The organism is Janthinobacterium sp. 64, from assembly GCF_002813325.1.
GTDB lineage: Bacteria > Pseudomonadota > Gammaproteobacteria > Burkholderiales > Burkholderiaceae_D > Janthinobacterium.
Map to the genome: position 1 here is coordinate 1,194,792 of NZ_PHUG01000001.1, position 57,671 is coordinate 1,252,462.

Genomic DNA, 57,671 nt, shown 5'->3' on the forward strand with positions numbered 1-57,671 from the left:
CTGCGCGCGGCGCTGGAAGAAACGCAGGCGCCGCCCGAGTTCATCGAGCTGGAAATCACGGAATCGATGGCCATGGAAGAGCCGGACCTGCTGATCAAGATGCTGTGGCAGATCAAGCAGACGGGCGTGAGCATCGCCATCGACGACTTCGGCACGGGGTTTTCGTCGCTGTCGTACCTGCAGCGGCTGCAAGTGGACCGCCTGAAGATCGACCGCGCCTTCGTCACCGAGATCACGGGGTCGGCGCGCGGCAGCAGCATCGCCGAAATGGTCATCCAGCTGGGCCGCAACCTGGGTCTGGCCGTGATCGCCGAAGGCGTGGAAGACGAGCGCCAGGCGCAAATTTTGCAGGCACTGGGCTGCCCCATGGCGCAGGGCTTCCTGTTCGCCCGCCCCATGACGGCCACGGCCTTGGGCACCTGGCTGAACAACGAGGCGCTGCAGGGCGCGGCGTAGGCCTGAACCTGGATCGTCAATGCAAAACGCCGGCAGTGCCGGCGTTGTTTTTACTGCATGAGCGAAGCTTAATCGGTGGTTTCGGCCGGCCAGTCGCGGATGTACGCTTTCAGCATCTGGTTTTCAAAGCTTTGCGCTTCGAGCACGGCGCGTGCCACGTCGTAGAAGGAAATGACGCCCAGCAAGGTCTTGGCGTTCATGACGGGCAGGTAGCGCGCGTGCTTTTCCAGCATGATGCGGCGCACTTCGTTCACTTCCGTATCCGGGGTGACGGTGATCGGATGGTCATCCATGTGCTTGCGCACGGTGCCGCCGCCGATCTGGCCCGCGTTTTCATGCAGCGCGTTGAGTACTTCGCGGAAGGTCAGCATGCCGACCAGGTCGCCAAATTCCATGACCACCAGCGAACCGATGTCTTTTTCAGCCATGGTATTGGCCGCGTCAAGCAGGGGCTGGTCAGGCGTGACCGTGTAGAGGATGTTGCCCTTGACTTGGAGAATTTCAGATACTTTCATATTGGCCGTCCTGTCCGCGTGATTGGTATTTTAGTTATTCTAGCCCTTACTGCGACTGTAGCCTATGCCTGCGGAAAAATCCAGCCTTGCGCGCAATCAAATCGAGGGAGATTGCGCGCCACCTTCCATCACGCGCGGCGGCGGAACCAACCTGCTATCGACAAGCGCTGGCGCGCCGTCGGCAGCACTTCGTGCAGCATCTCGCCCGACAGGAACATCGCCATGCGCCCTGCTTCTGGCGCGATATCCACGCTGGGGCCGCCATCGGGGTGCAAACGCAGCGCGCCGCCGTGTTCGGGCAGCCAGTCGTCGTTCAGGTACAGCACGACGGACACGGTGCGTTTGTCATCGTCGCGGAAACGGTCCAGATGGGCACGGTAAAAGGCGCCCGGCGCGTACAGGGCGAAATGGCTTTCGTACTCTTCCAGCCCCAGGAACAGCTCGCGGTTGAGCATGCAGCGCAGCGTTTCCATGTGTGCCAGGTAGCGGTCGCACGCCTCTGAGCGGCCCGTTTCCAGCCATGCGATATGGTCGCCGCGGATGTCCGGCTGCAGCAGCGGCGCGTGGCCGCTGCCCACGCCGGCGCCCTTCATCTTGCCACTAAGCATGGATTGCACGCATTCGGCGGCCAGCTGGCGGCTCAGTTCAGGGGAAATGAAATGCTCTTGCATGAGCCAGCCTGCGTGGCAGAGGCCGTCGACGATAGATGGTTCGGATACGGCGAGGTCGCCGTCGAACGATATTGCGGGCATAAAATCTTTCCTGGTGGACATGCGATGAGAGTTCGCCTGAAGCCCAGGATTTCGCTGGCACGTAGCAGCCTTTCCTGCGGCGCGGCGCACGCGCACAGGTCAAACAGCCCGAATATCGCTGATCCGGTATCCTACCACCGCCACACCGCGCCGGTCACTTTTTTTACACTGCAGGTTACACGCCCTGCTCACCAGCACGGCGCCATGCGCCCTGCACAGGAGACCTTTTGCTCAGCGCTAAATCAGGTTACGATCTTGCCACTATAAAACTTGGCGGAGACACCATGAGCGGCCCGAAATACCCCGGTTTCGATACCTTATCCCTGCATGCGGGCGCGGCGCCCGACCCGGCCACGGGCGCGCGCGCCACGCCCATCCATTTCACGTCCTCGTTTGCCTTCAAGAGTTCGGAGCACGCGGCTTCGCTGTTCAACATGGAACGGGCCGGCCACGTTTACTCGCGCATCTCGAATCCCACCAATGCCGTGCTGGAAGAGCGCATCGCCGCGCTTGAAGGGGGCGTAGCCGGCATCGCCACGGCCAGCGGCCAGGCCGCCATGCACCTCGGTTTATCTACCATCGCCGGCGCCGGTTCGCACATCGTGGCTTCGCGCGCCCTGTACGGCGGCTCGCACAACCTGCTGGCCTATACATTAAAACGCTTCGGCATCGAGACGACGTTGGTCGACCCGCGCGACATGGACGCCTGGCGCTGCGCGATACGCCCGAACACGAAAGTACTGTTCGCCGAAACCCTGGGCAATCCCGGCCTCGACGTGCTCGACATCCCGACCATTGCCGCCCTGGCGCACGAACACCAGCTGCCGCTGATGCTCGATTCGACATTCACCACGCCGTATCTGCTGCGCCCCTTCGAGCATGGCGCCGACCTGGTCTTCCACTCGGCCACCAAGTTTTTATGTGGCCATGGCACGGCCATCGGCGGCTTGCTCGTCGATGGCGGCACCTTCGACTGGCAAGCGGCGTACGACAAGACGGGGCGTTTCGCCGAACTGTGCGAGCCGTATGACGGCTTTCACGGCATGGTCTTTGCCGAGGAATCGACTGTAGCGCCGTTCGCCCTGCGCGCGCGGCGCGAAGGCTTGCGCGATTTCGGCGCAGTCATGAGCCCGCACAATGCCTTCGCCATCCTGCAAGGCATCGAAACCCTGGGCCTGCGCATGGACCGCCACGTGGCCAACACGCGCAAAATCATCGACTTCCTGCTGGCCAATCCGGCCGTGGAATCCGTGTCCTACCCCGAACTGCCGTCGCATCCCGACTATGAACTGGCGAAAAACCTGCTGCCGAAAGGCGCGGGCGGCGTGTTCACCTTCCGCCTGCGCGGCGACCGCGCAGCGGGCCAGCGCTTCGTCGACAGCCTGAAGATCTTCTCGCACCTGGCCAACGTGGGCGACGCCAAGTCGCTCGTCATCCACCCCGCCTCCACCACGCATTTCCGCGTGCCCGACGAGCAACTGGCGCAGGCGGGCATCACGCAGGGCACCATGCGCCTGTCCGTCGGCCTGGAAGACGCCGACGATTTGATCGAAGACCTGGCCCGCGGCCTGAAACTGTCGCAGAAAGGCGCCTGAGATGCTGCTCACCATCGACAACACCACGGCTTACTGCTACACGGGTGGTAAACCATTCAACCCGGGCCAGCCGACGGCCGTCTTCATCCACGGCGCGCAAAACGACCATTCCGTGTGGGCGCTGCAGACGCGCTACTTTGCCCACCACGGCTGGAACGTGCTGGCCGTGGATTTACCGGGCCACGGCCGCAGCCTGGGCGCGGCGAAAACCACGGTGGAAGAACTGGCACGCTGGATCCTCGCCGTGCTGGATGCTGCCGGCGCGGCCAGGGCCATGCTGATCGGCCACAGCATGGGTTCATTGATCGCGCTGGAAGCGGCGTACCTGGCGCCGGATCGGATCAGCCACCTGGCCATGCTCGGTTCCACCTACCCGATGAAAGTCTCGCCGGCGCTGCTGGAAACGGCGCTCAATGATGAACAGGCGGCCATCGACATGGTCAATATCTGGTCCCACTCGTCGATCGCGCAAAAGCCGTCGTTTCCCGGCCCAGGCTTCTACGCCATGGGCGGCGCGCGGCGCCTGAAACAGCGCATCGCCGCGCTCAATCCCGCTCACGTGTTTCACACGGATTTTTTCGCCTGCAACGCCTACGCGAACGGCGAAATCGCCGCCGCTTCGGTACACTGCCCCACTTTATTCATTTTCGGCGCGCGCGACATGATGACGCCGCCCAAATCGACCCGCTTGCTGACGTCTGCCATCGCGCATGGCAGCGTGGTACAGGTCGACAGCGGGCACGAATTGATGGCCGAGCAACCGGACGCCGTGCTCGACGCGTTGTTTGCGTTTGCGCAAACGGCAGCGGCATAAGCACCGGCCATACCGCTTTTTTTAGGATGGATGCATGATGTTATTGAATACCCTGCACGATGAATTGACAGGCCGAGGCAGCGGCACGGAAGCCCAGCGGCACGAACGCTACGACTGGCTGGAACAGCTGCGCTGCACGAACCCGGACGCGGACGAAAGCGGCCCCATGGCGGGCATCCCCGGCCACCACTGGTACCGGCTGCCGCAGCCGCTGGTCGTGGCGGGCCAGCACACGGACCTGCTGGTCGGCACCCTGAACGCGCAATACCTGGTGTTCGCGGGCCGCCACGCGGCCGCGTTTGCGGCCGAACTGGGCCTGCAGTACGACGCCAACAACCGCATCGACCGCCCCGGTGGCCTCGACGAGCTGCTCGATGCCTATGAAGAGCAGGAGGACGGCAGCTGGGCCACCTTGCCGAATGAACCGCCAGCGGCACCGCTGGCCGGCTGGGACGACGTGTACTTCCGCGTGCGCGACCTCAGTGACGGCAAGGCCATCCAGAGCGTGACCACCATCGCCTACGAAAGCAGCCGCTTTCCCGGCTATACCCTGCTGGGCACAACCCTGGTGGGCGCGGGCGCCATCGCCCACGACGACGAGACGGCGCAATATCTGCAGCAAATCTTCGCCGACTGGGCCATCCAGCGCGAATGCGCCGCCACCTGCCCGGTTGCATCCACGCCCTGGCACCACGCGCCGCGCCAGGTGCCGCCCGAGACGTTCGGCACTGCGTTCGACTTTGGCCGCAACCTGACTTACCTCGATGCGCTGCTGGCTGCCTACGGGCGCGCGCAGGCGCAGGCGGAAATCGATGGCGGCGATGATGCCTACTGGGCGTGCGCGGCCGCCAGCACGGCGTACCAGGTCTTCTCGCTGCGCTACACGGCAGGCTTGCCCATGCCTGACGTGGAAACGGCGCTGGAAGCGGCCATCGCCGCCTGCGAAACGGCGCGCGCGGCCCTGGCCGCGGCCTACGATGACGATGCCTTGCCCGCCTTTGATTTCGAACAATTGACCGATTACGCGCGCACCCTGCAGTTGCTGGGCGCCGCCCTGCTGTTCGGCCGCCACGACCTGGCTGCCCGCCTGGCCGCCCTGCAAACGGCCTTCGATGGCGAAGACGGCGTGTACGAGGCACTGCTGTCGACCATCGATCCCCAGCGTCCCGCCGTTGACGAATGGTATTTCGCAGAACCCTATTCAGCCCTGTTCGAGTGCCTGGATACGGACGATCGCGCGCAGCAGCTGGAACACCTGCGGCAGTATCTGGCCAGCTGGCACACGGCGCTGGTGCGCGAAGACTGGTTCAACGGCCATTTGCGCGCACACGGCCTGGGCGGCTACTACGGCCTGTGGGCCTTCGAGGCAGGCGCCGTGGCCAGACACCTGGGCCTGGAACGCAGCGCGCTGGCCCACTGGGTCATGCCGCCAGCACACTGAATCCCCCGTTCACTTTCAGACAAATATCCATGATCAATACCGCAGCCCTGTTCAGCACCGCCTTCCTGCCCGGCCAGGCCGGCTTCGACACCGAGACGATCACCGGCCTGGCCGAATGGCGGCTGGACACGCCGACGCTGTTCAAGCTGCTCGTCGGCGCCGGCACGCAAGCCGTCGTCTGGCCCATCTACGGAGATGGCGAAGATTGCGCCTGCGTGCTGGCCGCGCCGATGGCGCAGGCGCAAGCCAGCTGGCAAGCCTTGTCCGCGCTGATGGACAAGCCGCGCGACGCGGCCGCCATCGTCGCGCGCAGCGCCATCAGCGCCCTGCTGGCGGGCGGCCAGGCGTGGCTGATCCTCGATATCGTCCAGCTGGTCCCGCACGATATCGGCACGCCCGACTACGCCGCCGCGCTCGACGCCCTGCGCGCCGAAGCGCAAGCGCTGCACCTTGCCCTGCTGCGCGGCGACCGGGAAGCGCTGGCGCCGCTGCTGGCCGCCGGCGCCGCATCGCCGGCCACCGGCTACTGGTCGGCCACGGCCGATGCGCAGCTGGCCAATGTCGAGGAACTCGGCACGGACGAACTGCCCTTCCTGCAAGGCCTGGAAGTGGTGGGCTGGAAGGAAGACGCGCTGTGCTATGAAGTGAGCGCCGCCGGCGAACCGGACGTCACCGGCCTGGTCACGCCCTATGGCCGCTGGATCGTGCCACTGTCGCAGCGCTGTGTGGACCTGGGCGTTTATTATGCGGACGAGGGCTGGATCACCTTTGCCACGGCGGACGCGCCCGACGCGCACGGCGTCATGGACTTGAACGGCACGGTGGTGCTGCCGCCCGCCCCCGGCGCCCTGTACGTGATCAGCCCCCACCTGGTACAGCAGATCGATGCGGACGGCGCCAGCCGCTTGCTGCGCCTGCCCGATGGTGCGCTGGTCCTGGAAGGCGTGGACAACATCTGCCAGCGCAACGATGGCTATATCGACGTGGAACGCCAGACCAGCGACGACGAGCGCAATGTCTGCGGCGTGATCGACGCCACCGGCAAGGTGCTGCTGCCCACCGCCTACAGCTCCGTGCAGGATTTTGGCATGAAGAGGAAAATCGCCATCGTCAGCCAGCGCATCGATGGCCGCTTCCTGTTTGGCCTGGCGAATAGCCAGGGCGAGCTGCTGGCGCCGTGCCAGTACGAAGCCATCGATAGCGCCACCACCTCGTCGCCGCCGAAACTGCGCAAGAACCTGATCTTCGCCATCGATGCGCAGGGGCTGGCCTGCATGCTGACCCTCGATGGCAAGCAGGCGTTTGCGCCGCTGTATCGGCCCGCCCACCGTTTGCTCGGCGTGGCCGTGCAAAGCGACTTTTTATATGTCGTCAACGATGGCATGGCCTGGAGCATGGATTTCACGGGCCAGCTGTTGGAACAGTTCGACACCGTGGACAACTTCAAGGCGGCCATCACGGCGCAACTGAGCGAGGCCATGGGCCGGGGCAGGAAGAATGCGGTGCCGCGCAACAGCTTTACGCCGGCGCAGATCCTGGCCAAGGCCGACCGCGAACAGTTGCGCGCCATGGCCGCCCTGCTCTTTCTGGGCGATGCAGAACTGGCCGCGCGCTGCGTGGACATCACCCTGGAAGAGCTGGCGCAGGACGATCCGGAAGAAGAATATGAAGGCGATACGCCCGAGGCGGCGTGTTTCTTCCTGCTCTGGTCCACGGCCGCCGATGTGCTGGGCCACGGCGCCACCCTGGACTGGAAATCGGTCGATGAAGTGCCGCACATCCGCCTGCATATCAGCCTGCCCGCGCTGCGCGATTTTTCATGGGCGCAGCGCGAGGATGGCGACGCGATGATCGACGGCCTGGCCGCCATTGCCGCCCACCTGGCGCCGCATCAGCTGCGCCTGGTCAACCTGCACGGCGACGAGGACACCTATTATCTGGGCGTGGTGCGCGCGCAGGATGCGGCGGCGTTCAGCAAGGTGGCGCTGCAGGCGGCCTTGCGGCCCGTGCTCATCGAATAGCCTAGCCTCCCAGCTTCTTCAGGCTGCGCTGCGCCGTTTGCTGCGCCTCGTCGACCAGCGCGCTCTCTTCCTCGCTCGCCTTTTTCAGCTGGGCGATCAGCGACAAATACATTGCACGGTCGGCGTCGTCGCGAAATACCAGGGACTCGCCGCGCAGCTCGATGGCACCCAGGCGCGACTCGGCAAACTGCAGCACGCGGGCAAACAGGTCCATCAGGCTGCGCTGGTTTTCCCCGAACCGCAGCATGAAGTCGTAGCGTGCAGCCATGCCCGCCTCGATGATCTGCCTGGCACTGCTGCCCGACTTGCTTGCCTGCAGGCGCCCCAAGGCACTCTGCTGCAACCGGTCGATCTGCGCCAGATACGACTCGATCCGGTCGCCCGCCTTGGTTATCGTCGCCTTCGACGTGGCGATGCCTTGCGCGCTGACCAGCCGCTCGGGAGCGAGCACCCGGTCCAGCTGGTAGCTGTCAATGTCGGCGGCATAGCTGAGGTTGGCAGTGGTCGTGGCCAGCGTCACATCGGCAACGACAAGCAGCACCTTGTCGAGGCTGGGCAAGCCGGTCGGTTGCAGCGCCAGCTTGGGAGTCGCCTGGCCCGGCTGCAGGTCCAGCGCCGCGGTAATGTACGCGCGCACCACCTGCATGGCCTGGGCCAGCAGCCGGTCGTAATATTCGCGGCTCCACTGCATGTACATGGCCCTGCTGGCGCTGTGTATCGCTGCCTGCCGGCCATCCTTGCCGAACGCTGCCGGCATGGCCGTGAGACGTTGCGCTTCCACCCGCTCGCTGGCCGTAAAATGCGGATCGGTATCGCCCTGCGTGATCCGGGCGCGCGCCAGCGTGGCAGCGACGTCGCGCTGCGCCAGGCTGCTGCGGAAATTGCGCGCCACTTGCCTGGCGTCTTCTGCCGAGATGTACGGCACATACACGGGTGCCATCCGCGCAAGGATTTCATCATCGCTCACATGCAAGGCCATGTGCCGCATCACCTCGCCCTGCTGGTCCTCCATCTCGCCCATGACCTGGAACAGCTGACGCATGATCCGCTGCAGCTGCATCGCCTCGATCATGTCGCGCACGGCGGCAAGGTGAGCGGCATCGGATGCGCCGGGCGCGGCCAGCGGCACGGGCATGGCGGCATCGGACGCGTGGACGGCGCCCGTGGTGGAAAACAGCGCCAGCATGGCAGCCAGCAGGACAGGATTGAATCGTTTCATGGAGTGCAAATCAGCAAAAGGTGAATCAAAGCCGTTCCAGTTCGAGGCGGGACAGCGCGTGAAAGGGGCTGTGCAAGACGCCTTTGTCGAGCGCGTGCTGGAAATACACGCGGGCGCGAATCTTGTCGTTTTGCAGCAGGTAATATTTGCCGGCATAGAAATACACTTCCACGAGGCGCGGCGCCTGGCTGTTGCCGCCGTCGCGGCTGGCCACGCGCAGCATCGTCTCGGGGCCGGTCTGTTGCTGGAACATCTTCAATGCCTCGACCAGCCACTGTTCCGTCAGCAGCTCCGGTGGCCCGCCGGCGTCCATGGCCGCGGGCACCGCCCCCACGATGGCTTGCCAAATCTGTCCGCGCACGTGCGCCAGCGGCTCGTCGAGCTTGCTACCGGCCCGCGCCAGATCATGGATCATCTCGCGCTGGTTACCCAGGTAGATATTCGCCAGGGCCTTGCGCTGGTAGGTCTCGCCATCGTTGTTGCCCAAGGCAACGGCGCGCGCAAAGCCGGCGGCGCTGTCCTTGAACTTGCCGGCGGCAAAACTGATATCAGCCTGGCAGGACAGATAATCGGCCGACTGGGGCTGCAGCTGCACTGCCTGCGCGGCATCCTTGAGCGCCGCCGCGTGCTGGCCCAGCCAGCTGTAGGTGCGCGCCCGTTCGCACAGGATGGCGCCCGTGTCCTGCCCGGTCAGCGCCGCATCGGCCAGCAGCCGGTCGCTGGCCTTCAGGCTGGCCTCCAGGCGTGCCTTGAGAGCCTCTTTGTAGTCGGGCGCGGCCGCCACCTTCAGCATTCTTGTCGGCAATAACATACTGCCTTGCAACATTTCGTTCACCTTGCGGCTGGCCTCGACAAACGCCGGCACGCCGTCCGCGGGCACGCGGTCGGCCGTCACGTCCAGGCGCAGGCTGGCCTGCGCCACGCGGCCCGTAAAGGCCAGCGCCTCGGTCAGCCTGAAGGCGCTGTTGTCGATGCTGTTCTGCGACGGCTGGTACCGGGCATCGACCTGTTGCGGCAGCATAACCTCAAAATCATAGATGGAGATCGATGGATACATGGGCACCAGCAGCGGATGGCTGCGCTTGACGAGGTCCGGCACATAGAACTGCTCCGTCAGATTGACGGGCTTGTAGCGCATCAGCCAGCCCTGGTCATTCTTTTCCATGAACTTGGCGATGCGGTAGCGTAAATCGACCGTCAAGCGGTTGTTCACGCGGTCATCGCTGACGAGCGGCTCGGCCAGCATGGTGAAATCCGCATAGCGGCGCCCCATCGAGCTTTCATAGGCCTGGCGCAGTTGCTGCGCGCTCAGGCCTGCCAGCTGCACGCGCATGCGTTCGGCGCCCGTGCCCGCGATGGAAATGCGCACCTGCATCTCGGCAGGCTGGTCGAAGGCGCTGACCGTCACGCGTTCGCTGCGCTTGTCCGTGATCAAGGCCGGATCCGTCTGCAGCGCTATCGTGTCGAGCGCCTTGCCGGTGGCATTGACCACCAGCACCTGCGCGCCGCCATGCGTCTGGCCCATGTTATCGAGCAAACCGTGCTGGCCCAGGCGCGTGGGATCGAGGAAATACGTCTTGCCATCGACGTGCACGCGCACGATGGCATGGTCGAACAGCAAGGGGCTGGGCAGCATGCGGTCCAGGCCCTTGCGCAATTCGGTCGACACCAGCACGGGCTCGGCGACGATGCCCAGTTCGCGCAGCATGGCCACCATCAGCAGCGACTTGTCCTTGCAGTCGCCATAGCGGCGCTGCAGCACCTGGGCCGGTGGAAACGGCCGGTGCGAGCTTTCGCCCATCGACAGCGACAGGTAGCGGATCTCGTTCTGCACAAACTCCAGCACCTTGACCACCTGCTGCGCGGGCGTGCCCGTGGCGCCTGCGGCGCGCAGCGCTTCCTGCACGGCGGCGCCGCCCGCAGGCGTGTCGAACAGCCCCAGCGCCCACCGATTGACTTCCTTCCAGCTGCCCAGCTCGGAAAACTGGATCCACCGGTATGTCGACACATCGGCCGGCACATACGGCTCGGCCGCCACCGGCGGCAAGTCGCGCGCCTCGAAACGCAGGATGCGGCGACCATTGCGTCGCTGTTCTTTGGGGGTAACGGCGACGCTGCCGCCCTGCATGCGGTAGGCGATGCTGCGCTGCTCGGGCATGTCGAGCGTGATGCGCCGCAAGCCCACGGGTGCCGGACTGTCCCACGCCGCGGCGTCGAAGAACTTGCCGCCAAACACAGGATTCTGGCCCAGCACCGTGTACGCCACTTCCAGCGTATCGCCCACGCGCACGTCATCGGTGACGATGGCGGCCGTGATGTCGCCCGAATACACGCCCTGCGACAATCCCGTTTCGCGCTGCAGGAAACGGATATCGGCCGACGCCAGCTTGTCGATCACCTGCTCGCCGCGCACGATGCGCAGGCGGTGCAGCTGCACACGCTGATAGTCGGGCTGGAACGCGATCTCGTACTGGCCCAGCGCCGATACGCTGGACGCCTCATTCGCAATCAATGCCCGGTGGACATAGTAGGCGCTCTGTTCGCCCACGTGAAATTGCACGTCGGACAGGCGAATCGCCAGCGGGCTGTCCTTGGCGGCAGGGGGCAGCTGATCGATGCCTTCCACCCAGGCTGGCCGGCTGTTGCCACGCGTAAAGGCGGCCTCGGCCAGCTGCACGCTGCGCATGCCGGCCGTCGGCGTGAAGGGAACGTCGGTGGTGGCGGGCGCAAAGGCCAGCGCCGCGTGAGCGACCAGGAAAGACAGCAACAGGACTGGCCATGTGCGCGGCAACAACCCTGACAAATGTAATGCGGACATTGACAATTTCAGTAAGGAAACTGTCAATTATAGATTAATTAACTTCATTATGTTGCCGTCAGGAAAAATTTCTTGACTTGCACTGCGCTGGGCTGCGCTAGCCCTCCCGTTCCTGCCGCGTCCATGCCTGGGCTTGCTCCGCTGCGGCGCGCAACGCCGCGTCTTCCTGCCAGCCGGCGTCAATTTCTGTCACCAGGGTCTGCAATGTGGCATTCGCCGCCTCGGCCTGCGCCTGTCCATCACCCAGCGCCGACGCCGCCACGTCTTGCACGCGCAAAAACAATGCGTAGCGCTGGCGCCGGTTTTCCGCCATGCGGAGCAACAGCCCATGCGATCCCACCGGGCCCGGCCCGGCCACCTCGAGCATCCTCCTGCCCGCCGGCAATGCCAGCAAGCGCGGGTGGATGTCGCGCTGCAAACTGTCCAGTTGCGCGACATACGCCTCGTTGCGCGCGCCAGCCCTGGCCAGTGCCGCGCGCGCCGCGTTGATGCCTTGTGCGCTGCGCAAACCTTCATAGGCAAATACCGGCTGCAAGCCATAACTGGCAAGATCGCTCGACAGCGCGCGATTCGCCTGTGCGGTGGCCTGCCAGAAGTCCGCCATCAGCAGGGTCAGCTGATCCAGGCTGTCCAGCCCCGTCAACGCCAGCGGGGGCACGGGTGCCGGGTCGCCGTCCGCGCGCGCGCTATGCGCCAGCAGCCAGACACGCATTGCGCCCAGCGCCTGGGCCTGCAGCATGGCGCGATGCGCACGCATCCACTCCTGCCCCAGTTGTGCGCTCACCTGATCCATGGCCAGTCGCGCCTCCGCAACCTGGTCTGCCGCCTTCCCGGTGGCGGCCCGCTTCATTTGCCGGAATTCGGCGGCGGAGAATGCGGGGTTCTGCTCACCCGGCTTGACCCCTTGGCGCGCCAGCAGGGCCGTCACTTCGCGCCGGCCCACACTGCCTCGGTAGTAGCGCGTCAATTCGTTTGCCGACGCGATGGACACGTAGCGGGCATACAGGGGAACGAGGGACGCATACATCACCTCGTCACTCATGTGCACGGCCATGTGCCGCCGCAGTTCCACGGCCTCGGCATCGCCGCTGCCGCCGTCCAGCATCCAATGGCGGAGGTAGGCGGTCAGGTGATTCGCTTGCAGCAGCCGGCGCACGGCCGCCGCGTGGCTGGCACTGATGGCGCCGGCCGATGCCGCTGTTGCCGCTTCGGCGTTGGCCGGCCCGGCGCTGCCGCCAGCGCACGCGGAAAAGGAAAAGGACAAGGACAAGGCGGCCAGCATGGCAGCCACGATGGCCGGGCGTGATAATCTCATGTCGTGCTCGATTCAGATGAAGGATGACGGGCTGCGCTGTGGCAAGCCCTCAATTGCAGCGCACTGCGCCGAAATGCTGGGCCAGACTCATGCCCAGCCCCTCTTCGACGGCGCTTTCCACCTGCGCCGCCAGGGCCGCCGCTTCTTCCGCCGCCTTGATGTCGCGCTCATTCGTCGAGCCGGCCGGGTAGCCGGAATTGACGCGCATGCCGCCGAAGACGAACAGGCGGTAGACGTCGGCCAGGCTGATGCGGTTGACGTTGCCCAGCAAGACCCAGTGGTCGGAACTGTCGGCCACGCGCTTGCCCCACTGTACCCGCACGGCGCCTTCCACGTTGACTCGGCCCACCCAGCCCTGCAGCACCATCTTGTCGAGCAGGGTTTCCATTTCTTCGAAGCCCAGGCGCGTGCTGCGGCGAATGTCTGCCGCGCCGACCAGGGCCGAATCGGCGCAGTGGCAAGCCTGGTGCAGCACCTTCAGGATGGCGACGGCGTCGACGAATTCGCTGCCGGGCGCCGCCTCGTACCACCAGCGTTCGTATTTCACGACGGGCAAGGCGGCCACCAGCAAGGCGCCCACCAGGGTGATCATCCAGCTCAGGTAAATCCACACGAGGAACAGCGGCAAGGCGGCCAGCGCGCCGTAGATGCGCGAATACGTGGGGAATTCCTGGATGAATTCACCGAAGCCGCGCTTGGCCACCTCGAACGCCAGCGCCGCCAGCAAGCCGCCCCATGCCGCGTCGCGCCAGTCCACGTCGCGGTTCGGCACGGCGATGTACAGCAAGGTAAACGCCAGCATGGTCAGGCCGATCGACACCAGCGTGTAAAACACGGCGCCAAGGAAAGGCACGGCGCCCACCACGCCGCTGGTGGCCATGAAGAGGCGCGAGGTCACCGTCAGCGACACGCCCACCAGCAGCGGCCCCAGGGTGACGATGGCCCAGTACACCAGCAGACGCTTGGTCCAGCGGCGTTCCTGGCGCACCCGCCAGATGCGGTTGAAGACGCGTTCGATCAAGCCCATCATGCCCACCGAGGTGACGATCAGGGCACCCGCGCCGATGGCCGACAGCCGCGTGGCCTTCGAGGCGAACGTGGTCAGGTAGTCGAGGATGGTGTTCGATATCCCCTTGGGCATGACGCTTTGCACGAAATAATCTTCCAGCGCGTGGCGGAAGGTATTGAATAGCGGGAAAGTGGTGAAGATGGCCAGGGCCAGGGTCAGCAGCGGCACCAGCGCGAACACGGTGGCAAACGTCAGGCTGCCGGCCACTTGCGGCAGGCTTTCCTCGCGCACGCGGCGGCGCGCGAACTGCAGCAGGTCGCGCGTTTCGGACCACGTCAGGCCGCGCACCATGTCGGCACCGAGGTGCAAGGTGCGCCACAGGTATTTAAAGATGGGGAGTATATATTTTGAAAACATGTGCAAAATCAGAACGGCGCCATGACAGCAGTCGTATCAGGCTGTAAAGCGCCCTATAATACCAATGATGAAGCCAACCAATCTGATTATTCTCGTATTGTTTTATTCACGCCATGGCGCCACGCGCCAGCTGGCCGAGCTGATAGCCCAGGGAGTGGAAAGCGTGCCTGGCTGCGATGCGCGCCTGCGCACCGTGCCCGCCGTCTCCACGGTGACGGAAGCGACGGCGCCGGAAGTGCCGCTTGACGGCGCTCCGTATGTGGAACTGGAAGACTTGCAGGACTGCGCGGGCCTGGCCCTGGGGTCGCCCACGCGCTTCGGCAACATGGCCGCCGCCATGAAGTACTTCTGGGATGGCACGGCCAGCGACTGGCTGGCCGGCAGCCTGTCCGGCAAGCCCGCCTGCGTGTTCACGTCCACGGGCAGCCTGCACGGCGGCCAGGAATCGACTTTGCTGTCGATGATGATCCCCCTTTTCCATCACGGCATGCTGGTCATGGGCCTGCCCTACACGCACCCCGAACTGATGACGACGTCCACGGGCGGCTCGCCGTATGGCGCCACGCACTGGGCGGGCATCGATGGCGACAAGGCCCTGAGCGACGATGAAAAGCGCCTGGCCGTCGCCCTGGGCCGGCGCCTGGCGGAAAACGCCGCGAAACTGGCAGGCGCATGATGCACGGCACACTGCACAAGTATTTTCACTGGGGCGCCATCGCCAGCCTCGTCACCCTGACCATCTGGTGCCTGCTGTGGGAAACCGTCGTCGCGCCGCTGCAGCCGGGCGGCTCCTGGGTCGTCCTGAAAGCGGCGCCCCTGCTCATTCCCCTGTACGGCGTCATCAAGCGCGACGTCTACACCCTGCAATGGTCATCGATGGTGATCCTGCTGTATTTTACGGAAGGCGTGGTGCGCGGCTACAGCGACACGAATCCCGTCTCCGCCCTGATGGCCTGGGGCGAGGCGGCCATCGTCTGCATCTACTTCTTCTGCGCCGTGCTGTATCTGCGCCCGTATAAAAAGGCCGCCAAGCGCATGGCCAAAGAGCTGCTGGAAAAAGTAAATAAAGTGAGCATCAAGAAATGACTGAAAAAGCCGATTTCCTCGCCGCCTGCCGCGACCTGCTGGGCGAAGCCTACGTACTCACCCTGGAAGCCGACATGGCGCCCTTCCTCACCGACTGGCGCGACAGGTTTACCGGCAAGGCCCTGGCCGTGCTGCGCCCCGCCACGGTGGAGCAAGTGGCGGGCGTGCTGCGCGCCTGCGCGCAATGGCAAGTCCCCGTCGTGCCGCAAGGCGGCAATACGGGCCTGGTCCTGGGCAGCATCCCGGACGCCGCCGGCACGGCCATCGTGCTGTCGCTGGCGCGCCTGAACAGCGTCCGCGCGCTCGACCCCGTCAACCGTACCATCACGGTGGACGCGGGCTGTATTTTGCAAACCATCCAGGAAGCGGCGGCCGCCGCCGGCTGTTTGTTCCCCCTGTCGCTGGCGGCCGAGGGCAGTTGCACCATCGGGGGGAATCTGGCCACCAACGCGGGCGGCACGGCCGTGCTGCGCTACGGCAATACGCGCGAACTGTGCCTGGGCCTGGAAGTGGTCACGCCGCAAGGCGAGATCTGGAGCGGCTTGCGCGGCTTGCGCAAGGACAATACCGGCTACGATTTGCGCGACCTGTACATCGGCGCCGAAGGCACCCTGGGCGTCATCACGGGCGCCGTCATGAAATTGTATCCGCAGCCGAAAGCGTGCATCACGGCGCTGGCGGCCATGCCCTCGCCCGCCCACGCCCTGCGTCTATTAAGCCTGATGCAAGACCATTGCGGCGCCAGCCTGACGGGCTTTGAACTGATGTCGCAGTATTGTCTGCAACTGGTGGCCGAGCAGTTCCCGCAGCTGCCGCGTCCTTTCGCGGACGCCCACGGACAATACGTGCTGCTGGAATTATCGAGCAGCCAGTCCGAGGCGCACGCCGTGGAATTGCTGGAAGCGAGCATCGGCGCGGCCCTGGAGGATGAATTGATCGAGGACGCCGTCGTCGCCAGTTCCGTGGCGCAGTCCGAGGGATTATGGCAGCTGCGCGAGCACATTCCGCTGGCGCAGGCGCAGGCGGGCAAGAACATCAAGCACGATATCTCGCTGCCGATTTCCCGCATCGCCGACTTCATCAGCGTCACGGATGTGGCATTGGCAACGGCCTTCCCCGGCTGCCAGCTGGTGTGCTTCGGCCACCTGGGTGACGGCAACCTGCATTACAACGTGGCGCCGCCGCCCGGCATGACGGACCGCGACTTCCTGGCCAACCAGGACGCGATCAACCGCATCGTGCACGACCAGGTCCACGCTTTTGGTGGTTCGATTTCGGCCGAACACGGCATCGGCGCGCTGAAAAAGGACGATCTGGCGCATTATAAATCGCCGCTGGAATTGCAGCTGATGCGCGCCGTGAAGCAGGCGCTGGACCCGCAGAACATCATGAATCCGGGGAAGATATTGTGAAATCGCCGTCCTTCCTGCTCTGCGCCATGGTCTTGCTGGCTGGTTCCGCCAGTGCGCAGGACATCTACAAATGCGTGCAGGATGGCCAGACCAGCTATAGCGCCACGCCCTGCACGGGCGGCCAGCTGCAGATCCTGGAAATCCCCTCGCCCCCGCCTGCCGTCGACAAGGGCGCGGCCACGCGCCAGGAGCGGGTGGCCAGCCAGCTGGAAGCGGCACGCAAGAAGCAGGAAAATCTGGCAGACCAGGCGCGCGAACGGGCCGCCAGGCAGAAGGAAATACATGACAAGCATTGCGCCCAGCTGCGCCTCGATCAGAAATGGGCGGCGCAGGACGCCGTCGGCGCCGGCGACAGGAACCGCGACGCGGCGCAACTGAAAGCGCGGCGCGCCGGCGAACGCCTGGCCGTCGAATGTCTGAATTGAGTGCCCCGCTGGCCAGCCCGGCGACGACGCGCCTGCTGTCGCGCTGGCTGCTGCTGGGCGAGTGGCGCGCGCATCCCGTGCGCGCCTTCGTCGCCATCCTGGCCATCGCCATCGGCGTGTCGCTGGGCTTTGCCATCCATTTGATCAACGCGGCCGCCTTCAATGAATTTTCCACGGCCGTCAAAAGCCTGTCCGGCCAGGCCGACGTGCAGGTGGCCGGGCGCGAAGCGCTGTTCGACGAAAGCATCTATCCTTGGCTGGCGCAGCGCGACGGCGTGGCCGTGGCTTCGCCCGTGCTGGAACTGCAAGCTAGCGTGGCCGGCAAGCAGGATGGCGGCCCGCTGCACATCCTGGCGCTCGATGTCTTCCGCGCCGGCTTCATCTCACCCGACCTGATCGGCGCGCCCGCCGAGGGCCAGCCTTTCGACACCCTGGCCGACGACGCCATCTTTTTGTCCCCGGCCGCCTTGCGCTGGCTCGGTGTGGCGCAGGGCGACACGATTGCCCTGCAATCGGGCACGGGCCAGGTGCCGCTGCGCGTGGCCGGTTCGCTGCAGCGCGCGCGCGCCGGCCAGCGCATCGCCGTCATGGATATCGGCGCGGCGCAGTGGCGTTTCAACAAACTGGGCAAGCTGTCGCGCATCGATCTGAAACTGCGCCAGGGCGTCAACCGCGACGCCTTCCAGGCCGATCTCGCGCGCGCACTGGAAGCGCAGTATCTGGGCCGTTTCCAGGTGGGCCAGCCGAATGACGAAAACCAGAATAGCCGCAACAATAACCTCAGCCGCGCCTACCGGGTCAACCTGACGGTGCTGGCCCTCGTCGCCCTGTTTACCGGGGCGTTCCTGGTGTTTTCCACGCAGGCGCTGTCCGTCATCCGCCGCCGCGGCCAGTTCGCGCTGCTGCGCGTGCTGGGCATGGAGCGGGGACAATTGCTGCGCCAGGTGCTGCTGGAAGGCGCCAGCCTGGGCGTGGTCGGCGCTGGCCTGGGCATCGCCGGCGGTTATGCCATGGCGGCCGTGGCCCTGCGCTTTTTCGGCGGCGACCTGGGCGCCGGCTATTTCGCGGGCGTGCAGCCGCAGGTGCAATTCACGCCCGTCGCCGCCTTTGTTTACTTTGCCCTCGGCCTCGGTGTCGCCTTGCTGGGCTGCGCGGCGCCCGCGCTGGAAGCGGCGCGCGCCGCCCCCGCCATCGCCCTGAAATCGGGCAGCGAGGAAGTCGTGACGACGCGCCTGGCGAAAACCTGGCCCGCGCTCGCTTGTTTGCTGCTGGCCGGCGTATTGACATTCCTGCCGCCCGTGTTCGAACTGCCCCTGTTCGGCTACTTATCCATCGCGCTGCTGCTGATCGGCGCCATCGCCCTGATGCCGCAGCTGGCCGCCGTCGTCTTCCGCGTCCTGCAGCGCGCCTGGCTGCGCACGGACACGAGCAGCCACGCGCCCGTGCGCAGCCTGACCCTGGCGCGCCTGGCGAACGCCTCGGGCCAGGCCGGCATCGCGCTCGGTGGCGTGCTGTCGAGTTTTAGCCTGATGGTGGCGATGGCCATCATGGTGTCGAGTTTCCGTGTCTCCGTCGACGACTGGCTGCTGCAGATCTTGCCGGCCGACGTGTATACGCGCACGACCGCCAGCGGCGGCACGGCGGGCCTGAACCCGCGTGAACAAGCCGCCATCAGCGCCCTGCCCGGCGTGGCCAGGGTGGATTTTCAGCGTCTGCGCTCGCTGTCGCTGGCGCCCGACCGCCCCAACGTGATGCTGCTGGCGCGCCCCATCAATTTGCCAGACCCGGGCAAAAGCATGGTACTGGTGGGCGAGACGCTGCCTGTGCCAGCGGGCGCGAAACCGGTCTGGCTGTCCGAAGCGGCGGCCGACCTGTACAACGTCAAGCCTGGCCAGCAGATCGCCCTGCCGCTGGCGGGCGGCCTGCACCAGTTCTTCGTCGCCGGCATCTGGCGCGACTATGCGCGCTCGTCCGGCGCCATCCAGATGCCGCTGGACGACTACCGCGCGCTGACGGGCGACCAAGACGTGAGCGATGCGGCCCTGTGGCTGGGCAAGGACGCCACGGGCGACGAGCTGCAGCAGCGCCTGAAGGCCCTGCCGTTTGGCGCCAGCCTGGAAGTGTCGAACCCCTCGGCCATCCGCGCCCTGAGCCTGCAGATCTTCGACCGCAGCTTCGCCGTCACGTATTTATTGGAAGCGATCGCCATCGTCATCGGCCTGTTCGGCGTGGCCGCCACGTTTTCCGCGCAGACCCTGGCGCGCGCGCGCGAATTCGGCATGCTGCGCCACGTGGGCGTGACGCGCGGGCAGATCTTGTCCATCCTGGCACTGGAAGGCGGCGCGCTGACGGCGCTGGGCATCGCCACCGGTTTTGTCCTGGGCCTGTTGATCAGCTTTGTGCTGGTCTTCATCGTCAACCCGCAATCGTTCCACTGGACCATGCAGCTGCACTTGCCGTGGCCTTTGATCGCCAGCGTGGCCGCCGCCCTGCTGACGGCAGCGGCCTTGACTGCCCTCATCGCGGGCAGGCAAGCCCTGTCCGCTGGCCCCATCCGCGCCGTCAGGGAGGACTGGTAATGCGTCATATTTCCATCTTGTTGCTTGCGCTGGCCTTGCCTGCCTTGGCCGCGCCGCCCGCCTTCGCCCCCGTCACGCCGCTGCCGGCCGGTCAGACGCTGCGCCTGCCGCACGACTTCGGCGCCCATCCCGCCTATAAAACGGAATGGTGGTACGCCACGGGCTGGGTCAAAACCGCCGGCGGCGAGCAACTGGGCTACCAGGTGACCTTCTTTCGCAGCGCCACGGCCACCGACGCGGACAACCCCAGCACCTTCGCACCCAAGCAGCTGATCATCGGCCATGCGGCCCTGTCCGACCCGAAGGTGGGCAAGCTGCTGCACGACGAGAAAAGCGCGCGCGAGGGCTTCGGCCTGGCCTACGCCAAGGTGGGCGACACGGACGTCAAACTCGACGACTGGCGCATGCAGCGGCAGGCCGATGGCAGCTACCGGGTCAGCCTGGCCGCGCGCGATTTTCAATTGCAACTGACCCTGGCCCCCACCCAGGCCGTGCTGCTGCAGGGTGACGGCGGCTACTCGCGCAAGGGCGCGCGGCCCGCGCAATCGAGCTACTACTACAGCGAGCCGCAGCTGCGAACGACGGGCACGATCGCGCGCGCGGGCGGCAAGGCCGAAGCGGTGACGGGCACCACCTGGCTCGATCACGAGTGGTCCAGCCAGGTGCTCGATGCGGATGCCAGCGGCTGGAACTGGATAGGCGCCAACCTCGATGACGGCGGCGCGCTGATGGCCTTCCAGATCCGCAGCAAGACAGGTGCTAAACTATGGGCGCACGCGACATGGCGCGATGCGTCCGGCAAGATGACGCAGTTCGCTCCCGGCGACGTCGATTTCACGCCCACGCAGCTGTGGCGCTCGCCACGCACGCAGGCCCAGTACCCGGTCGCCACCGAGATCCGCACCGGTCCCACGCGCTGGCAGATCAAGCCGCTGCAAGCGGACCAGGAACTCGATTCGCGCCGCTCGACGGGGGCCGTGTACTGGGAAGGCGCCGTGACGGTGGAGCGCGATGGCCTGCCCGTGGGCCGCGCCTACCTGGAAATGACGGGCTATGTGCAACCGATGAAGTTATAAACAGTACCGCAAGCAAAAAGTAAATCAAAGCGAAAACCAATGACAACCAGCACAGAAACAGGCAGCACGAGTACCACAACCGCCACAGCCACTCCCGACACCGGCACCAGCCGCGAACTGAAGAAAGGCAGCCTGGCCGCCTTCAAGGGCTTGATGCCCTTTCTGACGCCGTACCGCAGGCAGTTCTTCCTGGCCGGTATCGCGCTGGTGGTGGCTGCCGCCTCGACCCTGGCCATCCCCGCCGCGTTCAAGCAGATGATCGACCTGGGTTTCGGCGGCGCAGCCGGTTCCAAGAGCATCCAGCACGTCGACCTGGTCTTCCTGGCCCTGTTCGGCGTGGCGTCCATCCTGGCGCTGGCCACGGCGGCGCGTTTCTATACGGTGTCGTGGCTGGGCGAGCGCGTCACGGCCGACATCCGCAGCGCCGTGTACCGCCACGTCGTCACGCAAAGCCCGGCATTCTTTGAAACCACGCAGACGGGCGAAGTGCTGTCGCGCATCACCACCGACACGACCCTGATACAGGCCGTGGTCGGCACCAGCATCTCCATGGCGCTGCGCAACGTGCTGCTGTTCCTCGGTGGCCTGGTGATGCTGTTCGTCACCAGCGCCAAGCTGGCCGGCATCATCATCGGCCTGTTGATCCTGGTCGTCGTGCCCATCATCGTGTTTGGCCGCCGCGTGCGCAAGCTGTCGCGCGACTCGCAGGACCGCATCGCCGACGCGTCGGCCATGGCCGGCGAAATCCTCAACGCCATGCCCACCGTGCAGGCGTTTACGCACGAGAAAATCGAATCGAAACGCTTTGGCGACTCCGTTGAAGGCGCCTTCATGACGGCCATGCGCCGCATCCGCGCCCGCGCCCTCCTGACCATGATCGCGATTTTGCTGGTCTTCGGCACCATCGTCTTCGTGCTGTGGCTGGGCGCGCGCGCCGTGCTGGAAGGCTCGATGACGGGCGGCGATCTGGGCCAGTTCATCCTGTACGCGTCCATCGTCGCCGGCGCCATCGGCGCACTGTCTGAAGTGATGGGCGAAGCGCAGCGCGCCGCCGGCGCCACCGAGCGCCTGCTGGAACTGATGGCCGTCAAATCGGAAATCGAGTCGCCCCTCACGCCGCTGCCGCTGCCTGCGCGCGCGGCGAACGGCGCTTCGCTGTCGCTGGACGATGTCATGTTCTCGTATCCGTCGCGCCCGGATACTGCCGCGCTGGACCACGTCAGCCTCGACATCCGCGCCGGCGAAACGGTAGCCGTCGTCGGTCCGTCGGGCGCCGGCAAGACCACGCTGTTCCAGCTGTTTTTACGTTTTTATGACCCGCAAAGCGGCAGCATCCGCCTCGATGGCGTCGATATCAAGCAGCTCGACCTGCACACCCTGCGCGACGCCATCGGCATCGTGCCGCAAGATACCGTGATCTTCTCGGCTGACGCCATGGAAAACATCCGCTATGGGCGCGCCGGCGCCAGCGACGAGGAAGTGATTGCGGCTGCGAAAATGGCGGCCGCCCACGAATTCATCGAGCGCCTGCCGAACGGCTACAAATCCTTCCTCGGCGAACGGGGCGTGCGCCTGTCCGGCGGCCAGCGCCAGCGCATCGCCATCGCCCGCGCCCTGCTGAAAAACCCGCCGCTGCTGCTGCTCGACGAAGCGACCAGCGCGCTGGACGCGGAATCGGAACGCCTGGTGCAAAAAGCGCTGGAAGCGGCCATGGTGGGCCGCACCACCGTCATCATCGCGCACCGCCTGGCCACCGTGCAGCGGGCCGACCGCATCATCGTCATGGAAGATGGCAAGATCGTCGAGACGGGCACGCACGCTTCGCTGGTCGCCCTGGGTGGCATTTACGCCAATTTGGCGGCCCTGCAATTCCATCACGTACAGCTCAATCCTGCAGAATAATCATGAACGCACTTTTTCACGCCAACCTGGGCATCACCGATTTCTGGACCTTTTTACTGGGGACCATCTTCATCGTCATCCTGCCCGGCCCCAATTCCATGTACGTGCTGTCGGTGGCCGCCCAGCGCGGCGTGCGGCCCGCCTACCAGGGCGCCTTCGGCATCTTCGCCGGCGACCTGATATTGATGGTGCTGTCGGCCTGCGGCGTCGCGTCCCTGCTGAAAGCCAGCCCGGCCCTGTTCTACGTCGTGAAATACATCGGCGCGGCCTATCTGGGCTGGATCGGCCTGCAAATGCTGATCGGTTGCTGGCGCAAGCTGCGCGCGCCAGCTCCCGCTGAAGGCGAAGCGGCGGCGGCAACGGCCCCCGTGAAGGAAAGCGACCCGTTCCGCAAGGCCCTGATCATCAGCCTGATGAACCCGAAAGCGATCCTGTTCTTCATCTCGTTCTTCATCCAGTTCGTCGACCCGGCCTTTGCCAAGCCCGTGCTGTCCTTCATCGGCCTGGGCCTGATTTGCCAGGTGATCAGCTTTAGCTATCTGACGGCCATCATCTTTGTCGGCGCGCGCCTGGCCGACACCTTCCGCCGCCGTCGCCGCCTGTCGGCCGGCATGGGCGGCGGCGTGGGCGCCATGTTCATCGGCTTCGGCGCGAAACTGGCCACCGCCACCCTGTAAGGAACTGCCTTGACCGAGCTCGAACTGCGCCAGCGCTGCCACACCGTCCTGCCGGGCCACCGCCAGCCCACGCCAGCGGCCACCTTCGCCGCCATGGCCGCCTGGTGCGAGGCCAACGACATCGCGCACGACACCTATGGCGAAGGCGCGCTGATCGAGCAATTCGAAAACAAGGTCGCCGGCCTGCTCGGCTTCGAGGCGGCCGTGTTCTGCATCACGGGCACCATGACGCAGGTCACGGCCCTGCGCCTGGCCTGCCAGGATCGCGGTTCGCGCCTGGTGGCGCTGCATCCCACCTCGCACATCCTGCGCCACGAGCGGGGCAACCATGAATTGCTCGACCACTTCAAGGGTTTGACGATCGGCGACCCGCACCGTCCGTGGACGGTGGACGATTTGCGCGCCGTGCCCGATGCGCTGGGCGCGGCCCAGGTCGAACTGCCGATGCGCGAAATCGGCGGCCAGTGCCCGTCCTGGGATGACTTGAATGACATCAAGCGCCACTGCCGCGACAACAACATTCATCTGCACATGGATGGCGCGCGCCTGTGGGAGGCGCAAGGGGGTTTCCAGCACCCCCTGCCCGCCATCTGCGACGGTTTTGACTCCGTCTACGTGTCGCTGTACAAGGGCATCGGCGGCCTCGGTGGCGCCATGCTGGCCGGCAGCCGCCCCTTTGTCGAACGGGCGCGCGAATGGTTCCGCCGCCAGGGCGGCAACATCGTGCACCGCACACCCTACGTGGTGGCCGCTGCCATGCAGTTCGACGCGCGCCTCGCCGCCATGCCCCGCTATTTCGAACGCACGCAGTGGCTGTACGCGCTGCTGCGCGATTTTCCATCGATTGCCGTCAATCCCGCCGCCCCGCACGCCAACATGCTGCACCTGCACTTGCCCGTCTCGCGCGAGCGGGCCATCGCCATCCGCAACCAGGTGGCCGCAGACCATGGCATCTGGCTGTTCGGCCGCGCCAGCCACGCCGCCCTGCCAGGGCGCAGCGTGGTGGAATGGTATGTGGGAGATAATTTGCTGGAAATGCCCGACGACAGCGTGCGGCTGGCCTTGACCTTGCTGGATCGGGCGATGCGCGCTATGGAATGAGCATGGTAGGTCGGGTTAGCGCGCAGCGCGTAAGCCGACAACTTCCGCGCTACCACAAAGTAAAACCCTTGAAAGGCTGGGGTCAGTCCCTGCGGGATCGGAATGTCCGCCATTGGCGCACATTCCCCCGAAGGGTCTGACCCCCATGCACCCAAAAAAAAGCGCCCGAAGGCGCTTTTTTTCTTTCATGGCGGCCGGGTTGGCCGCCACTACCTGCTTAGAACTTGTAGTTGTAAGCGAGACCGATCAACTGCATGCGGGTCTTGAACAGGCCCTTGGTGGTTTCACCGTTGCCGGTGCAGCCATGGGTCACCGGCGAGCAGAGATTCTTGTAGTTGACGTCAGCATCCTTGAAGTCGATATAGCTGTAAGCCAGATCGAGCGAGGAATTGGCGTTCAGCTTCCAGTTCGCGCCGACCGAGTACTGCATGCGGTCGCTGTCCGGCAAGGCTGGATGGCGCAGCTCGGCGCTGCGCACCGGTGCCTGGTCATGCGCGATACCGGCGCGCAGCATCAGGCTCTCGCTGTACTTGTAGTTGGTGCCCAGCGACACGCGGTAAGTGTCTTTCCAGTTCTGGCGAATGCGCTCGGCGCCTTCGGCCGTCGGCGGGAACTGGATGTCCAGATTTTCCAGGCGCGAAGTGCGGGTCCAGGTGACGTCGCCCATCAAGGCCCAACGATCATCCATCTGGTGGAAGGCGTTGACCGACAGGGTTTCCGGCGTGCGCAATTCGACCAGCGCCTTCGAGTTGACCTTGCCCGATGCGGCGCTGATGAAGCCATTCACGGCCGCGTTGTTCGACACTTGCGAGAAGTCCCAGATCGTGTCGCCTTTCAGCTTGTGCGAAATCGACGAACGGTAGGAAATGCCGAAACGCGTGCCTTCATTAAGCTGGTACAGATAGCCCAAGTTGAAGCCGAAGCCCCAATCGTTTCCATCCATCTTTGCATGACCATCGTTGAGCACGCCCATCAGGGTGGTCTTCGCAGCACCAGCGGCGGCAAGCCCCTGCTTCAAGGCGATATTATTCAGAAATGCAGCCGATGCTTTAGCTGTATCAGGATTCTGGTTGAGGGTATACACGGTCCCCGCCACATCCACTCCCTGACCCAGTTCGGCCTTCATGTATTCCGCCGTGATGCCGAAACCGAACGAGTGGTGCTGGTCCAGTTTGAACGCCACGGAAGGATTCAGGGCAATGGCTTCGAGCTTGATGTTGGTAATCGCATAGCGGCCATACCAGTCATTGCCATAGTCGAGCTTGGCGCCATATGGCACGAACAGACCAGCGCCGACGGTCCATTGATCATTGATCTTTTTGCTGGCATACAGAGCAGGCGCAACCACGGCGTCCGGGGCGTAATCTTTCGCCCCAGTAAAAGGCTGGCGATTTCCCTTGGAGAACGGTTTCGAACCCGTATCCTGGTAGGTCGAATGCGGCACCACCAAAGTGCCGCCGCCAACGAACTGCGTGCCTTCCAGGCGCGACAGGCCGGCCGGGTTGTAGAAAATGGTCGACGCGTCGGCCGCTTCGGCGCCGCTGGCGTCGGCCGTGCCCTGGGCTGACACGCTCTGCGAGCCAAAACGATAGCCGGAAGCCTGGGCGGTGGAAGCGAAGCCGGCACATGCGACGGCGATCAGGAGGGGCAGATATTTATGTTTCAAGTTAGTCTCTCTTTATTATATGAAGTGTCTTCGTCACATTGTCTCGGGTAGCTCAACCTCACCCGTCCTGCACTGTTCTTGCCGCCGTGAACTCCAATTCACTGACGGCATGAGCGAAGCATATAATATTTTTTGAAAAAAAGCGAACGTTCGCTCTTTTTATGAAACAGCGTTGTTTTTCTCTCTCATCACGAGCTTCTACAGTGCCAGCGCAGGCGCTGGAAGCGGTATCAGAAAGCGCTGCTGCATCAGCGCCAGCATCTGTTCGGCCGGCACGGGGCGCGAAATGAAATAGCCCTGCACTTCGTTGCATTGCAGCGCGCGCAGGATGTCGAGCTGCTCGCGCGTCTCCACCCCTTCGGCCACCACGCTCATGCCCAGCGCATGGGCCATCGACAGGATGGCGCGCACGAAGACCTCGCCCTGCTCCGAGCGGCCCAGCTCCATGGTGAAGGCGCGGTCGATCTTCAAGCCATCCATGGCGAACTTCTGCAGCTGCGACAGCGACGAGTATCCGGTGCCGAAATCGTCGACCAGCAGGCGCACGCCCAGCGCGCGGATGGCCGACAGCTGCTCCACGGCGCGGTTCTGTTCATCCATCATGGCCGACTCCGTGATTTCCACCTCGATCAGCCGCGCATCGATCCGGTGGCGCGTCAGTGCGGACGCCAGCACCTGGTGCACGTCGCCGCGGCCGAACTGGCGCGCCGAGACGTTGATCGAGACGGGCACCAGTTCCAGCCCGCTCGCCTGCCAGCGCGCCATCTGCAGGCACACCTTTTCGATGACGACTTCGCCCAGCTGCGAAATCAGGCCGCTGCTCTCGGCTACGGGAATGAATTCCAGCGGCGGCACCATGCCGTGCTGCGGATGGAGCCAGCGCACCAGCGCCTCCATGCTGCACAGCTGGCCGCTCATGGCGTCGACGCGCGGCTGGTAGACGACGAGGAACTGGTCCTGCTCCAGCGCCGCCACCAGGCTTTGCTCGAGTTCGCGGCGGTTGCGGATGGTTTCGAACAGTTCCGGCTGGAAGAAGCGGTGATGGCCCTTGCCGGCCACTTTCACCGCATACATGGCGATGTCGGCATTCTTCAGCAGCACTTCCGTATCGGCCCCGTCGCGCGGATACAGGCTGATGCCGATCGAAGCGCCCATCTTGTGGCGTTCGCTGCCCAGGTAAAACGGCTCGTCGAAGGCGATGGCGATGCGCTGCGCCACCTGTTCTGCGCGGCTGTCGTCTTCCACCGGGTCGAGCACGACGACGAATTCATCGCCGCCCAGACGCACCACGTGATCGCCCGGCCGCAGCACGGCCTTCAGGCGCAAGGAGGCGGCGCGCAGCACCTTGTCGCCCTCGGCGTGGCCCTGCGTATCGTTGATATCCTTGAAGCCGTCGAGGTCGATGAACAGCAGCGCCAGCATCTGCCGCGCGATGGCGGCGCGGCCCAGGGCGCCGGGCAGGAATTGCTGCAGCCAGTAGCGGTTGGGCAAGCCCGTCAAGCCATCTTCATTGGCCAGGCGGCGCAAGTCGCGCTCGTGCTCTTTGGCCGTGCTGATGTCTTGCAGGGTGACGGCCAGGCGGTCGCCGCTGCGCACCAGGCGCCGGCGTATCCAGCGCAGCTTGAAGGGATTGCCATCCGGCAGTTCGATCTCTTCCTCGGAAAAGCCGGACTGCATGGCGGCCCGGTAGTTATGGATCAGGTCGCGGAAATACGGCTCATGGGCGCGCGACTGCAATCGCATGCCCAGCAATTGTTCGCGGCGCACGCCGAAGTAGCCGGCGCCCGGCTCGTTGCAGTCGACGATCTCGAAGTCGAGGATGCTGCCATCCGTGCCGCGCAGGGCGGCAATGATGTAAAAGCCGTCGCTCGTGCCTTCGGTGGCCATGCGGTAAGCGTTGCGCACACCTTCGGACTGGTGGTGGCGCCATGCCAGGCGCAGCGACAGCACGGTGGCGACGGCGGCAAAGGCCAGCAGCAGCACGGTGACGGCCAGCGCGATGCCGATGTAAATGGTGCGCGTTTCTTCGTAGGGGTGCAACATTTCGCCGTCCGACAGGCCGACCACGGCCGTAAACGGATAGGCTTTCAGCGCCTGCCAGCCGACATAGCGGCTTTGTTTGTCGGAAAAAGCGATCCTGCCGCCCGAATGCATGGCGCCGCTCTCCGTTTCCAGGAAGCTGGTGTCGAGAAACGGCGTGCCTTCACTGTTCTGTGTCGGCAGGACGCGCGCGCCGAGGCGCGTGCTGAACAGCTCGCCCTCTTCACCCACCATGGCGGACATGCCGAACTTGCCGAAATTGACACTATTATAGAATTCGCAAAAATAACTGGAATGAAGGGAAATGAGCAGCACGCCGTCAAAATTGCCATCCTCGTCTTCCAGCCGGCGCGTGAAATGCACGAGGCTCTCGTCGGCGCCGGGCAGCGTGGCCTCGCTGGCTGCATTGGCCTTCCCCAGCGCGATGCGCAGCGCGCTGGAATTGCTGCGCCAGTGGCGCAGCAGGAAATCGCTGCGCTCGTTGACGCGCAGACGCTGCAACGGCGCCGTGGCCGTCACGGGGTGGCCCTTGCGGTCGAGGATGGCGACGATGGCAAATTGCGGCAAGGCATACATGCCCTGCGTCTTCAATTGATCGAGGCGCAACTGGCCGCGCGAGTTTTCCCACTCATACTTGAGCTGCAAGGTCAGCTGGTCCATCTGTTCCAGGGTGCGCAGCAGATACTGGCCATATGCTTTCGACAAGGAAGACACGCTGTCGAGCGCCTGTTGCTGCGCCACCTTCTTTTCCGCCTCCAGCTGCAGCAAGGTGGCCGTCCACAGTACCGCGCACAGGACCAGCCCAAGCAGGGGCCAGGCCAGGATCAGGCGCAGGTTAGCCTTGAGAAAATCGGCCCTGCTCATCTCCGCCACGGCGCCGTTATTATTATTTACAAATTGTCGCAAGAACATCGTCCAGCATCTGCCGTTTCTGTGTATTTCTTGAAGGACACACAAATTACCACAGAGTCATGTTTACAGGTGAAACGGCAGCGCATTTATATGTGCGGACGGCAGCCCGCCTGTCGCGCCTGCGTTACAATCACCATCCTTACCGTTGGAGAAATACATGCAGCAATATCAAGATTTGATCAAGACCGTGCTCGAAACGGGCAGCTGGCAAGACAACCGCACGGGCATCCGCACCCTGAGCGTGCCGGGCGCCATGATGCGTTTCGACTTGGCCAACGGCAACTTCCCTGCCGTGACAACCAAGAAACTGGCTTTCAAATCCGTGATCGGCGAATTGTGCGCCTTCCTGCGCGCCTCGCGCAACGCGGCCGAGTTCCGCGCGCTGGGCTGTAAAGTCTGGGACCAGAACGCCAATGAAAACGCGCAATGGCTGGCCAATCCCTACCGCGAAGGCGAGGATGACCTCGGTCCCGTGTACGGCGTGCAATGGCGCCAGTGGCCCGCCTATAAACTGCTGGACGCCGCCCAGCCCGCGCAGATCGCCGACGCGCAAGCGAACGGCTTTACCTTGATCGCCCCCATAGTCGAGGATGGCGTGCAAAAAGTACTGCTGTACAAGGCCGTCGACCAGTTGCGCGAATGCCTCGATACCATCATGACGAACCCGGGCAGCCGGCGCATCCTGTTCCACGGCTGGAACCCGGCCGTGCTGGACGCCGTCGCCCTGCCCGCCTGCCACTTGCTGTACCAGTTCATCCCGAATGCCAGCACGCGCGAAATCTCGCTGTGTTTATATGTACGCAGCAACGATATCGGCCTGGGCACGCCGTTCAACATCGCCGAAGGCGCGGCCCTGCTGCACCTGGTGGCGCGCCTGACGGGCTACACGCCACGCTGGTTCACCTACTTCATCGGCGACGCGCACATCTATGAAAACCACCTCGACATGGTGGAAGAACAATTGAAGCGCACACCGTTCCCGGCGCCGCGTTTCGTCATTTCCGAGCGCGTGCCCGACTATGCGAAAACGGGCAAGTACGAGCCGGAATGGCTGGAAAAGATCGAGCCGTCGGACTTCTCGCTGGAAGGCTATGAACACCATGCGCCCATCAAGGCGGCGATGGCCGTCTGATGGCGGTCGCACCGCTGGCTGCGCTGCACCGCAAGCTGTTTGACGAAACGGATGGAGTCAAGTTTTCCAAACTGAAAGACCGGCTGCTGAAAAAACACGCCAGCGATGACCGGCTGGCCGTGCTCGATATCCTGACGGCGTATGCGCGCGATGGACAACTGCTGCACTGGCGCAGTTTTTTGATGAGCGATATCGTGCATCTGGTGGAAGGCAGTCAACATGCGGCCTTTTTCGCCTGGGCTCTGGAGCAGCCCGAGCTGGCCTACCGGGCCGTCGATGGCTTGCTGAAAAGCATAGGCGTGGACGCATATGCGCCGCTGGTGGCGCTGGCAGCGTCCGGCGCCACGCGCCTGGAAGTGCGCGCCAAGGCGATCAAGAGCCTGGCCGTGTTCAGCCGCCAGCCGTTCGATGCGGGCTTGCCTGCCGATCCCGGCCACTGGAAGGCAGAGCAGCTGCGACTTTGCGCCGTGCTGGCCTGGCAAGCGGATGGCTACCCGGACGGCTTAGGCTACAAGGCGCCCGCCAGGCATTTCTCGCTGACCCAGCCACTGTCGCGCCTGGAAAAGGCAGCCGCCTTCCTGGAACGACAACTGGCGCTGCGGCGCCAGCGCGAACAGGACCTGGCGCAACCGTCGAACTGGCTGACGGTCGCCAGCGCCGGGGACATGGCCGCCATCGACGCACACTGGGTATTGCCGGAGATATACCGCCGCTTCCTGGAATGGTATTCGCCGCTGCGCGTGCATGTCGACGGCAAGCGTTTCCCGCAGGGCCTGCACCTGTACGGCGCGGCCGAGCTGGTGAAGGCCCAGCACGGCTACTCCGTCCATCCCGAGCGCCATCACGCAATCGCGGGCTGGCCGCCGAAGCTGGTGGTAATTGCCGATGCGGGCGGCGACCCGTACTGCGTGCATCTGGAAGAAAGAAGCATCGACGGCGACTTGCCCGTGTACCGCGCCGAACATGGCACGGGAGAATGGCGCTTCGAGCTGCATACGGACGATTTCATCGACTTCCTGCACGAGATCGCGCTAGCGGCCTAGCCGGCTTCGCCTCCCGCTCCGCCCGGGCCGGGACCGCCAGGGCCGCCTGGCCCCCGTCCGCCCGGCGGACCGAAGCGCGGTTCCCGTTCGCCCTCTTTCGCCGCCGAGGTGGCGCCGCCGAGGCGGTAGGACAGCCCCACATAAATCATGCGTCCATCGAAGCGCCGCGTGCTCGTCTCGCGCAGCGAGGCGCTGTTGATGACGGTTTCCATCTTGTTGCTGCTGAACACATCGGTCACATTCATGACCAGGCTCAGCTGCGGCGTCACCGTGTGGCGCCAGCTCACATTCAAGGTATTGTTCGGCGAGCGGTAGCCCTGGCCGGACAGCGTCTTGCCCTGCATTTGCAGGGCCAATTGCAGCTGATTGGCCGCATCGAACTGGTAATTGAGGCGCGCGCGGCCGCTCAGGGCATTCGCCGTGCGCGTGCTGCGGTTGCCCAGGTCGTCGGAACTGGTCTGCTGGCTGCGCGCCAGGTTGCCGCTCGTGTTCAGGGTCAGCGACGGCGTCAGCTTGCCGCTGACGCTGAACTCCAGGCCGCTCGAATGGCTGCCTGCGCCGTTTTCGCGCGTGGTCAAGAGCACATTGTCGCTGATAAAGTAGCGGTAATCGACGATGGCGTCCGTGTCGCGCCGGTGGTAGGCGCGCAAGCTGCTTTCCAGGCCCGCGATCTTCGTTTCATAGCCAATCTCGAAGGAATCCGTCTGCGTGGGTTTCAGCTTGGGGTTGCCGGCCGACACATTGAACTCATCGCGGTAGACCACGTACGGATTCAGGTCGCCCGCGTTCGGGCGGCGCAGGCGGTGTGCATAGCTGAAGCGCACATTGCTCTCGTCGCTGACCTTGTAGGTGGCGAACAGGCTGGGAATGTAGTTGACGTAATTATTATTCGCCTCGATGCCGCTCGTAATCTGGCGCACGTTCAAGTCCGTGTATTCGGCGCGCAAGCCGGCCAGCGCGCCCCAGCGTTCGCTCAGGCGCATCTGGTAGGAGCCGTACAGCGCGATGGTGCGCTCGTCGAGCTCGAAACGGTTGCTGCGCATGGGGTTGACGGTCTCCGCCAGGCTGGCCGGGTGGATGTCCGTATATAAGGTATCGAAACTGCTCTTGTTGTCGGCCACCTTGTAGCCCAGCTTGGCCGTGCCGCCCGCCAGCGGACGCTCGTAGTCGCCGCTGAAGTCGACGATGCGGTTGCCCGTCTCGCTATGCTGGCGCGCGCGGCTGTCGAAGGCATGCACGGGCGCGACCGCGTAGGTATTGGCGTAATCGCTGTCGCTCTCGTTGGTCGACGACGATACGCGCAAGTCGATTTTGAGGGTTTCGCCCGGCAATTCGCCCTTGTGGTCGTAGCGCGCGCCCCAGCTGGCGTTGCGGCTGTCGCCATTGCGCACGGTGCTGCGCACATAGTCGCCGACGGTGCTGCCCGTGCTGTCGCCGTTGATGTAGCGGTCGAGCGAGCGCTGGTCGTTGCTGCGCCCGTTATACGACACGCTGGCGGCCAGGGTGTCATTGGCGTTCAGGTTGTAATTGACGGTGCCGTGCAAGCCCAGCGAGTCATTCAAGCCATTGTTGCTGGATTGCTGGCTGCTGGGAGCGAACGCGTCTGTGCCGCGTTCCAGGCGTTCGCGGCTGACCTCGCCCACGGAATTGCGGCCGTCGTGGCGCACATTGATGCCACCCTGGTAGCCCCACGGGCCTTCGTTGTAGGTGCCGGACACGGCACTGTTGTAGCGCCCCGCGATGCCCGCATTCGCGTTGACGGTGGCAAAGCCGCCCGGCTTGCGGTTGCGCCGCATCACCAGATTCAGGATGGGGCCACCACCGGCCTCGTTGCCGAACTGGGCACCGGGATTGTTGATCACTTCCACCGATTCGATATCGTCGGCCGCCATGGCGTTCAGGGTGGCGCCGCGCGCATCGCCCTGCAGCATGGCCGACGGCTTGCCATCGATCAAAATCTGCACATTGCTGCTGCCGCGCAAGGACACGGAACCGTCGGGATCGACGGCCACGGACGGTACGTTGTTGAGCGCATCGGCCGCCGTGCCATTGCTGCTGCCCACGTCGGACTTGACGTCGTAGACTTGCCGGTCGATGCGGCCCGTGGGACGTTCGGCCGTCACGCTGACGGAAGGCGTAGACTCGGCGGCGGGCGCCTTGGCTGGTGCAGGCTTGACGACGGTGTCGCCGCTGGTGGTCGTGGTTTGGGCCTGGACAGCGGCACCGGAGACGAGCAGGCTGCCGCCCGCCAGACAGTGAAAGAGGATTTTATGCATTTGCTTAAAAAATAATGGAGACGCTACGGATGAGGCGCTACGCCGCGGCGTGAGGGCACAGTGAAAGCATGCCACGACTCCCTTGCGCAAAGCAAATGCGAACCATTGTTATTTACTTCAATTTACAAATCTCTTGCACTTGTGGTCATACAGCCTCATCCGATGACCTTTGCCCCACCTTTACGCTACCTGAGCAAGCCATTGCCGCGCGCCAGTTTCAGCCAGCCCGGATATTCCGTCATCAATAAATCATACAGCTCTGCATCGCTGTGCTCGTCGGGCGAGCTGACGGAAAAGTAATTGGCGTTGTCGACCAGGCGGCCCTGCAATTCGTCGAGTTTTTCCAGGAAGGGGAAGTCGGAATCGGCAAAGGCGGCGAGAAACTTGCTTTTCGACTTGCGTCCCTTGCCGATGCCCATGAATTGCCAGAAGATCGGCTCATTGCTGGCCCAGCGCAACTGCTTCTCCGTTGTCGCCTGGTCGCTGGTGCCGCCGTCGGTGACGAACATCACGTACACGGGCAGCTCGGCGGCGACGGGCCGCGTGCGCTCGCCGCCGGCAGCGTCGGGGAAATAGAACGCGCGGATCGCCTGCATGGCAGCGCCATAGCGCGTGTCGCCTTCCAGCGGATGGCGCTGTATGGCCTGGCTCACGTAGGTATTGCAGTTGCTCAAGGCCATCGGCGCCGGATGGTGGACGTTCTTACCGAACAGAAATACATCGATCTCGCCATCGTCGTCGAACTTGCAGCCCAGGGCCAGGATGCGCTCGGCAAAGCGCTGCACCAGCCCCTCTTTATATAGTCGTCCCATGGAACCGGAAATATCGAGGCATAAACACACCTTGGCGCGGTGATCAAGCAGGCCCACTTTTTGCAGCGACACGCCGGCCTGCTTGACGAGGCTGACCAGCTGCGGCGCCTCCCGTTCGACGCGCTTTTCCAGATTGATCTTCGCCTGCTGGATTGCCGACGCCGCGGCAGAGGTGGCAGCAGCGGCAGGTGCGGCCTGGTCGACTTCGCCGCCGAAGTGGCGCACCAGCGCATCGAGTCCCCCATTGAAACCTTGCCCCACGGCCATGCAGCGCCAGCCGCCATCCTTGCGGTAAATTTCTGCCAGCATGACGGCTTTTTCTTGCGCAAAATCAGATCCCGCGAAGGCGAAGCGGGCCAGCTCGCGTCCGCCCGCCTGCAGGCGCACGTGGCCAGCTTGCAGCTGCGACATCACGCCGCCGCCATCGATGGACGCCGTCACGACGAGGCGGTCTATGCCGGCCGGCAAGCGCGCCAGCTGCAAGGCAAACTCGGCCATGTCGCCAGCACTGCCCGCGCGCGCTTCCACGCCGCCGCACGGCGTGCGCGGCTGGTTGAAAAAGGTCATGTAGCGCTCGTCGGACAGTTTTCCGTTGGCATCGAGGCCGAAACAGGCCACGTCGAGCGCCAGGCCCTGCGCGGCCACGCCGACCTGCAGCACGCCATCAGGAACGAGATTGGCCAGCGGCAAGCGCTGTCCCTTGGACAAGGTTTCCATCAGTGCCTCCTAGGCGATATAGCGGCGTGGATTGTCCGCATTGCAATCATCTTCATCTTCCTTGTCCTCGCCCTTGAAAACGACGGGACCGTTGAAGGCCAGCTGCAGGTTCTCGCCCTGCCAGCTCAGCCATGGCGTCGCTTCGCTGCCCGGCTCCGACGTCTTGCCCGACGGTTCCAGAATGATGCTGTCGGGCGTGATGCGCGCCATGCCGATCACATAGGTGTAGACGGTATCGTCGTCGGCAGCCTTGGACAAGCGAAAATCGAACGCGCACTCGACGATCTGCTCGCCATATTGCATGACCATCTTCGGCCGCATGGAGGCCACCGACACGGCGCCGTTGGCCAGCGCCGAATACACGCTGAAGACGAGGCCCACCGTGCCGCCGTAATGCTGCGCCAGCGCGGGATTGACTTCCACCGTTTCCGTGGCCGGCTCCTTGCCCGATGCGCCCGCCACGTCGCCCAGGTGGCGCACGTAGGGCATGGCGCCAAAGTTACCGGGCGTATCGGGCGCCTGGATGAAGCGCATCTGGCCATTCGGCAAGAGGATGCCCACGCGCAGGTCGAGATCGTCGTTATCGTCGTCGCCATCGCCGTTATCGACCCAGGTGGCCTTGACGGTGAGTTTTGTTGGCGCGCCCGCGCCCTTTTCCAGCGACACCTTGTGCGTCTGGCCCGCCTTGGTCAGCGAGATTTTCGACAGGGAAATCTTGGGCGGCGGCGCCGGTTCAGGTTCAGCAACCGCCTGCGCCACTACACCGCCAAAATGGGCGACCAGCGCATCGAGGCCGCCATTGAAACCCTGGCCCACGGCCATGAAGCGCCAGCTCCCGTCCTTGCGGTAGAACTCGCCCAGCATGACGGCTTTTTCCTGCGCAAAATCAGCGCCCGCATACGCGTAGCGGGCCAGTTCGCGCCCGCCGTCGAGCAGGCGCAGATGGCCGCTGCCCAGCTGCGCCATGGTGGCAGCGCCATCGATGGCGGCCGTGACGACCAGGCGCTCGATGGAGGCGGGCAATCGCTCCAGCTGATAGCTGAAGCCGGCCGCATCGCCGGACGGCGCCGCAGTTTCCACGCCGCCGCACGGCGTGCGCGGCTGGTTGAAGAAGGTCATGTAGCGGTCGTCGGACAATTTACCGGCGGCATCGAGGCCGAAACAGGCAAAATCGAGCGCCACGCCTGCGCTGGACAAGCCCAGTTGCACGACATTGCCCGTGACGAGGCCGGACAGCGCCAGACGCTGCCCCTTGATCAGGTTTTCCATGGAGTCAGGGAGAGAGAAGAGAAAGACAGAACCGGGCGGCGACGCCACCCGGCACATTTACGCAAACAACTGCTTTTTAAGCATTAATACCAAAGGAGCGGGCCAGAGGACCCAGGCCGCCTTTGAAACCTTGACCAATCGCCTTGAATTTCCATTCGCTGCCGGCGCGATAGATTTCGCCGAAGATCATGGCCGCTTCCGTCGAGCCGTCTTCCGACAGGTCATAACGGGCGATTTCCGCGCCGTTGTCGCCATTCAGGCAACGGATGTAGGCCTTGCCGACCATGCCGAAGTTTTGCTTGCGGTTTTCCGCGTCGTGGATGGTGACGGCCACGGCGATCTTGTCGATGTCGGCCGGCACGTTGGCCAGGTCGACGGCGATTTTCTCGTCGTCGCCGTCGCCGCCGCCCGTGGTGTTGTCGCCCGCGTGGACGATGGAGCCGTCAGCCGACTTCAGGTTGTTATAAAAAATGAAATCGGCATCGGAACGGGCCTTGCCATCCGTTTTCAGCAGGAAGGCGCTGCCGTCCAGGTCAAATGCGGCGCCATCGGTGGCGCGCGGATCCCAGCCCAGGCCAATCACGATTTTCTTCAAGCCAGGAGCTTCCTTGCTCAGGTTGACATTGCCGCCTTTTTGCAAACTGATCGCCATGGTGTTTCCTCTTTATTTAATAAGGTTGGTTGCTAAGGGTTGCATTCGGTGTTTCAGGTCACGTCGCCGGCACCCCGGCTTGATGAGCCATGAGCCTACCATAAAGTTCCTGCTTGCCAGCCGCGCACTATTGAAAATAATGCCATACGGAAAATACCACGCCGCTGTCCGGATGCGCAAAATGACGGATAATGCCGCTCGACAAAAATTTTCACCATCCTGTACCAGGCTAGTCCTTGAACAATACCAAGTTGAACAATACCAAGACTCGGCTCGACTGCATTCCCGGCACCCTGTGCGACCAGCGCCTGTGGTCGCGCCTGGCCCCTGCACTGGGCGACGCCTTTCATTTGCGGCACGTGCCCCTGCACCAGGCGCGCACGCGCGCGCAGATGCAGGCACTGATTGCCAGCCACAGCGCCCCGCAGGCGCACCTGGTGGGCTTTTCGCTGGGCGCCTACCTGGCGCTCGAACACGCGCTGGCGCACCCGCAGCGCGTGAAGTCCCTCACTTTGATCGCCAATTCGGCCCAAGGTTTGCTGCCGGCGGAAGTCGAAACGCGCCAGCGCATCGTCACCATGCTTGAGCGCAATGCCTATACGGGCATCACGCGCCAGCGCCTGCGCGAACTGCTGCACCCGTCGCACCTGGACGATGCGTCCATCACGGGCCTGATCCAGCAAATGGGACTGGACCTGGGCAAGGACGTGCTGCTGGCGCAATTCATCACCACGATAGACCGCCCCGACCTGATGGCGCGCTTGCCGGAACTCGATTTCCCCGTGCTGATCGTGGGCGCGGAAGACGACAAGCTCGTCCATCCCGACGACCTGCGCGCCATGGCCGCCCGCCTGCCGCAGGCCACCTTGCATTTATTTAAAGACAACACCGGCCACATGATTCCGCTGGAAGCGCCGCAGGCGCTGGCCGGCGCGATACGTGCGCATCTGGAGGCAATGGACAATTTCAACGATAATGGCGGGCATAGCGTACCGCGCCCACTTATTTCATAGAATCAATGAGCCATTTGACCATCATCGTCGCCACCGACCAGCAAGGCGGCATCGGCATCGACAACACCCTGCCGTGGAAATTGCCGGAAGACCTCGCGCATTTCAAGCGTCTGACGACGGGCCACCCCATCCTCATGGGCCGCAAGACCTTCGATTCCATCGGACGTCCGCTGCCGAACCGCCGCAACATCGTCATCACGCGCAATCCGGAGTGGCGCCACGAGGGCGTGGAAGCGGTGTCGTCGGTGCAAGCGGCCATCGCCCTGCTGGACGGCGCCGAAGGCTATGTCATCGGCGGCGCGGAAATCTACCAGCAGGCATTGCCGCTGACTCAGCGTTTGATCATCACGGAAATCGGCCGGACGTTTGACTGCGACGCCTTTTTCCCCGCCGTTGACCATGCCGTGTGGCAGGAAACCGCGCGCGAGGCGCATGTCTCCGAGAAATCCGGTCTGCCTTACGCCTTTGTCACGCTGGAACGCAAAGCCTGATAAGGTTGATATTCGGTAGCGATTGATTGGGCAGAATGTTGCTGTAATACCCCTGTCACACCCATGCGTCACGCTAGCGCAAGCCTGGGACGCTGTGGGCTGATATTTTTTTCCCGCAGAGGCCGCATTTCTGCGAGAATCCCGTTCTTATTTTTTTTCTGCGGCTGCCGGGTTGTACGACCGCCTGACCGTCGCGCCCTAGTCCGCCCCTTCACATAAGTCAGGGGCGGCTTGCTTTTTTGGAGACATGCATGAAATTTCGTTTCCCCATCGTCATCATTGACGAGGATTTCCGTTCTGAAAATACGTCCGGCCTGGGCATTCGCGCCCTTGCCGCCGCAATGGAAAAAGAAGGCATGGAAGTGCTGGGCGTGACCAGCTACGGCGATTTGTCGCAATTTGCCCAACAACAATCGCGCGCGTCAGCCTTCGTGCTGTCGATCGACGATGAAGAGTTCGGCGGCGGTTCCATCGAGGAAACCGACCACGCCTTGAAGTCCTTGCGCGCCTTCGTCGAGGAAATCCGCTACAAGAACGCCGATATTCCGATTTATCTGTACGGCGAAACGCGCACCTCGCGCCACATCCCCAACGATATCCTGCGCGAACTGCATGGTTTCATCCACATGTTCGAAGATACGCCGGAATTCGTCGCGCGCCACATCATCCGCGAAGCGAAATCCTACCTCGACGGCCTGTCGCCGCCGTTCTTCCGCGCGCTGGTGCACTACGCCAACGACGGCTCCTACTCATGGCACTGCCCCGGCCACTCGGGCGGCGTGGCGTTCCTCAAATCCCCGATCGGCCAGATGTTCCACCAGTTCTTCGGTGAAAACATGCTGCGCGCCGACGTCTGCAACGCTGTCGAGGAACTGGGCCAGCTGCTCGACCATACGGGTCCGGTCGCCGCGTCCGAGCGTAATGCGGCGCGCATCTTCAATGCCGACCATTGCTATTTCGTTACCAACGGTACCTCGACCTCGAACAAGATGGTGTGGCACTCGACCGTGGCGCCAGGCGACATCGTCGTCGTCGACCGCAACTGCCACAAGTCGATCTTGCATTCGATCATCATGTGCGGCGCCATTCCCGTGTTCCTGATGCCGACACGCAATCACCTGGGCATCATCGGCCCTATCCCGCTGCATGAATTCACGCCGGAAAGCATTGCCCGCAAGATCGAAGCGAACCCGTTCGCGCGCGAAGCGAAGAACAAGAAGCCGCGCATCTTGACCATCACGCAATCGACCTACGATGGCGTGATCTACAACGTGGAAACCCTGCGCGAAATGCTGGACGGCAAGATCGACACCCTGCACTTCGATGAAGCATGGCTGCCGCATGCCACCTTCCACGATTTCTACAAGAATATGCATGCCATCGGCAAGGACCGTCCGCGCGCCAAGGAATCGATGATCTTCTCGACCCAGTCCACGCACAAATTGCTGGCCGGCCTGTCGCAGGCCTCGCAAATCCTCGTGCGCGAATCGGACACGGTCAAGCTGGACCAGGACGCCTTCAACGAGGCTTACCTGATGCACACCTCGACCTCGCCGCAGTACTCCATCATCGCCTCGTGCGACGTGGCCGCGGCCATGATGGAAGCGCCAGGCGGCACGGCCCTGGTGGAAGAATCGATCATGGAAGCGCTCGATTTCCGCCGCGCCATGAAAAAGATCGACCAGGAATGGGGCCAGGACTGGTGGTTCCAGGTGTGGGGTCCGGCCAGCTTCAACGACGAAGGCATGGGCCAGCAGGAAGACTGGATGATACGCGCCGAGGATGACTGGCACGGCTTCGGCGACCTCGCTCCCGGCTTCAACATGCTCGACCCGATCAAGGCGACCATCGTCAACCCGGGCCTGTCGCTGGACGGCCAGTTCGGCGAGACGGGCATCCCCGCGTCCATCGTCACCAAATACCTGGCCGAGCACGGCGTCATCATTGAAAAGTGCGGCCTGTACTCGTTCTTCATCATGTTTACCATCGGCATCACCAAGGGCCGCTGGAACACCCTGTTGACGGCCTTGCAGCAATTCAAGGACGACTACGACAAGAACCAGCCGATGTGGCGCATCCTGCCGGAATTTGCGGCAGCCAATCCACGCTACGAAAAAATGGGCTTGCGCGACCTGTGCCAGCAAATCCACGATTTCTACAAGGCCTACGACGTGGCGCGTCTGACGACGGAAATGTATTTGTCGGACATGATCCCTGCCATGAAGCCGTCGGACGCGTTCGCCAAGATGGCGCACCGCGAAATCGAGCGCGTGGCCATCGACGAACTGGAAGGCCGCATCACGTCCATCCTGCTGACGCCGTATCCACCGGGCATCCCGCTCCTGATCCCGGGCGAGCGCTTCAACAAGACCATCGTCGACTACCTGCGCTTCGCGCGCGACTTCAACGAGCGCTTCCCCGGCTTTGAGACCGATGTGCACGGTCTGGTGAAACGCGAAGTCGATGGCAAGCGCGGCTACTTCGTTGACTGCGTCAAACTGGATGAGAACGTCTAAAAATCGTCCATGGCGGCGTTGCATTGCCTAGCCGTACTATTCGTACTGTCTTCGGCAATGCGCCTTGCCCTGAACGTTTTTAGCCATTCTTGTGACGTTCGTTAAAAACAGTTAATGCGACTTAACGCCGCCTGATGCGAATCAGGCGGCGTTTTTCATTACGGGCTACCGCGCACGCTTGCGCCAGATCAAACGGCTGGGGTATCGGGCTTTTAAGATGGGCCACTTGTGCCCTCGTGACGGCAGGCATATGACGCTCAAGGTCTGGCTGGAAATCGTGCAGCAGGCGGCGGCTGGCAGTGGCGCCTTGCTGATGACGGCCTTGAAGCAGGCTCAGGTAACTGTGGCCCGGCGGCACGATGGCGAGGAGGGAGCGGGCATCGTGCTGTTTGCCGAGGCCGATAGCGCGCTGCTGCAAGCGCTGCCGGCCCTGTGCCGGCACGCCTCCGTGCTGGCCATTGCCGCCTGCGGCCGCTTCCCCAGCTGCGCAGAGCAGCGCGCCCTGCTGGCGGCAGGCGCCCTCGACGTGCTGTTGTGGCCGGCCGGCAGCGTCGATGCGGCCCCGGTACTGGCGCGCCTGCAGCGCTGGCAAGCCGTGGCAGAGCTGCAGGCGTCAAACGCCGTGCGCCAGCACCTGGTGGGCGACAGCGCGGCCTGGACTTCCTTGCTGCACCAGGTGGTGGAAATGGCCGCCTTCAGCCAGGCGTCGATGCTGATCACGGGCGAGACGGGCACGGGCAAGGACTTACTGGCGCAACTGGTCCACCGCCTCGGCAACTGCAGCGGCGACTTCACCATTCTCGACTGCACTACCCTGTCGCCGGAACTGGCTGGCAGCGAACTGTTCGGCCATGAACGGGGCGCCTTTACGGGTGCGTCCGGTGCACGCGATGGCGCTTTCGCCCTCGCCGACGGCGGCGTGCTGTTTCTCGATGAAGTGGGGGAGCTGCCGCTGCCGCTGCAGGCGCAGCTGCTGCGCGCCATCCAGGAGCGCCAATACAAGCGCGTGGGCGGCAATACCTGGCAACCAACGCAATTTCGCCTCGTCTGCGCCACCAACCGCGAACTGGAAGATGAGGTGGCGCGCGGCGCCTTTCGCGCCGACCTGTATTACCGCATCGCCGGCTGGCGTTGCCAAGCCCCGCCCCTGCGCGAGCGCCAGGACGATATCCTGCCACTGGCCCGGCATTTCCTCGCCGAACTGGCGCAGCGCCCTCCTCCCCTGCTCGATGCCGCCGTGCGCGAATACCTGCTGCTGCGCGACTATCCGGGCAATGTGCGCGAGCTGCGCCAGACCGTCACGCGCATCTGGCACCGCCATTGCGGTCCCGGGCCCATCACCATCGGCGCCCTGCCCCCAGAGGAACGGCTGCTGGCACCGCTCTGGCCCGACCAGCATTTCGAGGCGGCCGTGCGGCGCGCCCTGGCACAGGGCTGCAAGCTGTCGCACATCACGCGCTGCGCCACCGACATGGCCATCCGCCTGGTGCTGGCCGAGGAACGCGGCAACAACCAGCGCGCCGCCGCCCGCCTGGGCGTGACGGACCGCGCCCTGCAGATACGCCGCAAGGCTGTCGCCTGCGCGGCGCAGCTGGCGCAGCCTGATGTTGTGCCGCCATAAGACCGACAGTCGCCAGACGGCTATAGTCGGCGCATGTACAGCCCAGTCTGCCACCGCCTGTCCGCCTGTTTCGACCTCTCGCGCCCCGGCGCGGCGCCGCAGCTGCGCGCCATGGAAGGCTTGCGCGGCCTGGCCGTGCTGCTGGTGTTTCTCGTCCACTATGTCAGCCTGGAAGCGCCGTGGCGCGGCAGCGCCGTCACGCCACTGGCGACGGCCCTGCACAGCATGGGCAATGCGGGGGTCGACCTGTTTTTTGTGCTCAGCGGCTATCTGATCTATGGCTCGCTGATGTCCCGCCAACAAGCGCTGCTGCCCTACCTGCGCCGCCGCGTGCGCCGCATCTATCCCGTCTACAGCTGTGTCTTCGTCCTGTACCTGCTGCTGTCGCTGGCCCTGCCGTCGGAAAGCAAGATACCGGCGGCATGGCCGCAGGCGGTCGCTTACCTGGCCAGCAATTTTCTGTTGCTCAGCGGCTTCATGGCGGCGCCACCGTTCATCAGCGTGGCCTGGTCGCTCAGCTACGAAATGCTGTACTACCTGCTGATCCCCCTGCTCATCGTCGTCTTCGATTTGCGCCGGCGCAGCCGCAGCTGGCGCGGCGGCTTTTTCGCCGTGCTCACCATACTGGCGGGCGGCCTCTTCGCCATCTTCGGCGGCCCCGCCCGTTTGCTGCTGTTTATCGCCGGCATCCTTGTCCATGAAGCGCTGGCGGCGCCTGCCTGCCGCGCACCGCCACCCGCACTGGCCGCCTGCGCCGTGCCGTGCGCGCTGGGCTGTTTGTTGCTGCCGCTGGCACTGCTGCTGAAACTGGCGCTGCTGGCCTGTGCCTTTTTCCTGCTCTGCCTGTGCTGCTTCCAGGCGCGCCCCCACTGGCTGGCGCGCCTGTTTTGCTGGACGCCCTTGCGCTAGCTGGGCAATATCAGCTATTCCTACTATCTGATCCACGGCTTGGCACTGAAGGGCGCCTTCCTGGTGCTGGCGCTGTTTCATCCGCCGCAAGCGCAGGGCCTGGCCTTCTTTTTACTGTTGATGCCGCTCATGCTGGCCTTCAGCCTGCCACCGGCAATAACACTGTTCCTGCTCGTCGAGCGGCCGCTGTCATTGCCGCCATCGCAGGCGTGCGCGCCTGCGGTGTCTAGCCCTGCCTTGCCAGCCGCAGGAAATTTTCCCCCAGGATGAGCGCGGCATCGGCTGGCGGCAAGCCCAGCAAATGAATCTTGTGCAATTCCAGCCCAGGATGCAGCCACGGGCCGTCCGAGCCGAACAGGACCTTGTGCGGCCCCGCGCGGCGCACGGCCTGCTGCAGCAAGTCGAAGCGGCGCACGCCCGAGCTGTCCGTATGGATATTCGGATGGCGCACAAGGTGGTCGATCAGCGCCAGCTGCGCCGCCCAGTCGTCGCCGAAGCTGCCCAGGTGCGGCAGGATAAAGTTAACGTCCGGATACTGCTGCGCCAGCAATTCGGCCACGGCCACCTCGCCGGCCGGGTCGTACAGCACGGGCAAGCCGAAGAAGCGCGCCGCGTCGCACAGCTCGCCGCTGATGCGCGCATCAAACCGGTGCGCCTTGATGCCGACAAAGCCGTAACGCTCGACGGCAGTGCGCACCAGGTCCATGATGCGGCCCCGGTCGCGCCGCGCATGCACGAAGGCAAAGCCGTAAAAACGCTGCGGATCGGCAGCGACCAGGCGCGCCACGCCATGGTTGGCGATGGCGTAGTCGGAGTGGAAGGCGGCGAACAGCACGCTGCGGGCGATGCCGGCCGCCTGCGCGCGGCGCAGGTAGGCCTGCAGCGGCGCATCGCTGTCCCACGGCCCGCTCAAGCCGTCGCCCGGACCCGCATGGCAGTGGCAATCGATGATCATCGTGCCACGCTATTGCCAGTCGCCCATGACGACGATGCGGTTGCCGCGCCGGCGCCAGCGTCCGCTTTCCTCTTCCTGCTGCGGCGCAGGCGAGCGGAAGTGCGGCAATTGCTGGTGCAGGGCCCGCGTCAGCGCGCTTTCGACGGCGCGCGCGCTGCCATCGCCGCCAGCCGCCAGGCGCGCCGCCTGCCCCGCGATGCGCACGAAGCGACGCGCCAGTTCCAGTTCGCGGTCGGCCGGCGCCTCGCTCTCCATTTCGAGCTCCAGCGCATTGCTGGCCGCGCGCCCCAGGGCCGAGCCGAGCGCCGTGCCCACGCCAGGTATCGGGATCATCGAACCGAGCGCGCCGCCGACAAAGGGCAAGGCCGTCTTGGCCACGGCCTTCAAAGCGCCGCCCAGGGGTTTGGCTACCTTGGCAATGCTCGACCCCACCTTCTTGACGCCCTTCCACACGCTCTTGAAGACATTGCCGAGAAACTGCTCCAGTTCTTCCTCGCTGGCCACTTCCAGCAATTCCATGGCCAGCTGCAATTCTTCCTCTTCGCCGAAGATGGCCGGCGCCGTACCCTTGCCGGGCCAGTCGTGGCCGAATTCCAGCACTTCAAACGCAGCGCCGGCCCGCTGCCGGCATTGCGCGCATGCGCATTCGAGTTGGTGCATGATGTTCTCCTTCGCAGTCAGCCCCACATTTCACCGAGCACGGCCATTTCCAGTTCGCGCCGCTGGTTGGTCAACACGCCGCGCTGGTGGGCAAACATGTCGTCGTGGATGCGCTGCTCGATGCGGCGCCGCTGCGCCGCCGAGGACAGGGGCGCCACGTACACCTGGTGCCCGCTCAAGTCGACGCCCATCATCTGGCCGCACAGGCGGTGCTGCAGCAAACGCCGGTGCAGGTCGTCTGTCTGGCCGCTGTAGGCGCGGCGCCGTCCGCCCGCATCGAATTCGATCACATACAGGCCCGCCCCCCGACCATTCGGGTCGCGCAAGGCATTGGCGAGCGTGCCCAGCGCCAGGTAATTCAGGGCGGCCGCTTCCGGCACCCGGCCCATCGTACCGGCCAGGGTCGGCGGGATTTCACCCTGCATCTGGCCATCGTCCTGCCCCTGCTCTGGCCCCTGGTCCTGGTCCGCATCCGGCTCCTGCTGGTCGCCAAAAACCGGTTCCGCCACGGGATAGGGCGCCGGATAAATCGTGGGATAGATGGCCGGGTAGCCGCCCCAGCCCCGGTAGCGCGGCGGCAAATAGGGCAAGGGCTGGATAGCATGGCGGGGTGGCCGGCGGCCCTGCCCCTGGTAGCGCGGCGGCGCTGGACGGCGCTGTCCGCGCAACGGCGGCCGTGCGCGCAGCCCACCACCGCGCATGCCGCCGCGAGCGCTACCGGGACGCGGACGCTCGCCCTCCCATTCGGCCTCGTCCTCCCCTTGCCACTCCTGCGACCACTCCTGCGACCATTCCCCCAGCCACTCCTGCTCGCCAGCCGCTCCCGCCTGCCCCGCAAAGGGCAGCATTTCAAATGCTTCGTGCATATCGCCTCCTGATGTGATGTTCAAGCAAGTCCATCGCCTGCTCCAGTTGCCCGGGCGTCTGGTCGGCCCGCAGCAGAAAAGTCAGCGCGCCGGGGCCATCGCCCGCTTGCGCCAGCGCGAGCACGCCCGCTGCGCGCAAGGCTGGCTGCAAATGGGCGCACCCTGGCAGGCGCTGCACGGGGAAGCTGCCGCCCCGGCAAGCGATGCCGGCCGCCGCCATCGCGCTGCGCCACTGCGCCACCCTGTCCGCCAGCCTGGTGCGCAGGGCGTCGCCATGCTGCGCATTGAGCGCCAGCGCGCGCCGCGCCGCCGCCAGCACGGCGGCCGAAGGGGGACTGGCATGCACGCGCGTCTGGCTGTGCGCTTCGAAGCGCCGCAGCAGCGCGCCGCTGCCGGCCAGCACGGCCAGCGGCACGCCGAATCCCTTGGCCAGCGAGGCGCCGATGATCAGCGACTCCCCATGCAAGCCATGCAGCCGCGCCGAACCGCCGCCCTGTGTACCCATCACGCCCAGCACCTGCGTGTCGTCCAGCAGCAGATAACCGCCGCCCTGGCGCGCCAGAGCCGCATAGCTGGCCAGCGGCAAGACCTGCTCGCTGCCCGGCACATAGCCATCGGCCAGTATCAACGGACGCCGCCCCTGCCTGCGCCAGGCCGCCACCAGGCGCCGCAGCACCGCCATCTCGCCGCTGGGAAACACTTGCTGGGGCAAGCCCAGCGCCTGCGCCCGCTCGGCGCCCCAGCGCGCGATGGCGTAACTGCCGCCATCGATGAGGATCACCAGGCGCTCGGCCGCCAGCATGCCGAACAGGTCCCAGAACAAATGCAGGGTCGACGGCAGCACGCAGGCCGCTTCGCAGCCTTGCAGCGCGGCCAGGCTTGCTGCCAGGGCCTGCGCGCCGGGCGGCTCCTGCAGCGCCGCCGGCTGGCCCAGGGTCAAGCTGCTCCACGGCGCCAGCGCGGCCGCCGGATGGCGCATGCCCAGGTACAGGGCACTGGTAAAGTCGAGCATGCACGCGCCCCGCTCCCGCCCTAGACGCTGCGCAGCTGCTGGCTCAGGCGCTGGCGCAGCAGCACCGAGGGCATCGTCGATTCGACCACCGGGTCGCTGCTGTCGACGGACAAATCGACCCCGGTGGCGGCGCGGTAGCCGTGGATATAGCCCTGCACTTGCGGGCGCCAGAAGCGCGCCCAGTTGAACGCCTGCGTCGGCTCATAGATATCGCTCCAGTTGCCGTAGCGCACAGAGAGCAGCAATTGCTCGCCAAAGATGGCCAGGTTGCGGAAGTGCATCACGCTCGTATCCGTCCAGCCCTGCAGTTTCTTCATCGCATCGACCCTGTCCATCCACGGTTCCGGATACGCCACCATCACGCGCGTGGGCAAAAATTCGCGGAACTCGGGCCGCGCCAGCATCCATTGCTGCATCAGCATCTCGATGCGCGCCGTCGACGGCAAGTCGCCGAACTGGTTGTGCGCACCCTGCGACAGGATCAGGTGGATCTCTTTCAAGGCATTGAGCACGGGGAAGGCATCCGCTTTGACCGTGGTGTCATCGTCCTGCTTGTAGAAAGAGGTCAGCAGGCGCAGCAAATGGTGGAACGCTTCGAGGAATTTGGAGCGGCTGTCGGCTGGCCGGAAGTGCTGTACCGCCTTGCCATCGAGACGCACGCCGTAATGGTGGTCGTACTCGTAATTGCGGCGCACCACGGTCAGCCGATGCTGCTCATCTTGGGTGTATCCCCACAGCAAGTTGTTCAGCGGACGCAGCATGTCGATTTCCGTGTTCGACAGGGGATCGAGGCCGGCGCCCGGCGCGCGCAGGTTCTGGAAGCGCTGCGTGATGGCGTTCATGGTTTGCACCAGCATGCCTTCTTCATGCCAGTACGACCAGATCAGTTCCAGCAGGCAAGGATTGGCCAGCTTTTCCTGGATGATGCCAAAGCACAGGTCCACCTCGCCCTCCTGGCCGCGCGGGATGCTGATGGGGATGTCGGGCAGCTTGCGGCGGATCACGGCCAGATAAGGCAAGGTCTGGAAGCCGTCGATGTTTTCCAGGTAATCGTTGCGCAGCACGGTTTCCAGGTCGCGTCCCTGGGGAATGTCGCGCCGGTCCAGGTAGGCATTGTCCTCGGTCGGATTGAAGGCCAGAGGCTGGTTCAGCACGCCGCAATTGACCATCACGAACGCTTCCGTGGCCACTTTCAGCACGCGGTAGGAATCGGCATCGGAAAACGGCAGCGCGCGGCGCTGCTTGAGCTGCTGGAACACCTCGGCCTTTTTGACGAAGCGTTCCTGCTCGAAGCCGCGTACATTGGCCAGGTCGCCGCAAAACAGGCTGTCCATGAAATGCAGGTAATTCGTAAACGACATCGCTTCGGTGCTGTTGCGTATCAAGGTCCACAGCGGCAAATCTTCCGTCGGCTCCGTCTCCGTGCGCGTCAGCGACACGCCCACGTTGCCCGAGATGGGCTGCGGCTGGCGCTCTTCCGTCTCGTATTCCGCGTCGAGCGCCAGCATGGCGTTCGGGCTCAGCCCTTCGGGCACGGGCAAGGCGTTGCGCAGTTCGGGCCGCTGCGACAGCATCATCTGCGCCATGAAACGGTGCATGCCGGCGCGCCGCACGGGCGTGGAAAACGCGTTCGGCGTGCCGCGCATGGGCACCCACGGCGAGGCGGCCAGCACCTGCACCAGGTCGCGCCCGTCGGCGCTTTGATCGCCGTCAAACGAGACGCTGGCCACGGCGCGGTCGCCCACCCTGCCGAAATGGCAATCGCTGGGATGGCAGTCGGGCGTCTCAAACGCCAGCACCACCTGCGGATTGAGGTGGGGCGTGAAGCACAGCACGGCGCTGCAGCCGGCTTGCACCGTCACGCACTGGGGCGCGGTGGCGGGGAAATTGCCATACACGCCCACGTAGCTGCCCGTCGCCAGGTCGGCAAACACGGTGCAGCCATGCCCATCCGTCCAGCGCACGCCCACCAGCATGGCGGGATCAGGCACCCAGGTGGCGACATTGAAATTATGACAATCCGCCTCGGCTCCCCGGTACAGGCTGACGGCCGCATTGACGACCATGGCACCGCTGTCCTGCTCGTGGACGGTAACAGCGATGCTGCCGCCGTGCTGTTTCGGGACAGCCTGGCCCGCCCCCCCGCTTTTGCTACTCCTATTGTTGCTCCTATTGTTGCTCATCTTGCTGCTCATGTCATTCTCCTCAATGGATAATCAAACGCGATGCCAGGGGCGGCAGCGGCCTGCCGGACTGGCGGCCATGCCGCACGACATCGGCGCACAGCTCCGACGTGTCCAGGGTGCTGCGCAGGGCCCAATGGGTCAGCAAACGCCCCAGCAGCTCGCTTTCGTCTTCCGGGTTCAAGGTGCCGCTGGCGCGCGCCTGGCCCAGCACGGCGAACACCAGAGTGGGCGTGGCCTCGTACATCTGCGCCGGCGCCAGGGTCCAGCTGCGGAACAGCCGCGCCAGCATGGCCGGCTGGCGCGTATGCACGGCCATGGCTTCGACCAGCGAGCCGCCGCGCAAGGCCGGCGGCCGGTGCTGCACCAGCAAGCCCACCAGGGCCGCCATGCTGGCCTGCAACTGTTCCAGCAGCCGCTGCTGCCCCAGGGGCAGGCCCGCCAGCGGGTAGTACGACAGCCACAGCTGCTCCAGCCGGTTCCATTGGGGATGCGGATACAGGGCCCGCCCCATGGCGCAGCTCAGGCGCACCCGCAGCCATGGCACCGGGTGGGGATCGTCGGTATTGAGTCGGAAGACAAACACGCGCGGCAGGCTGACCACGCCGATCAGGCCCAGGGTGGCGGCCACGCCCACCCGCGCCAGCGACCAGAAATCGGCCACGATCTCGGAAATCCACCGTTCCCACAGCTGCCACACGTGCACCAGGCCGCTGCCGCCGTGCTGCATCGCTTGCAGCACGGGCCGCAGGGACGCCACCAGGTCCAGCAGCGCAGCGCCCTGGTGGCCCACCTCATGCACCAGGGACGAGGCGATGCTGCTGCCGATCATGCGTTCGCGCGGCAAACGGATGATGGCGACGGGATTGTCGCCGCCGCCCGGCAGGCGCGTGCGTGCGCGGCGGATGGCCGCGCCCGGCCCCCGGTCCAGGTAGCAGATCACGGGTGGCGCCTGGTACACATTGCCGGGCAGCGCCAGCGCGTCGGCGGCGACGATGTCGAGGCCGGCCAGCCACACGCCCGTCTTGTGCTCGCTGCGCTGCGTGATGACTTCGTTGAACAGGTCGAACTGGGTCAGCGCGGCATTGAATTTCAGGCGCAGGAAGGTAAAGCGGCGCTGCGCCTCGGCGGCGGTGGCCGTGCTGGCGCCATCGGCGGCTTCGCGCCGCAGCCACCACTGGAACTGGGCCACCATGCGCCGCAATGCGCGCCGGCCCTGCACCAGCTGGCTTTCGATGGCCGATTGGGCGCTGGGCATCAGGGCGGCCGCCAGCACCGTCGGCTCGATCAGCGCGAACGGCTCCAGCCGCGCCAGCCGGGTCAGCAGCGAGCGTGCCTCCTGCGCCAGCATCCAGGCTGCGTAAGCGCCAATGGCCATGATGTCAGACGCCGTACAGGACGATTTTATGGCCCTGGCGCGCCCAGCGTCCGCTGGACTGGCGCATGCCGCCCTGGCCCTGGCCGCGTCCGCCGCCCTGCGCCATGCCGCCGCCTGCACCGGCGCCGCTGCCGTTCTGCGTGGCGACCTGGCTGCCGGGGCGCCCCAGCAAGCCGGGCGCGAACTGGCGCGCCGCCGCGCTGGCGGCCGCTTGGGCGATGGCACGCGGGTCGCCCGCACCGCGCGCCTGCGCGGCGCGGTTGACGGTGTCGGCGGCCAGGCGCACGAACTGCTTGGCGCCCTCGAATTCACGGTCCTCGTTCGACGATAATTCCGCTTCCAACCCCAGCGCATTGCCGGCGGCCGAAGCCAGACCGCTGCCGATCTTGGCGCCCAGCGGGCCACCGAAATAGCCGCCGATGGCGCCGCCGGCCAGGGGGATCGCCTTTTTCGCCACGCCCTTGAGCACGCCGCCGATCGCTTGTCCCACGGGCGACTTGATGATGCCGCCCGCCACCGAGGCAGCCTTGCGCAGGAAGTTGCCGAGAAATTGCTCCAGCTCGGCTTCATTGCTCACCGACAGCAATTCATTCGCCAGCTCCATTTCCTCGGCCTCGGAAAACATGGCGTTCGCGCCGCCTTCGCCGCTCCACTCGCCCTGGCCGAACTCGAACTGTTCCGCTTCAAAGCCGGACATTTCCTGTCCGTATTCCAGGGTCGTACGATCTATGTCATGCATGATGAGCTCCTTAAAGTTAACACCTCGGTTGACACCTCAGTTCGGATTACCTTGCCGGGCAGCCTGGCCATCCGGCTAACAATCGAGCACGACGATGTGCCCGCCTTCGCGGCGCCAGCGGCCAGCGTCCCGTCCCGGCGTTTGCGCCGCTTGCCTGAGCAAGCCTGGCGCCACGCTGCGCGCCACCTGCAGCAGGGCAGTTTCCACCCGCGCCCCTGGCGCGCGCGCGTCCATGCCGCCGTCCTGCGCAAGTGCCGTATTGACGGCATCGATCAGATGCACAACCTGGCGCGCCAGTTCGAATTCCTTGTCTTCCGGGCTCAATCCTTCCAGCTCCATGCCGAAGATGCCGGCGGCGCGCCGCTTGAGCGCCTGCGGCGAACCGCCATGCAGGGGCAGCAGAGGCGCCACCACCTTGTCCAGCAGCTGGCGCAGCGGCCCTTCCAGCGGCGTGCCGCGCACTTGCCTGCCCGCCACGGTAGCGCCCAGCTGGCGCGTCAGGAAAGCATCGAACTGGGCCGGCCCCTGCAATTCCAGCAAGCGCGCCGCCAGGGCCAGCTCATCTTCCTGCTGCAGGAGCGGCATGGCCGGCGCATCAGGCAATTCCATGTCGGGACGATAAGCGAGCAGGCGGCTGGTCATGGCAGGCTCCGGTGAAAGACGGGCGAATGGCCCATGCATCCCTGACGCAAGGGCCATGCCAGTCAGAAGCAGGGGGAAAAGGGACAGGACGGCGAACGGCGTTTCGCCGCTAGCGTAAAAACCATGGTTTCCGGCGAAGCGGGTTTCGTTGTCAAGAGAAGCTTTTCAACAAGCTGAAGAGGAAGGAATGATTAAGGCGCCTGGCGTGTAAGGCAACGTCAGGGCTGCGCAAATGCGGACGTGTGTAAAAGTGGGTAAAAGGGCCGCGAAGGGCCGTGAAGCGCCCTTGCTGGCTGCTATCATCGGGCGATATTCACCCGAAAAAAGCACAGGCATGAGCAAGGTTTTGTTAATCGATGACGACGTGGAACTGGTCGGCATGTTCCAGGAATACCTGACGCAGGAAGGTTTTGACGCCCGCGCCGTGCATGACGGCGAAAGCGGCGCGGCCGAGGCGCTGACGGGCCGGTACGCCATCGCCATCCTCGACGTCATGATGCCGCGCATGAATGGCCTGGAAACCCTGCGCCGCATCCGCGCCGTCAGCAAGCTGCCCATCCTGATGCTGACGGCGCGCGGCGACGACACGGACCGCATCGTCGGCCTGGAGCTGGGCGCCGACGATTACGTGACCAAGCCGTGTACGCCGCGCGAGCTGACGGCGCGCATTCGCGCCATCCTGCGCCGCTCGCAAGCGGCGCCGCACGACAGTACGGGCCTGGCGCCGCTGGCCGTGGGCCAACTGACGATGTGGCCGGAACAGCGCCGCGTAGAATGGGCCGGCGCCCCCCTGGAGCTGACGAGCACGGAATTCAATCTGCTGGAAGTACTGGTGCGCCACGCGGGCAAGCCCGTGAGCAAAAATCAACTGTCGGAACTGGGCCTGGGACGGCCCATGGCGCGCTTCGACCGCAATATCGATGTGCACCTGAGCAGCCTGCGCCGCAAGCTGGGCAGCCTGGCCGACGGCCGTTCCTGCCTGCAAACCGTGTATCGCCTCGGCTACCAGCTGATCAAGGAGTAAGCGTGGGCCGTCTGTTCTGGAAGTTTTTTCTATGCATCATGCTGGCGCAAGTGACGGCCACCATCGGCATCGGCGGCACTTTCTGGCTGAAAAACCGGGCGGCGCAGCAGGAGCGGGCCCTCGACATCGATACCAGTCCGCCCGCGCAAATGATCATCGAGGCCGCCAGCGCCACCCTGGAAGCGGGCGGCAGCCAGGCCTTGCGGCAATTCCTGGGCAAGCTCGAACGCATGCGCGTGTTTGCCGTCGATGCCAAAGGGCAAGAACTGATGGGCCGCACAGTGCATCCCGCCATGCTGAACAAGGCCCGCGCCATGCTGGGACAAAGCCAGCAGCATCCCGTCGTGCGCACGGTCACCGGCAGCGACGGCCAGCGCTATCTGCTGTTCCTGCCTTCGTCCGAACGTTTCCGCAATGCCGAGGCGGGCGCCGCGCGCGACACGCTCAACGCCGTCACGCTAAGCGGCCCGCGCGCCATGGGAGCCGGTCCACGGCCCAACGACGCAGGCGCCCCGCCACCACGCGGCGACTTCGGCCGCGGCATGCCACCGCGCATGGACAGCCCCTACCGCACCTTCATTCCCCTGGCCGCCGCCATCGCCGCCAGCCTGCTGTTCTCCTTCTTGCTGGCCTGGTATTTTGCGCGCCCCATCCGCGACTTGCGGCAGGCGTTCGAAGCTGCCTCGGACGGCGACCTGTCACCGCGTTTTCACGCCAGCGCCAAGCGCGGCGATGAATTGACGGACCTGGGCCGCGATTTCGACCGCATGACGGGCCGTTTGCGCAGCCTCATGGAGAGCCAGACGCGCTTGCTGCATGACGTCTCGCACGAACTGCGCTCGCCGCTGGCACGCTTGCAGGCCGCCATCGGCCTGGCGCACCAGCAGCCGGACAAGATGGGCGCCTCGCTGCAGCGCATCGAACGCGAAAGCGAACGCATGGATAAGCTGATCGGTGAGCTGCTGACCCTGTCACGGCTGGAAGCGGGCGCCGGTTCTGCCCTCAGCGAAGAGGTCGGCATTGCCGAGCTGTTGCACGACATCGTGGACGACGCCCGCTACGAAGCGAAGGCGCGCCAGGTGGGCATCGCCCTGGCGGGCGACGCGGCCATTGCCGACGCCGCTGTCACGGGCCGGCCGGAACTGCTGGCGCGCGCCGTGGAAAACGTGGTGCGCAATGCCGTCAAGCACAGCCCCGACGGCGGCACGGTGGAAGTGGATTTGTCGCGCTTGCATGACGGCAAGCAAAATTGGCTGCGCATTGCCGTGCTGGACCGTGGCCCCGGCGTGGCCAGTGCCGACCTGGCCCGCATTTTTGAACCGTTCTTCCGCGCCAGCCATACCCGGCACAACACGGATGGCCATGGTCTGGGCCTGGCCATCGCCCAGCACGTCATCAGCGCCCATGGCGGCCGCATCGGAGCCAGCTTGCGCAGCGGCGGCGGGCTGTGCGTGGAAATGCTGCTGCCCGTCAAAACGCCAGGCTGAGCTGGCGGGGAGTCTTGCCTGAGACTTGCTTACGCCTGGGTATCGATGATGCTGCCCAGGGTCGACGAGGTGGATTTAGCCGGACTCGTCGCCGTATCGGCGCTGCTGGCCGTCTGGGAAGCTTGCTGCGCCTGCGCGGCGGCCGCCTGCAACTGCGCAATTTGCGCCTGCAAGGCCTGGATTTGCTGCGCCAGCTGCTGCTGCAGCTTTTGCGACGCCTCCGTCTGCTCGCCCTTCTGCGATTCCGTCAACTCCTTTTGCGCCGCCGTGATCTGCTTTTGCAGCGCAGCGATCTGCGAACTGCTGCCCGAACTGGCGCTACTGGCCGCGCCGACTGCGCCGCCTGAACCGATTGCCGCTACCATGCTGCCTCCTCAGTGTTTCAATACCAAGGTTAACGGCAGGCATGGGGCGCCGATGTAGGGTGGCAGGTGTAAAGGCAGGTAAAGACAGCTCAAGACGGCTGGCGCCCCGCCCTTCCAGCAATCAGGTCTTCGGCAAGGTCACGCCAACCTGGCCCTGGTATTTGCCGCCACGGTCCTTGTACGAGGTTTCGCATACTTCATCGGATTCGAAGAACAGCACTTGCGCCACGCCTTCGTTGGCATAGATTTTCGCTGGCAACGGTGTCGTATTCGAAAACTCCAGCGTCACATAGCCCTCCCATTCCGGTTCGAACGGGGTGACGTTGACGATGATGCCGCAACGGGCATAGGTGCTCTTGCCCAGGCAAATCGTCAGCACGTTGCGGGGAATGCGGAAATACTCCACAGTACGGGCCAGCGCGAACGAGTTCGGCGGGATGATGCAATAGCCCTTGCCCGACACATCGACGAAGTTATTCGCGTCAAAATCCTTGGGGTCGACGATGGTGGTGTTGATGTTGGTAAACAACTTGAACTCGTCGGCGCAGCGGATGTCATAGCCATAGCTGGACGTGCCGTAGGAGACGATGCGGTTGCCGTCGCGTTCCTTGACCTGGCCCGGTTCGAACGGCTCGATCATGCCCGTTGTTTCCGCCATGCGGCGTATCCATTTATCGCTTTTAATCGTCATCGCAGGGGTTCTTTCTAGAATATCGGAATGGCGGGGGCGGCACGCCTGCTGCAGGCGCGGCCCGGATGGCAGGATTTTACGCGAAAACCCGCCACTGTTGGCCCTTGCAAGATGAAAATCGTTGGTCTCAGGCTATTGTTTCGCCAGCAAGGAAGTGATCATCTCGCGCACCACTTGCGCCGTCAGTTCCGGGTTTTCCATGGGAAACAGATGGCCGCCCGGCACCTGGCGGAAAAACTTGCCGACCAGCTTGCGCGTGGCCGCCAAGCCCGCCTGGCGGCATTCCACCGATTCCGTGCCGCCGATAAAGCCGATGGGAACTGGAAAACCATCCTTGACGAGGCCGCCGACATGATGCGGCAAGCTGCGGTAGACCTGCGTTTCCACTTCGCGCGTAAAGCGCAGCTGCACCCCATCCGGATGGGGAACCAGGCCGCTGTCTATGTAGTCGCGCAAGACCTGCGGCGCCCAGATGGCGAACATGTCCTTGGCGGCGAAATGCTCATAGGCAGCTTGCGCATCGGGCCACAGCTTGCGCCGCCTGGCGGAAAAGCGCGACGGCGAGAACCGCTCGCCCAGCGCCGTATTGCGCGCCAGCCGTACCAGCAAGGCGCGCCAGCCCGCCACCACGGGCGAATCGAGCAAGACCACGCAGCGCACGAGGTCGGGCCGCTGCTTGGCCACCATCACGCTGAGCATGCCGCCCAGCGAATGGCCAACGAGAATCACGGGCGCGCTGTAGCGGCGCTCCAGCTCGTCGATATACTCGCGCACCAGCTCGGGCCAGCCCGTGCTGACGGGATAATCCGGGTCGTGCGCATGCATGTCGAGCGCCTGCACGCTGTAATGCTGGCCCAGCAGGGCAAACAGCTTGCGGTAGGTGCCGGCAGGGTAACTGTTGGCATGGGCAAAGTGCAGTTGCGGAAGTGTCATCGTGGGGCTGTGCCGGTGAATGCGATAAACAATTGTAATGGCATGCCGGCAAGCCGTATCAGAGGAAGGCCTCTAATTGTCCCTGCGACCGCGCCATGCCGGGCACGAACGAGGCCAGCACTTCGCCCAGCTCGGCGCTTGAATCGACCACGCAAAAAGCGTCGTCAAACGCGTGGTGACGGTTCATCTGATTGCGCACGACGATGCATTCCAGCCCGGCGGCCCTGGCGGCGCGCAAGCCGCGCGGCGAATCTTCCACCGCCACGCAGTCGGCGGCAGCCAGCCCCAGGCGCTGCAAGCCCAGCTGGTAGCCGTCGGGCGCCGGCTTGCTTTCGCCATACATTTCACGCGTCAGCACGAAGTCGAAATATTGCAACAAGTCCGTGGCCGCATGGCTGATCCGGAAATGCTGTTCGTAGGCACTGGTGACGACGCCCATGGCAACGTGCGGGCGCAGCGCCGCCAGTACTTGCTTGACGCCGGGCATGGCCAGCCGACGCGCCTGGCGCAGGCGCTCGGCAAGCAGCACGGTGCGCTCGTCCCGCAAGCGCTCGACCAGCTCGATGCTGTGCCCTTGCCCCAGCAACAGATGCCAGGCGCCATAGTTATTGTGCAGGAACCAGTCAAAAAATTGCTTGGGCGTCAGGTCTATGCCGTAGGGCAAGAGCAAATCGCGGTTGCTTTCGTAAAACAGCTGCTCGGTGTTGACCAGCACGCCATCGTTGTCCCACAGCACGCCCTGGATAGTTTTCATGGCTAGTGTCGTTCGAAAACTTACTTGAAGAAGATGTCGTAGGACAATTTCACGATCAGCAGCACCAGCAGCACGAGGAAGAGGATGCGCACGAAGGCGGCGCCGCGGCGCACGGCGATCCAGGTGCCCGTCAGCGCGCCCAGGATGTTGCACACAGCCATCGGTGCAGCCACGGCGTAGACCACGTGGCCGGCGGGAATGAAGAAGGCCAGCGCGGCCACGTTGGTGGCGATATTCACCAGCTTCGAGCAGGCCGAGGCGAGGATGAAATCGAAGCCGAAGA

Annotated in this window: 48 protein-coding genes (2 of these 48 cut by a window edge); 23 read left to right on the forward strand and 25 right to left on the reverse strand. The window is 64.5% G+C overall.

Annotated features, from left to right (window positions below):
• Positions 1–456, forward strand: partial view of a putative bifunctional diguanylate cyclase/phosphodiesterase gene (locus tag CLU91_RS05320; RefSeq protein ID WP_100873310.1) — the 3' end only. It extends 1,806 nt beyond the left edge of the window; the window shows 456 of its 2,262 coding nt (coding positions 1,807–2,262); its start codon lies off the left edge, out of view; its stop codon occupies positions 454–456.
• A gap of 68 nt (positions 457–524) precedes the next feature.
• On the opposite strand, the gene CLU91_RS05325 is transcribed toward CLU91_RS05320, so the two are convergent.
• Both CLU91_RS05325 and CLU91_RS05330 read right to left on the reverse strand, forming a co-directional pair.
• The gene (locus tag CLU91_RS05325; protein ID WP_010398828.1) at positions 525–971 is read right to left on the reverse strand and encodes a CBS domain-containing protein; all 447 of its coding nucleotides are present in this window, start codon (positions 969–971) and stop codon (positions 525–527) included.
• 128 nt (positions 972–1,099) lie between these two features.
• Positions 1,100–1,723, reverse strand: a complete 624-nt coding sequence (locus CLU91_RS05330) for a 2OG-Fe(II) oxygenase (RefSeq protein WP_100873311.1) — start codon at positions 1,721–1,723, stop codon at positions 1,100–1,102.
• 284 nt (positions 1,724–2,007) lie between these two features.
• Between CLU91_RS05330 and CLU91_RS05335 the strand changes: the two genes are divergently transcribed.
• The 4 genes from CLU91_RS05335 to CLU91_RS05350 are packed head-to-tail and all read left to right on the forward strand — an operon-like array spanning position 2,008 to position 7,594.
• Entirely contained in the window at positions 2,008–3,318 is a 1,311-nt protein-coding gene (locus CLU91_RS05335; RefSeq protein WP_100873312.1) for an O-acetylhomoserine aminocarboxypropyltransferase, read from the forward strand.
• 1 nt (position 3,319) lies between these two features.
• Positions 3,320–4,132, forward strand: a complete 813-nt coding sequence (locus CLU91_RS05340) for an alpha/beta fold hydrolase (protein WP_100873313.1) — start codon at positions 3,320–3,322, stop codon at positions 4,130–4,132.
• Positions 4,133–4,166: 34 nt separating this feature from the next.
• On the forward strand, positions 4,167–5,573 hold the full coding sequence (locus tag CLU91_RS05345; RefSeq protein WP_100873314.1) for a PoNe immunity protein domain-containing protein: 1,407 nt from the start codon (positions 4,167–4,169) through the stop codon (positions 5,571–5,573).
• A 29-nt stretch (positions 5,574–5,602) separates the two neighbouring features.
• Entirely contained in the window at positions 5,603–7,594 is a 1,992-nt protein-coding gene (locus tag CLU91_RS05350) for a DUF6630 family protein (protein ID WP_100873315.1), read from the forward strand.
• 1 nt (position 7,595) lies between these two features.
• Here CLU91_RS05350 and CLU91_RS05355 read toward each other — a convergent pair whose 3' ends face one another.
• The 4 genes from CLU91_RS05355 to CLU91_RS05370 form a co-directional block, all read right to left on the reverse strand.
• A complete protein-coding gene (locus tag CLU91_RS05355) occupies positions 7,596–8,813 on the reverse strand; it encodes a hypothetical protein (protein WP_100873316.1) in 1,218 nt (405 codons plus the stop codon).
• 25 nt (positions 8,814–8,838) lie between these two features.
• The gene (locus CLU91_RS05360; protein ID WP_198521253.1) at positions 8,839–11,580 is read right to left on the reverse strand and encodes a DUF3857 domain-containing transglutaminase family protein; all 2,742 of its coding nucleotides are present in this window, start codon (positions 11,578–11,580) and stop codon (positions 8,839–8,841) included.
• A gap of 148 nt (positions 11,581–11,728) precedes the next feature.
• Entirely contained in the window at positions 11,729–12,946 is a 1,218-nt protein-coding gene (locus tag CLU91_RS05365; protein ID WP_157814610.1) for a hypothetical protein, read from the reverse strand.
• A 49-nt stretch (positions 12,947–12,995) separates the two neighbouring features.
• Positions 12,996–14,372, reverse strand: a complete 1,377-nt coding sequence (locus tag CLU91_RS05370) for a YihY family inner membrane protein (protein ID WP_100873319.1) — start codon at positions 14,370–14,372, stop codon at positions 12,996–12,998.
• Between the two features lie 67 nt (positions 14,373–14,439).
• On the opposite strand from CLU91_RS05370, the gene wrbA reads away from it, so the two are divergent.
• Genes wrbA through CLU91_RS05415 form a run of 9 tightly spaced genes read left to right on the forward strand, consistent with a single transcriptional unit; the run spans position 14,440 to position 24,630 of the window.
• Positions 14,440–15,048: an NAD(P)H:quinone oxidoreductase gene (wrbA, locus tag CLU91_RS05375; RefSeq protein WP_100876593.1), complete on the forward strand. Its 609-nt coding sequence runs from the start codon at positions 14,440–14,442 to the stop codon at positions 15,046–15,048.
• Complete coding sequence (locus CLU91_RS05380; protein WP_100873320.1) at positions 15,045–15,458, forward strand: DUF2069 domain-containing protein; 414 nt, start codon at positions 15,045–15,047, stop codon at positions 15,456–15,458. The genes wrbA and CLU91_RS05380 overlap by 4 nt, the downstream gene beginning before the upstream one ends.
• Positions 15,455–16,870, forward strand: coding sequence for an FAD-binding oxidoreductase (locus tag CLU91_RS05385; protein ID WP_100873321.1), 1,416 nt, complete (start codon positions 15,455–15,457; stop codon positions 16,868–16,870). Before CLU91_RS05380 ends, CLU91_RS05385 begins: the two co-directional genes overlap by 4 nt.
• Complete coding sequence (locus CLU91_RS05390) at positions 16,867–17,295, forward strand: DUF4124 domain-containing protein (RefSeq protein WP_100873322.1); 429 nt, start codon at positions 16,867–16,869, stop codon at positions 17,293–17,295. The genes CLU91_RS05385 and CLU91_RS05390 overlap by 4 nt, the downstream gene beginning before the upstream one ends.
• Complete coding sequence (locus CLU91_RS05395; RefSeq protein WP_100873323.1) at positions 17,283–19,874, forward strand: FtsX-like permease family protein; 2,592 nt, start codon at positions 17,283–17,285, stop codon at positions 19,872–19,874. The genes CLU91_RS05390 and CLU91_RS05395 overlap by 13 nt, the downstream gene beginning before the upstream one ends.
• On the forward strand, positions 19,874–20,950 hold the full coding sequence (locus CLU91_RS05400; RefSeq protein WP_100873324.1) for a lipocalin-like domain-containing protein: 1,077 nt from the start codon (positions 19,874–19,876) through the stop codon (positions 20,948–20,950). Before CLU91_RS05395 ends, CLU91_RS05400 begins: the two co-directional genes overlap by 1 nt.
• Before the next feature lie 39 nt (positions 20,951–20,989).
• Positions 20,990–22,852 (forward strand): ABC transporter transmembrane domain-containing protein, encoded by a 1,863-nt coding sequence (locus tag CLU91_RS05405; RefSeq protein ID WP_100873325.1) that lies wholly within the window; start codon positions 20,990–20,992, stop codon positions 22,850–22,852.
• Between the two features lie 2 nt (positions 22,853–22,854).
• Positions 22,855–23,529 (forward strand): leucine efflux protein LeuE, encoded by a 675-nt coding sequence (gene leuE / locus CLU91_RS05410; protein ID WP_100873326.1) that lies wholly within the window; start codon positions 22,855–22,857, stop codon positions 23,527–23,529.
• A 9-nt stretch (positions 23,530–23,538) separates the two neighbouring features.
• Positions 23,539–24,630, forward strand: coding sequence for a threonine aldolase family protein (locus tag CLU91_RS05415; protein ID WP_100873327.1), 1,092 nt, complete (start codon positions 23,539–23,541; stop codon positions 24,628–24,630).
• A 217-nt stretch (positions 24,631–24,847) separates the two neighbouring features.
• Here the strand turns inward: CLU91_RS05415 and CLU91_RS05420 are convergent, their stop codons facing one another.
• Positions 24,848–26,296 (reverse strand): OmpP1/FadL family transporter, encoded by a 1,449-nt coding sequence (locus CLU91_RS05420; RefSeq protein ID WP_100873328.1) that lies wholly within the window; start codon positions 26,294–26,296, stop codon positions 24,848–24,850.
• A 198-nt stretch (positions 26,297–26,494) separates the two neighbouring features.
• Positions 26,495–29,248 carry a bifunctional diguanylate cyclase/phosphodiesterase gene (locus CLU91_RS05425; RefSeq protein ID WP_100873329.1) on the reverse strand — a complete coding sequence of 918 codons (2,754 nt, stop codon included), beginning with the start codon at positions 29,246–29,248 and terminating at the stop codon, positions 26,495–26,497.
• A 157-nt stretch (positions 29,249–29,405) separates the two neighbouring features.
• Here CLU91_RS05425 and CLU91_RS05430 point away from each other — a divergent pair, with 157 nt between their 5' ends.
• Together CLU91_RS05430 and CLU91_RS05435 are read left to right on the forward strand one after the other, a co-directional pair.
• Entirely contained in the window at positions 29,406–30,380 is a 975-nt protein-coding gene (locus tag CLU91_RS05430; RefSeq protein WP_100873330.1) for a thymidylate synthase, read from the forward strand.
• Positions 30,380–31,423, forward strand: a complete 1,044-nt coding sequence (locus CLU91_RS05435) for an SMI1/KNR4 family protein (RefSeq protein ID WP_100873331.1) — start codon at positions 30,380–30,382, stop codon at positions 31,421–31,423. The genes CLU91_RS05430 and CLU91_RS05435 overlap by 1 nt, the downstream gene beginning before the upstream one ends.
• Here CLU91_RS05435 and CLU91_RS05440 read toward each other — a convergent pair.
• The 4 genes from CLU91_RS05440 to CLU91_RS05455 all read right to left on the reverse strand — a co-directional run bounded on the left by CLU91_RS05440 (position 31,420) and on the right by CLU91_RS05455 (position 37,149).
• Entirely contained in the window at positions 31,420–33,699 is a 2,280-nt protein-coding gene (locus tag CLU91_RS05440) for an outer membrane beta-barrel family protein (protein ID WP_100873332.1), read from the reverse strand. The two genes, CLU91_RS05435 and CLU91_RS05440, sit on opposite strands and share 4 nt — an antisense overlap.
• A 185-nt stretch (positions 33,700–33,884) precedes the next feature.
• Positions 33,885–35,228: a VWA domain-containing protein gene (locus tag CLU91_RS05445; protein ID WP_100873333.1), complete on the reverse strand. Its 1,344-nt coding sequence runs from the start codon at positions 35,226–35,228 to the stop codon at positions 33,885–33,887.
• 9 nt (positions 35,229–35,237) lie between these two features.
• Positions 35,238–36,497: a TerD family protein gene (locus tag CLU91_RS05450; protein ID WP_100873334.1), complete on the reverse strand. Its 1,260-nt coding sequence runs from the start codon at positions 36,495–36,497 to the stop codon at positions 35,238–35,240.
• Between the two features lie 76 nt (positions 36,498–36,573).
• Entirely contained in the window at positions 36,574–37,149 is a 576-nt protein-coding gene (locus tag CLU91_RS05455) for a TerD family protein (RefSeq protein ID WP_076571516.1), read from the reverse strand.
• Between the two features lie 236 nt (positions 37,150–37,385).
• On the opposite strand from CLU91_RS05455, the gene CLU91_RS05460 reads away from it, so the two are divergent.
• From CLU91_RS05460 to CLU91_RS05480, 5 genes are all read left to right on the forward strand, one after another.
• Positions 37,386–38,162, forward strand: coding sequence for an alpha/beta fold hydrolase (locus CLU91_RS05460; protein WP_100873335.1), 777 nt, complete (start codon positions 37,386–37,388; stop codon positions 38,160–38,162).
• Positions 38,163–38,167: 5 nt separating this feature from the next.
• The gene (locus CLU91_RS05465; RefSeq protein WP_100873336.1) at positions 38,168–38,653 is read left to right on the forward strand and encodes a dihydrofolate reductase; all 486 of its coding nucleotides are present in this window, start codon (positions 38,168–38,170) and stop codon (positions 38,651–38,653) included.
• A gap of 251 nt (positions 38,654–38,904) precedes the next feature.
• A complete protein-coding gene (locus CLU91_RS05470; RefSeq protein WP_100873337.1) occupies positions 38,905–41,169 on the forward strand; it encodes an arginine/lysine/ornithine decarboxylase in 2,265 nt (754 codons plus the stop codon).
• A 250-nt stretch (positions 41,170–41,419) separates the two neighbouring features.
• On the forward strand, positions 41,420–42,790 hold the full coding sequence (locus CLU91_RS05475) for a sigma-54-dependent transcriptional regulator (RefSeq protein WP_232730635.1): 1,371 nt from the start codon (positions 41,420–41,422) through the stop codon (positions 42,788–42,790).
• 33 nt (positions 42,791–42,823) lie between these two features.
• On the forward strand, positions 42,824–43,699 hold the full coding sequence (locus CLU91_RS05480; RefSeq protein ID WP_100873338.1) for an acyltransferase family protein: 876 nt from the start codon (positions 42,824–42,826) through the stop codon (positions 43,697–43,699).
• A 226-nt stretch (positions 43,700–43,925) separates the two neighbouring features.
• Here CLU91_RS05480 and CLU91_RS05485 read toward each other — a convergent pair whose 3' ends face one another.
• The 8 genes from CLU91_RS05485 to CLU91_RS05520 all read right to left on the reverse strand — a co-directional run bounded on the left by CLU91_RS05485 (position 43,926) and on the right by CLU91_RS05520 (position 52,134).
• Positions 43,926–44,654, reverse strand: coding sequence for an amidohydrolase family protein (locus CLU91_RS05485; RefSeq protein WP_100873339.1), 729 nt, complete (start codon positions 44,652–44,654; stop codon positions 43,926–43,928).
• A 9-nt stretch (positions 44,655–44,663) separates the two neighbouring features.
• Positions 44,664–45,314, reverse strand: coding sequence for a hypothetical protein (locus CLU91_RS05490; RefSeq protein ID WP_157814611.1), 651 nt, complete (start codon positions 45,312–45,314; stop codon positions 44,664–44,666).
• Between the two features lie 17 nt (positions 45,315–45,331).
• The gene (locus CLU91_RS05495) at positions 45,332–46,180 is read right to left on the reverse strand and encodes a GIY-YIG nuclease family protein (protein ID WP_100873341.1); all 849 of its coding nucleotides are present in this window, start codon (positions 46,178–46,180) and stop codon (positions 45,332–45,334) included.
• Positions 46,164–47,192, reverse strand: coding sequence for an aminotransferase class I/II-fold pyridoxal phosphate-dependent enzyme (locus tag CLU91_RS05500; RefSeq protein WP_100873342.1), 1,029 nt, complete (start codon positions 47,190–47,192; stop codon positions 46,164–46,166). The genes CLU91_RS05495 and CLU91_RS05500 overlap by 17 nt, the downstream gene beginning before the upstream one ends.
• A 20-nt stretch (positions 47,193–47,212) precedes the next feature.
• Positions 47,213–49,387, reverse strand: coding sequence for a hypothetical protein (locus tag CLU91_RS05505; protein ID WP_157814612.1), 2,175 nt, complete (start codon positions 49,385–49,387; stop codon positions 47,213–47,215).
• A 10-nt stretch (positions 49,388–49,397) separates the two neighbouring features.
• Positions 49,398–50,753 (reverse strand): hypothetical protein, encoded by a 1,356-nt coding sequence (locus CLU91_RS05510; protein ID WP_100873344.1) that lies wholly within the window; start codon positions 50,751–50,753, stop codon positions 49,398–49,400.
• A gap of 4 nt (positions 50,754–50,757) precedes the next feature.
• Positions 50,758–51,492 (reverse strand): hypothetical protein, encoded by a 735-nt coding sequence (locus CLU91_RS05515; protein ID WP_100873345.1) that lies wholly within the window; start codon positions 51,490–51,492, stop codon positions 50,758–50,760.
• A 75-nt stretch (positions 51,493–51,567) separates the two neighbouring features.
• The gene (locus CLU91_RS05520) at positions 51,568–52,134 is read right to left on the reverse strand and encodes a hypothetical protein (protein WP_100873346.1); all 567 of its coding nucleotides are present in this window, start codon (positions 52,132–52,134) and stop codon (positions 51,568–51,570) included.
• Between the two features lie 334 nt (positions 52,135–52,468).
• Between CLU91_RS05520 and CLU91_RS05525 the strand changes: the two genes are divergently transcribed.
• Positions 52,469–53,158 carry a response regulator transcription factor gene (locus CLU91_RS05525; protein ID WP_100873347.1) on the forward strand — a complete coding sequence of 230 codons (690 nt, stop codon included), beginning with the start codon at positions 52,469–52,471 and terminating at the stop codon, positions 53,156–53,158.
• 2 nt (positions 53,159–53,160) lie between these two features.
• Positions 53,161–54,645: a sensor histidine kinase gene (locus tag CLU91_RS05530; protein ID WP_100873348.1), complete on the forward strand. Its 1,485-nt coding sequence runs from the start codon at positions 53,161–53,163 to the stop codon at positions 54,643–54,645.
• Between the two features lie 29 nt (positions 54,646–54,674).
• On the opposite strand, the gene CLU91_RS05535 is transcribed toward CLU91_RS05530, so the two are convergent.
• From CLU91_RS05535 to CLU91_RS05555, 5 genes are all read right to left on the reverse strand, one after another.
• Positions 54,675–55,010, reverse strand: coding sequence for a FlxA-like family protein (locus tag CLU91_RS05535; protein ID WP_100873349.1), 336 nt, complete (start codon positions 55,008–55,010; stop codon positions 54,675–54,677).
• A 121-nt stretch (positions 55,011–55,131) separates the two neighbouring features.
• Positions 55,132–55,701, reverse strand: a complete 570-nt coding sequence (gene dcd, locus CLU91_RS05540; RefSeq protein WP_034755486.1) for a dCTP deaminase — start codon at positions 55,699–55,701, stop codon at positions 55,132–55,134.
• Between the two features lie 132 nt (positions 55,702–55,833).
• Positions 55,834–56,634 (reverse strand): alpha/beta fold hydrolase, encoded by an 801-nt coding sequence (locus CLU91_RS05545; RefSeq protein ID WP_100873350.1) that lies wholly within the window; start codon positions 56,632–56,634, stop codon positions 55,834–55,836.
• A 58-nt stretch (positions 56,635–56,692) separates the two neighbouring features.
• Positions 56,693–57,388, reverse strand: a complete 696-nt coding sequence (locus CLU91_RS05550) for an HAD family hydrolase (RefSeq protein WP_100873351.1) — start codon at positions 57,386–57,388, stop codon at positions 56,693–56,695.
• 20 nt (positions 57,389–57,408) lie between these two features.
• Positions 57,409–57,671, reverse strand: partial view of a sulfite exporter TauE/SafE family protein gene (locus CLU91_RS05555; protein ID WP_100873352.1) — the end only. The gene runs 499 nt beyond the window's last position; the window shows 263 of its 762 coding nt (coding positions 500–762); the start codon falls outside the window, past its right edge; its stop codon occupies positions 57,409–57,411.

Coding starts and splice junctions, on each gene's coding strand:
- CLU91_RS05325 (WP_010398828.1), bottom strand. CDS start 971: ATGAAAGTATCTGAAATTCTCCAAGTCAAGGGCAACATCCTCTACACG.
- CLU91_RS05330 (WP_100873311.1), bottom strand. CDS start 1,723: ATGCCCGCAATATCGTTCGACGGCGACCTCGCCGTATCCGAACCATCT.
- CLU91_RS05335 (WP_100873312.1), top strand. CDS start 2,008: ATGAGCGGCCCGAAATACCCCGGTTTCGATACCTTATCCCTGCATGCG.
- CLU91_RS05340 (WP_100873313.1), top strand. CDS start 3,320: ATGCTGCTCACCATCGACAACACCACGGCTTACTGCTACACGGGTGGT.
- CLU91_RS05345 (WP_100873314.1), top strand. CDS start 4,167: ATGATGTTATTGAATACCCTGCACGATGAATTGACAGGCCGAGGCAGC.
- CLU91_RS05350 (WP_100873315.1), top strand. CDS start 5,603: ATGATCAATACCGCAGCCCTGTTCAGCACCGCCTTCCTGCCCGGCCAG.
- CLU91_RS05355 (WP_100873316.1), bottom strand. CDS start 8,813: ATGAAACGATTCAATCCTGTCCTGCTGGCTGCCATGCTGGCGCTGTTT.
- CLU91_RS05365 (WP_157814610.1), bottom strand. CDS start 12,946: ATGAGATTATCACGCCCGGCCATCGTGGCTGCCATGCTGGCCGCCTTG.
- CLU91_RS05370 (WP_100873319.1), bottom strand. CDS start 14,372: ATGTTTTCAAAATATATACTCCCCATCTTTAAATACCTGTGGCGCACC.
- wrbA (WP_100876593.1), top strand. CDS start 14,440: ATGAAGCCAACCAATCTGATTATTCTCGTATTGTTTTATTCACGCCAT.
- CLU91_RS05380 (WP_100873320.1), top strand. CDS start 15,045: ATGATGCACGGCACACTGCACAAGTATTTTCACTGGGGCGCCATCGCC.
- CLU91_RS05385 (WP_100873321.1), top strand. CDS start 15,455: ATGACTGAAAAAGCCGATTTCCTCGCCGCCTGCCGCGACCTGCTGGGC.
- CLU91_RS05395 (WP_100873323.1), top strand. CDS start 17,283: ATGTCTGAATTGAGTGCCCCGCTGGCCAGCCCGGCGACGACGCGCCTG.
- CLU91_RS05400 (WP_100873324.1), top strand. CDS start 19,874: ATGCGTCATATTTCCATCTTGTTGCTTGCGCTGGCCTTGCCTGCCTTG.
- CLU91_RS05405 (WP_100873325.1), top strand. CDS start 20,990: ATGACAACCAGCACAGAAACAGGCAGCACGAGTACCACAACCGCCACA.
- leuE (WP_100873326.1), top strand. CDS start 22,855: ATGAACGCACTTTTTCACGCCAACCTGGGCATCACCGATTTCTGGACC.
- CLU91_RS05425 (WP_100873329.1), bottom strand. CDS start 29,248: ATGTTCTTGCGACAATTTGTAAATAATAATAACGGCGCCGTGGCGGAG.
- CLU91_RS05430 (WP_100873330.1), top strand. CDS start 29,406: ATGCAGCAATATCAAGATTTGATCAAGACCGTGCTCGAAACGGGCAGC.
- CLU91_RS05435 (WP_100873331.1), top strand. CDS start 30,380: ATGGCGGTCGCACCGCTGGCTGCGCTGCACCGCAAGCTGTTTGACGAA.
- CLU91_RS05440 (WP_100873332.1), bottom strand. CDS start 33,699: ATGCATAAAATCCTCTTTCACTGTCTGGCGGGCGGCAGCCTGCTCGTC.
- CLU91_RS05445 (WP_100873333.1), bottom strand. CDS start 35,228: ATGGAAACCTTGTCCAAGGGACAGCGCTTGCCGCTGGCCAATCTCGTT.
- CLU91_RS05450 (WP_100873334.1), bottom strand. CDS start 36,497: ATGGAAAACCTGATCAAGGGGCAGCGTCTGGCGCTGTCCGGCCTCGTC.
- CLU91_RS05455 (WP_076571516.1), bottom strand. CDS start 37,149: ATGGCGATCAGTTTGCAAAAAGGCGGCAATGTCAACCTGAGCAAGGAA.
- CLU91_RS05465 (WP_100873336.1), top strand. CDS start 38,168: ATGAGCCATTTGACCATCATCGTCGCCACCGACCAGCAAGGCGGCATC.
- CLU91_RS05470 (WP_100873337.1), top strand. CDS start 38,905: ATGAAATTTCGTTTCCCCATCGTCATCATTGACGAGGATTTCCGTTCT.
- CLU91_RS05475 (WP_232730635.1), top strand. CDS start 41,420: ATGACGCTCAAGGTCTGGCTGGAAATCGTGCAGCAGGCGGCGGCTGGC.
- CLU91_RS05480 (WP_100873338.1), top strand. CDS start 42,824: ATGTACAGCCCAGTCTGCCACCGCCTGTCCGCCTGTTTCGACCTCTCG.
- CLU91_RS05485 (WP_100873339.1), bottom strand. CDS start 44,654: ATGATCATCGATTGCCACTGCCATGCGGGTCCGGGCGACGGCTTGAGC.
- CLU91_RS05490 (WP_157814611.1), bottom strand. CDS start 45,314: ATGCACCAACTCGAATGCGCATGCGCGCAATGCCGGCAGCGGGCCGGC.
- CLU91_RS05495 (WP_100873341.1), bottom strand. CDS start 46,180: ATGCACGAAGCATTTGAAATGCTGCCCTTTGCGGGGCAGGCGGGAGCG.
- CLU91_RS05500 (WP_100873342.1), bottom strand. CDS start 47,192: ATGCTCGACTTTACCAGTGCCCTGTACCTGGGCATGCGCCATCCGGCG.
- CLU91_RS05505 (WP_157814612.1), bottom strand. CDS start 49,387: ATGAGCAGCAAGATGAGCAACAATAGGAGCAACAATAGGAGTAGCAAA.
- CLU91_RS05510 (WP_100873344.1), bottom strand. CDS start 50,753: ATGGCCATTGGCGCTTACGCAGCCTGGATGCTGGCGCAGGAGGCACGC.
- CLU91_RS05515 (WP_100873345.1), bottom strand. CDS start 51,492: ATGCATGACATAGATCGTACGACCCTGGAATACGGACAGGAAATGTCC.
- CLU91_RS05520 (WP_100873346.1), bottom strand. CDS start 52,134: ATGACCAGCCGCCTGCTCGCTTATCGTCCCGACATGGAATTGCCTGAT.
- CLU91_RS05525 (WP_100873347.1), top strand. CDS start 52,469: ATGAGCAAGGTTTTGTTAATCGATGACGACGTGGAACTGGTCGGCATG.
- CLU91_RS05535 (WP_100873349.1), bottom strand. CDS start 55,010: ATGGTAGCGGCAATCGGTTCAGGCGGCGCAGTCGGCGCGGCCAGTAGC.
- dcd (WP_034755486.1), bottom strand. CDS start 55,701: ATGACGATTAAAAGCGATAAATGGATACGCCGCATGGCGGAAACAACG.
- CLU91_RS05545 (WP_100873350.1), bottom strand. CDS start 56,634: ATGACACTTCCGCAACTGCACTTTGCCCATGCCAACAGTTACCCTGCC.
- CLU91_RS05550 (WP_100873351.1), bottom strand. CDS start 57,388: ATGAAAACTATCCAGGGCGTGCTGTGGGACAACGATGGCGTGCTGGTC.